This window comes from Streptomyces sp. NPDC002057 (assembly GCF_040296665.1).
Classification (GTDB): Bacteria; Actinomycetota; Actinomycetes; order Streptomycetales; family Streptomycetaceae; genus Streptomyces.
In genome coordinates this window covers 54,646-111,630 of the sequence record NZ_JBEOXR010000017.1, presented here as the reverse complement: position 1 = coordinate 111,630, position 56,985 = coordinate 54,646, and the positions used below count along the sequence as shown (strand labels likewise).

The window sequence follows — 56,985 nt, the reverse complement described above, 5'->3', positions numbered from 1 at the left end:
GGGTGGGGAAGGGGCGGAGACGGGGTGGCGTCGGGGGGCCGGGGGTGGACTTCCGTGGCTGGTCCGGGTGGAGCCCGGGCGCGGCACCGGTCGCGGTCGCGGCGGCACCGGCCGGCCGCCGCGCCGGGCTCAGTGGGACTGGAGCACCGGCAGGGCGGGCGCGCCCGTCGGGAGCATGTGCTTGGCCGCGAGGACCGGGATCTCGCCGACCCGCACCACCTGGGTGACCAGCACGGCGGGGGTGTCCGCCGGGCGGCCCAGCTGCTCCCCGCGCCGACGCCCGAGCAGCGTCGCCGTGATCCCGCTGTGCGCGCTCAGAGCCGTCTCGCGCGAGGCCCCGACCAGCACCGAGAGCATGGAGACGGCGGAACCGGGCCCCGCGTCCCCGCCTTCGCCCGGGGTGTCGGTCTCCGTCGCCTGCAGGGCCCGTGCGAACTCGGGGTGCACCCGGTCGAGCAGCTCGTCGGCCGCCGCCCACTCGTGGCTCAGCGCGGCCGCCGTACCCTCCCCGGCCAGCACCGACTCCCAGAACCGCAGCTCGGCACGGGCCGGGGCCAGCAGGTGCTGCGTGGTGAAGTCGGTCGGTTCCTCGACCGTCCGCAGGAGGGGCCGCACCCGCAGCGGCGTGCCCGCTCCGATCAGCTCCTCCAGGGGCTGGACGTGCTCGAACCCGCGCCGGGGCGGCCGGTCGTTGACGGTCCGGCCCACCCCGCGCCGTACGGTGAGCAGACCGTCCTCCTGGAGCAGGAGCAGCGCCTCGCGCAGGGCGGGCCGGCTCACGCCCAGCTCGGCGGCGAGCTTCGGCTCGGAGGGGAGCGTCGAGCCCGGCGGATACGTGCCGTCGTGGACGGCGTCCGCGATCCGTTCGTAGAGCGCCACGACCGGTCGCCGCCGCTGTCCGCTGACCGCCACGGCCACTCCTCGTTTCGTCCCCGCCGGTGTCCGGGACCCACCGTAGCGGCCCACGTTGTCTGACAAGTCACCCGTACGGCTCTCCTCGCCGTCACGGTGAGGCTCCGTCCACCCCATTCTGGTCCCACGGCTGCGGCCGGGTACGGCCGACAGCGCGACGGAGGGAGAGGGCCGGGTATGAGTCCCACGGAGACGCCACGGGCACCGGGCGGCGGCGGGTCCCGCTTCGCCGAGTCCTTCACCCCGGGCCGCATCGCGATGGTCGCGGTCGCGATCCTCACCCTGGTCTTCATCTTCGAGAACACCCGGCAGGTCCGGATCAGGATCCTGATCCCCGAGGTGACCATGCCTGTGTACGTGGCCCTGCTCGTCACGGCGCTCCTCGGCGGCGCCTGCGGCTACTCCCTCGCCGCCCGGAGGCGGAAGTGAGACGGCGCGCCGTCGTCGGCGCGGGCGCCGTCCTCGCGCTCGCGGCCGTCGCCGTCACCTCGGCGGAGGAGGCCGCCGCGCCGGACGGCGAGACGTGGACCCGTCCCATGCCGGACTTCCTCGGCGGGGGCCTGTGGCGGGTCTTCACCCGCCTGGACCGCCGTACGCGACTCGACGTCCATGACGTGAGCGGGCGGGACCGGCGGGTGCTCTGGCCGCCGAGGTGGCAGGTCTGCACGCAGTACCCGGCGGCGGGCACGGACATCGAGTGCCGGACCACCCTCATGATCGGTGTCGTACGGAAGGGCGAGACCTGCCCGCCCCGCGTCCGTACGGCCCGCCGCTGATTCCCCGGAGCGGCCCGGATCCGCGGGGCTCGCCCCCGAAGCGCCGGGTCCGCACGCCCAGACGGCCGACGGCCCCACCGCCGACGGCCCCGGGCGCCGCATGCCCCACCTCCGACCGCCCGGGCCCGCGCGGCCCACGGCCGACCGCCCCGGACGCCGTACGCCGACCGGCTCAGCGCTTGTAGTTGATCTTCATCGTGTCGAGGTCGGTCACGGTCGAGCGCAGCGCCCGGTACCCGTGGCCCAGCTCCCCGAGCGCGGTCTCCACCCGGTCCTCCGCCAGCGCCCCCGCCATCTCGTCACCGTCCTCGGCGTCGGAGACGACGACCAGACGGTACGAGAAGTGCTTCAGCGTCCGGTCGTAGGTCAGCGAGCCCTCCTCCGTGAACTGCATCGCCGTCAGCCCGTGCGCGTCCACCTCGGCGAGCAGCCGCGACCGGCTCTCCTCCGACAGTCCGTCGAACGTGCCGCGCACGATGACCCGGTAGGTGTGCTGCGTGCCCATTCCTCGTACTCCCTGTGCCCCGGTACCCCGGCGCCGCCGTGCGGCGGGCCGACCCTCCACCCTAGGACGGCGACGGCCCGCGCCGCCGGGAATATCCGGGCGCCCCGGACCCCGGCCCGGTCGAAGCCCGATGTGGAGAACCCCTGGTCAGGACGGCTCCCGCCGTGTTCCATGGGGCAATGACGACCGTACGACGTGCCGTACTGACGCTGCCCGCCGCCCCGTTGGGCCCGGACAACCCCCTTCCCGCACTGCGGGCCCCCGCCGGAGCCGGGGCCCCCGCGGTCGACGCCCGGACCCTCGCGGAACTCCCGCGCGACATGGCCCGGGGCATCGGACGGGCGCCCCTGCGCAGCCTGCTGCCCGCACCCGTACGCGACGGCTACGGCCGCGACCGCACCCCCACGGACCTCGACGCGATCGTGATCGAGAACGACCGGCTCCGGGTGACCGTGCTCCCCGGTCTCGGCGGCCGGATCCACTCCCTCCACCACAAGCCCACCGGGCGCGAACTCCTCTACCGCAACCCGGTGTTCCAGCCCGCCTCCTTCGCGCTCAACGGAGCCTGGTTCTCCGGCGGAGTCGAGTGGAACATCGGGGCCACCGGCCACACCACCCTGTCCTGCTCGCCCCTCCACGCGGCGACCGTGCCCGCGCCCGACGGCTCCCCGATGCTCCGGCTCTGGGAGTGGGAGCGGCTGCGGGACCTGCCCTTCCAGGTCGACCTCTGGCTCCCGGAGGACTCCGACTTCCTGTACGTAGGGGTCCGGATCCGCAACCCCCACGAGCGCACCGTCCCCGTCTACTGGTGGTCCAACATCGCCGTCCCCGAGGACCGCCGGGTCCTCGTGCCCGCCGACACCGCCTGGCACCACGGCTACGAGCGGGGCCTGCGGCGCGTCCCCGTACCGGTCACCGAGGACGGCGCCGACCGCTCGTACCCGCGCAACGGCGCCCACGCCGCCGACTGGTTCTACGACCTGCCCGAGGGGCAGCGCCGCTGGATCGCCGCCCTCGACACGGACGGCACCGGACTCGTCCAGACCTCCACCGACCCGCTGCGCGGCCGCAAGCTCTTCACCTGGGGCACCGGGCGCGGCGGCCGGCGCTGGCAGGAGTGGCTGACCGAACCCGGCACCCCCGGCTACGCCGAGATACAGGCCGGGCTCGCCCGCACCCAGCTGGAGCACCTGGAGCTGGCGGGCGACGCGGAGTTCAGCTGGCTCGAGGCCTACGGGCCGCTCGTCTCCGACCCCGCCACGACGCTCGGCGACGACTGGACGGCGGCCCGCGCGGACGCCGAGCGGAGCCTCGCCGACGCGCTGCCCCGCGCCGCCGTCGACACCGCCTACACGGCCTGGCGCGAGAGCGCGGCCGACACCGCGCCGGAGGAGGTCCTCGCGGCCGGCTCCGGCTGGGGCGCCCTCGAAGTCCTGCGCGGGAGCCATGTGCTGCCCGGCACGCCCTTCCCAGCGTCGACGATCGGCCCCGAGCAGGAACCCTGGCGGGAACTGCTGCTCACCGGAGTCCTGCCGGCCCCGGCGAAGGGCGCCGCGCCGGGCCCCCCGCTGGTCGCCGCGCCCTGGCGGGACATGCTGGAGACCGCCCCGGCCGACCCGTCCACCGAGTACCACCTCGGCATCGCCCAGTGGCACGCCGATGACCGCGCCCAGGCGGTACGGAGCTGGGAGCGGGGACTCAAGGAGGCCACCGTGCGCTGGCCCCTGCTCTACTGCCTGGCCGTCGCCGACCGGGAGGACGGACACCCGGCCCGGGCCGCCGAACGGTTCGTCGACGCCTTCACCGACCACACGGAAAGGAACGGGGTCGGAGCCGGTGCCGGTGCCGGTGCCGGTGCCGAGGTCGGAGCCGGTGCCGACGCCGCGTGGGAGGAGGCGGTGACGGCCGCGCTCGCGCGCGAGGCGGTGGAGTCGCTGCTCGCCGCCGGCGGCCGGGCGGGGCGGCCCCGGGAGCTGTGGGCACGCCTCCCGGAAGCGCTCCGGGACAGGGGCGCCTTCCGGCTCCTGGAGATCCGGATGCTCCTCGCCGAGGGGAGGCACGCCGAGGCCCGCGCCGTCTTCGACACGGGCTTCGAGGTCGCGGACCTCTCCGAGGGCGCCGAGGTCCTCGGAGAGATCTGGGCGGAGCTCACCGACGAACCCCTCCCGGACGCCTACGAGTTCCGCATGCGTCCGAGCTGAGCGGGGGCGACGCGCGGGCTGCCGGGAGCCGGACCTCGTCGCTACCCTGGAGCGGAGGCGGCGAGGGACGGGGGGTCCGGCGATGGCGGCCTGGGCGACGACGGAGTGCCGGTGCGGCCATCCGCGCTTCCGGCACGGGGAACCCCGGTTCTCCGGCTCCTGCGGCCTCTGCCGGTGCGAGGTGTTCGACCTGCCGCCGCCGGTGCCGGGGTACCGGGACCCCGAGCCGACGCCTCCCGAGCCGCCCCGCCGCCCCCACCCGGCCTGCCCGTACCAGGACCCGGACTGCAACGGGTACCACGGCGACTACTACTCCGGCCCGTAGCGGCCGCCCCGGGCGGTGACGCGGGGACGGGTCAGGACACCCGGCACAGGATCTCGCCGTGCGGCACCATGAACCACGCGTCCTCGCGCGTCCCCCACTCCCGCCAGGCCTCCGCGACCGCCGCGAGCTCGGCGGCGGTCGCGTGGCCGCCGGACACGGCCAGGTCCGCGTAGCCGGAGTCGGTCGTACGGTCCGCCCACAGCCCGCTCCACCAGGCCCGTTCGTCGGGGGTGGCGAAACACCAGGTGCCGGCGGTCGTCGTGATGTCGGTGAACCCGGCCCGCCGGGCCCAGGAGAACAGCCGTCGGCCCGCGTCCGGTTCGCCGCCGTTGGCGCGGGCGACCCGGTGGTACAGGTCCAGCCAGCCGTCCAGCGCGGGCCGTTCGGGGTACCAGGCGAAGGCGCCGTAGTCGCTGTCGCGGACCGCCACGACACCGCCGGGGCGGCAGACCCGCCGCATCTCGCGCAGCGCCCGGACCGGGTCGCCGACGTGCTGGAGCACCTGGTGGGCGTGGACGACGTCGAAGGAGTCGTCGGGGAAGTCCAGGGCGTGCACGTCCGCGACGGCGAACCCGACGTTCTCCAGGCCGCGTTCGGCCGCCACCGCGCGGGCCTTCACCAGGACGTCCTCGGCCGCGTCGACCGCGGTCACCCGGCCGGGCGCCACCAGGGCGGCCAGGTCGGCGGTGATGGTGCCGGGCCCGCAGCCCACGTCCAGGACGTCCAGGCCCGCGGAGAGCGAGGGCAGCAGATGGGCCGCGGAGTTGGCGGCCGTCCGCCAGCTGTGCGAGCGCAGGACCGACTCGTGGTGGCCGTGGGTGTAGACGGCGGTCTCGTGGGCCGCGCCGGGTGCGGACGGGACGGAGGCGTGCGTCATGGAAGCGACTCCCTCGGTGTGGGTGCGTGCCCACCACCGTACGCACGAATGTCGCATGGTGAGACCCCGGTCTTGCCATGTGGACGCGGTTCAGGTGAACAGCCCCCGCCGGTAGCGGAGTTCCTCCAGGACCCGGCCGCCCGTCTCCTCCCGCGCGACCTCGCCGTCCGGTCGCCAGCCCGCCGCCTCGTAGAACCGGCGTCCCCGCGCGTTCCCCGCGAACACCCACAGCGCCGCCGTACGGAACCCCGCCGCCGTGAGCGCCTCGGTGGACGCCGTGAGGAGCGCCCGCCCGACACCCGTGCCCCACACCTCCGGCAGGGCGTAGAGGGCCGCCACCTCCGCCGTGGGCCCGGGGGCGAACCCTTCGCCCGGCCAGGCCCGGACGCAGGAGAAGGCCCGCACCCGCCCGTCCGTGTCCGTCGCGACGAGGACCGTGGGCCGGTCCGGGGCCGTGAGACGGCCCCGCCACACGGCGGTGCGCTCCTCCACGTCCAGGGCGTCCAGGTAGGGGCCGGGGAGCAGGTCGCGGTAGGCGGCCCGCCAGGACAGGACGTGGACGGCGGCGACGGCCGCGGCGTCCTCGGGGCGTGCTTCACGGATCGGCATGCCGCATTGTCGGCGGGGGAGCGCCGCCGGCGCCTCCACAATTCCGGGGCGTGCTCGCCGGGGCCGCCCCGGCGGCCCCGGCCGAGGTGACGAAGCCTCTGTTTCAGCACTGTGAACGGACCGTCCGGACCGCCCCCGCGCCCCTAGGATCGGCGCGCCGCCGTCCGGTGGCCCCTCCCTTCCCCGTGCCGAGGAGTCCCGTGCCGAACCCGCCCGCGCCCGACCGCCGCTCCCTGCTGAAGCTGCTCGCAGCGGGTTCGGCGGTCTCCGCCGTCGGCGGCCTCGCCACCGCCGCGCCCGCGTACGCCGGGACCTCGGCCGGCCACCCCGCCCGCCCCCTCGCCGCCCCCGGGACCGCCGGCACCCTCGCCGCACCAGGGATCGTCAAGCCGCTCCCGACCGAGTACTTCACCGTCCGCGGCACCAACGCCGAGGCCCGCTTCGACGCCTTCGGGGACACCGGCCCGATCACTCCGAACGACCGTTTCTTCGTCCGCAACCACACCTCCACCCCGATCCTCGACGCCGCCGACTGGCGCCTGACGCTCTGGGGCGACGGACTCCACGGACGGCACCCGGTCCACTTCACCTACGGGCAGCTGCGCGCCCTGCCCTCCGTCACCCGTACGGCCCTGATCGAGTGCGCCGGAAACGGCCGCAGCCTCTACACGACCCAGCAGGGCGAGCCCGCCACCGGCACCGCCTGGACCCTCGGGGCCGTCGGCGCCGCCCGCTGGCGCGGAGTGCGCCTCTCCGACGTGCTCCGGCGCGCCGGGATCGCCCGCGACGCCGTCGACCTCCTGCCGCGCGGCCTGGACGCCCCGTACGTCTCCGGCGGCGTCGACTACGGCCGCGTCCGCCGCCCCCTGCCGGTCGCCAAGGCCTTCGACGACGTGATCCTCGCGTACGAGATGAACGGCGAGCCCCTCCCGTACGACCACGGCCACCCGGTCCGGCTCGTCGTGCCCTCCTGGGTCGGCATCGCCTCCATCAAGTGGCTCGGCGACATCGAGGTCTCCACCCGCCCGCTCACCTCGCCCTGGTCCACCGACTGGTACCGCCTGTTCGGCGCCGCCCACCCGGCCGGCGGCAGCGCCCCGATCAGCCGCCAGACCCTCAAGTCCGGCTACCAACTCCCCTTCGGCGCCACCCTGGAGGCCGGCCGCGTCCACCGGCTCACCGGCCGCGCCTGGTCCGCGCTCGCACCCGTCCGGTCGGTCGAGGTCTCCACCGACGGCGGCGCCCACTGGCGGCGGGCCCACCTCCACGACGCGCCCCGCCGGGACGGCTGGGTCCGCTGGAGCGCGCCGTGGCGCCCCCGCGACACCGGTCCGGTCACCCTGCTCTCCCGTACCACCGACCTCGCGGGCAACGTCCAGCCCGAGCGGGCCGTCCACAACACCCAGGGCTATCTCTTCAACGCGGTCGTGCGGCACCCCGTGACCGTGGTCTGACCACCCGGCCCCCGGGAACACCGCTCCCGCCCGTCGCCTGAAGTGACGTCTGGAGCGGCGGAAACGGGCGAACCTTCGTATAAAGGGCTCGGGGGTGCCGTGCCGGCGCCCCCGTGCGCTCAGGAGGTACGGGACATGCGGCAGACGGCTCCGGACGGCCGCGGCCCGGTGCGCTACGGCCCTCCCGCCCCCGACACCGGCCTCCCCGTCCTGCCGGGGCTCGCCGGACTCCTCTCCGCCGCCGCGGGACGCACCACCCCCGAACCGCCCGGCGGCGGCCCCGTCCTGCGCGAGGCCGCCTCCGGCCACTGGTGGCGCCGGGGCCTGCGCACCCACCCCGAGGACGTGGTGGCCGGCCCCGGCGCCGGCGCCCTCCTCCTCGCCCTGATCGCCGCCCACGGCGGCGACGTCCTGCTTCCCCGGCCCTGCCCCGCCTGGTGGACCCCGCAGGCCCGGCTCCTCGGCCGCCCGGCCTACCACGTGCCCACCCCCGCCGAGTGCGGTGGCGTCCCCGACCCGTACGCCCTCCTGGAGACGGTCCGGCGCGTCCGCGCCGAGGGCGGCACCCCACGCCTCCTGCTGCTCTCCGTCGCCGACGACCCCACCGCCACCGTCGCCCCGCCCGAACTGGTCCGCGAGGCCTGCGAGGCGGCCGTCGCCGAGGGCCTGCACGTCATCAGCGACGAGACCTGGCGCGACACCCGCCACCACCCCGGGGACACCGTCTTCCTCAGCCCCGCCGAGATGTGCCCGGACGACGTCACCGTCCTCTGCGACCTCGGCGGCGCCCTCACCCCGGCCGCCTGGCCCTGCGCCGTCGCCCGCTTCCCGCCCGGCGACCCGTCCCGCGCCGACCGCTGGACCGACCGCAGGGCCCGCGTCCTCGACGTGCTCACCGCCCTCGGAGCCGTCGTCCCCGGGCCCCTCGTCCCCGCCCTCGCGCACGCCCTCGACGAACCCGAGGACGTCACCGCGCTCGCCGGCCGCTCGGCCGCCGTCCACGGCCGCCTCGCCGAGGCGGCGCACCGCGCCGTCCTCGCCGCCGGGTCCCTCGCGCTGCCTCCGCAGGCCGGCCGCCACCTCTACGCCGACCTCGGACCGCTGCGGGCCGGCCTCGCCGCCCGCGGTGTCACCGACTCCCTGGAGCTGGAGAACCATCTCACCGCGCGGCTCGGCGCCCCGGCGGCCGGCGGCCACCGCTTCGGCGACGAGATCGGCGCCCTGCGCGTCAGGTTCGGCACCGGAATGTTCCTGGGAACCACCGAGGAGGAGCGGGCCGAGACGCTCGCGGCCGAGGACCCGGAGCGACTGCCCCATGTGGCCCGCGCGCTGGCCGAGTTCGGAGGAGCCCTGGAGGAACTCCGGTGAGCACGGCCGTACGCCGACGTCCCCCGCACATGCCACCGACCGCCGACCGGAACGGAGCCCCCAGATGACCGAACGGACGGCACACACCCCCCGGGCCGCCCAGGCCCCGTACCAGCCCGACCAGGTGGCGCCCCCCGCCCCGGCGCCCGCCCCGGCACCCGTCCTCCACCCCGTCGGACGGCTGAGACCCGACTGGCCGCGCAGCTTCGCCGACCGGCTCACCGCCCCCCTCCCCGGAGTCCGGGCCCTGGCCCGCCTGGCCCGCGAAGGAGCCGTACGCCCCCGCCCCGAGGGGCTCCGCGACATCCCCCTGCTGCCCTTCGAACCGGGTCCGCTGCCCGCCGCCGGACCCGACACCCTCGCCGTCACCTGGGCGGGGCACGCCAGTTGGATCCTCCGCGTCGGCGGGCTCACCGTCCTCACCGACCCCGTCTGGTCCCGCCGCATCTTCGGCACCCCCGCCCGGCTCACCCCGGTCGGCGTCCGCTGGGAGGACCTGCCGCGCGTCGACGCCGTCGTCATCAGCCACAACCACTTCGACCACCTCGACGCCCCCACCCTCCGACGGCTGCCCCGGCACACCCCGGTCTTCGTCCCGGCCGGCCTCGGCCGCTGGTTCACCCGCCGCCGGTACACCCGGGTCACCGAGCTCGACTGGTGGGAGGCGGCCGAACTCGACGGCGTGCGCTTCGACTTCGTCCCCGCCCACCACTGGTCCAAGCGCACCCTCCTGGACACCTGCCGCTCCCTGTGGGGCGGCTGGGTGCTGACCGACCGGGCCGGACGGCGGATCCACTTCGCCGGGGACACCGGCTACGGCCACTGGTTCGCCGAGATCGGCCGCCGCTACCCCGGCATCGACCTGGCCCTCCTGCCGATCGGCGCCTACGAACCCCGCTGGTGGCTCAGCGACGTCCACACCGACCCGGAGGAGGCGGTCCGCGCCCACCAGGACCTGGGGGCGCGCCGGATGGCCCCCATGCACTGGGCGACCTTCGTGCTCTCCTCCGAGCCCGTCCTCGAACCCCTGACCCGGGTCAGGACCGCCTGGGAGAAGGCCGGGCTGCCCCGCGAGGACCTCTGGGACCTGCCGGTCGGCGGCTCACGGGTCCTCGTGCCCTGACACCTCGCGGGTGCTCACGCCCGGAGCCCTCGCGGCCGGCTCAGAGGTGCTCGTGCCCTGACACCTCGATCGCCTTCGGCCGCCCCCGCACCCGCCGCCACAGCGCCGGCACCGCGCTGATCAGCACGGTGAGGCCGACCGCCGCGACGACCCCCTGCCACGGCTCCGGGAAGAGCGAACCGCCCAGGATGCCGATCAGCTGGTACGTCGCCGCCCACGCCAGACAGGCCGCGACGTCGCCCCGGACGAACCGCCGCAGCGGCATCTCCGACAGCAGACACGCCAGCATCACCGGGATCCGCCCCGCCGGCACGAGCCGGGACAGCACCAGCACCGACACCTGATGGGTGTCGAGCCGCTCCTGCGCGTGGGCGAGCCGATCGGGCGTCACCCGGCCCCTGAGCGCGGCGAGCCACCGCGAGCCGCCCCGCGAACGGACCCCGCGCTGCCCGAGCCAGTAGAGCGCGGCGTCGCCGAGGCACGCCGCGAACGCCGACACCAGGAAGACGTTGAGCAGCGCGAACGGTGAGGACTGGTGGAAGGCGACCACCGCCGCCGAACTCACGATCGCGCCCGTCGGCACGACCGGCACGAGGGCGCCGAGCGCCACCAGGAGGAAGAGCGAGGGGTACCCCACGGCCTGCTGCGTCGACTCCGGCGGCAGGTCCCCCACCGCCGCCACGATCCCGGCGAGCCCGTCCCTCACCGGGCGACCTCCGGGCGCACCCGCTCGCCGTGGCCGAGGAGGTGCACCACCACCTTCGGCGCCAGCCGCGCCGCGTGCCGTACGAACTCGTCCCCCGGCGCGTGGAACTCGTGCGGCCGGACCCCGTCGAGCCCGATCGGCCAGTACGTGCCGTAGTGCACCGGGACCGCCGCCGCGGGCGACAGCGCGGCGAGCGCCTCGGCCGCCCGGGACGCGTCGAGATGGCCGTGCCCGAGGTACGGACCCCAGCCGCCGACCGGCAGCAGCGCCACGTCCACCGGCCCCACGGCCTCCGCCATCCCGTCGAACAGACCGGTGTCCCCGGCGAAGTACGTCCGCGCCTCGCCCTCGACGACGTACCCCAGCGCGGGCGCGCGGTGCGGCCCGACCGGCAGCCGCCGGCCGTCGTGGCGCGCCGGCACGGCCCGTACCGTCACCCCCTCCACCGTCACCGTCTCCCCGGCCTCGACCTCGGCCAGCCGCACCCCGTTCGCGTCGAGCCTGCGCAGCCCCGGCACCGCCGCGGGGGCACCGCGCGGCACGACGAGGAGCGTCCCGGGCGCGAGCCGGGCCAGCGAGGGCAGGTGCAGGTGGTCGGAGTGCAGGTGCGAGACGAGGACGGCCTCGGCCATCGCGGCCTCGGGCGGGGGCACGGCCCCGCGCCGCCGCCGCAGGTGCGCGAGCCGCCGCGCGAACAGCGGATCGGTGAGGAAGCGGACCCCGGAGTCCTCGACCGTGCAGGTCGCGTGACCCCACCAGGTGACCTCCACCGGCATGCCGCCTTCCGTTGTCGGGGGCTTCGGTCGTCGTTCACGATGTCCTCAGCCGTTCCGTACCTCCTCGACGAGGGTAAATGTCCGCGGCGGGTGCCGGAGGATGTTCGGCCGCGCCGTCCCGCAGTAGGGTCGGCGCATGGACGACGTTCGGGTGGCGGCGATCGCCAGCCTCACCCCGCTCGAAGAGCTGGACAGCGACCCCTTCCTTGTCGACACGCGCGGTCAGCACGCCGTGTGTGCCCGCTGGGCCGACGACAAGGGGTACGTGGTCGCCCGCCAGTTGCTGTTCTACGGCATCCGACCCGACCACGCGGCGCTGTGGGTGGACGTGGAGGCGGGGGCGGTCGACCTCTTCGTCGCCGCCAACGAGCGGGTCCTCGCGCGCGCGTTGACCTCCGTCCCCGGCTTCCGCGCCGAGTGCGCGCGGCGCGGGGTGCGGCTGGAGACCGCCGGTCCCGAGGAACCGGCGTACGACACGGCGGCCAAGGCGGGCGTCCACCGGCGCCTCTCGATGCCGACGGCCGGGTACGACGGCTCCTGACCCGCCGCGCCCCGGCGTGCGGCCGGGCACGCCCCCGCGTACGGCCCGACGCCCTCCCGGCGTTCGCCCCCGCCGCGCCCCCGCGTGCGGCCGGACACGCCCGGCGTGCCCGCCGACGCGCTCCCGGCGTACGGGTCCCACCCCCCGGCGTGCCACCCGACGCGCGCGCCCCCGGGGACCGACCTGACACACCCTGACCGATCACCCGCACCCCTTTTCCCCGCCCACCGGGGGCGTTGTGCCACGCTTGAGGTAGGAAACGGGCGAAAGGTGAAGCGGGCGTGGGTGACGGGCGATGGGGTGGCGCCGACCGCTGGCGGTCCGCGGGCAGTGCGCTGGGGCGCGTGATCGTGGTGTGGGCGGTGTCCACGCTCACCCTGCTGATCCTCGCCGGGCTGCTCCCCGACTTCCAGCTCCAGTCCGCCGACGGCGACAGCTTCACGAGGACGGCGCTCACCGCCGCCGCGGCGGCCGGCGTGTTCGGTCTGCTCGGGGCGCTCGTGTGGCCGCTGCTCGTCCGGGCACTGCTGCTCGTCCCGGCCCTCGTCCTCGGCGTCCTCGTCTTCTTCCTCAACGGCTCGCTGCTGATCGTCGCGCTCTGGCTGATCCCGGACGGGCGCGGCGCCGTCGCCCCCGAGACCGCCGTCGTGGTCGCCGCCGTCATGTCCGCCGTCGCCTCCGCCACCTCCACCGCCCTCGCCGTCCACGACGACGACGCCTACCGCCGCCGCCTCTACCGGCTCACCGGCCGCACCCGGCCCCGTGCCTCGGACGGCTCGCCCGAACAGGTCCCCGGCACGGTCTTCCTCCAGCTCGACGGCGTCGGCCACCACGTCCTGCGCGACGCCGTCGCCGACGGCCTCATGCCCACCGTCGCGCGGTGGCTCGACACCGGCCACCGGCTCGTCCCCTGGCGCACCGACTGGTCCAGCCAGACCGGCGCGAGCCAGCTCGGCATCCTGCACGGCTCCAACGAGGACGTCCCCGCCTTCCGCTGGTACGAGAAGGACACCGGCCGGCTCATGGTGTCGAACCGCCCGGCGAGCGCCGTGGAGCTCCAGCGCCGGGCCGTGCTCCGCACCGGGGACGGCGGCCTCCTCACCGTCGACGGCGCCTCCCGGGGCAACCTGTTCAGCGGCGGCGCCGACCAGCTCGCGCTCGTCCTGTCGATGGCCGCCCGGCGCGGCCCGCGCAACCGCTCGCGCGCCGGCTACTTCGCGTACTTCTCCGACCCGGCCAACGCCGTCCGAACCGCCGGATCGCTCGTCGCCGAGTGCGCCCGCGAGATCTTCCAGTCGACCCGGGCCCGGCTGCGCCGCGAGGCCCCGAGGGTCTCGCGCGGCGGCACGTACCCCTTCGTCCGCGCCTTCGCCACGGTCGTGGAGCGGGACGTGGTGGTGTCCGCCGTGATGGGGGACATGCTGGCCGGGCGGACCGCGGTCTACGCCGACCTCGTCGCGTACGACGAGGTGGCCCACCACTCGGGCCCGCACGGCCGGGACACCGACCAGGTCCTCCGCCGCCTCGACCGCTCGATCGCCCTCGTCGCCACCGTCGCCGAGCACGCGCCGCGGCCCTACCGGATCGTGCTCCTCTCCGACCACGGGCAGAGCCCCGGCGAGACCTTCGAAGGGGCGTACGGACTGACCCTGAAGGACCTCGTCAGGGCCGGGTGCGGACTTCCCGTGCCGCGCCGGGTGCGCCGCACCCGCAGCGGTTCGGAGGCGCGCGACGCGGCCAGGGACGCGCTGCGCCTCGCCCTGCACCGGCCGGTGGACGAGACCGGCGAGACGGCACGGGAACTGCCCGCCCGGCCCTCCGAACCGCTCGTCCTCGCCTCGGGCAACCTGGGACTCATCTCCTTCCCCGACGTGCCGCACCGGATGACCCGGGAGGAGATCGACCGGCGTCACCCGGCGCTCCTCCGCACCCTCGCGCACCACCCGGGCGTCGGCTTCGTGCTGGTGGCGAGCGCCGAGCACGGCTCGGTGGTGCTGGCCCGCGACGGGGTGGAGGTGCCGGTCGCCGAACTCGACGACGCGGGGCCGCTCGCCGTGTTCGGGCGGGGCGCGGCGGCGGCGGTACGGCGCACGGACGGCTTCCCGCACGTCGCCGACATCATGGTCAACTCGATGTACGACCCGGCCACCGGCACCGTGCACGCCTTCGAGGAGCAGATCGGCTCGCACGGAGGCCTCGGCGGCGAGCAGTCCCAGCCCTTCCTCCTGTCGCCGCCGGAGCTGTCGCCGCCGGTCGGGGCGGGGGAGGAGCTGGTCGGCGCGGAGCAGGTCCACGGGGTGCTGCGGCGCTGGCTGCGGGAGTGTTCCGGTCCCCAGGTGCCGCTGGCGCCCCGGCCGCCGCGGGAGATCTCCCCGGCCGCGGACGAATCAGCCGGTGCGGTGAATCAACCGCCCCACCCGTAGGCCGCCCGGGCGGATCTCGGGTCCGTACCGCCCCGCCGGGCCCCCGGCGGGGCAGTACGGATCTCCGTGAGCCCCGTGCCCGAGCCGACCGCCGCGCCCGCCGTCCCGGCGGGCCGCCCGGCGCGCCCGGGCCGGATCCGGCGCCATTGGATCGTGCTCCTCCTCGTCCTCGCCGCGCTGTTCGGCACCGGGGCCGCGGCCACGCTCACCGGCGGCGCCGAACTCCGCCCCGCCACCGCCGCACCGGCGCCCGACCCCAGCGGCGAGACGTACGATCCGGCGGCCACCGAGGCGGGCGTCCCCGGCCGCTCCCGACGGCACCGGACGGGCATCCGTCCCGTCCGTCCCCTGTTCCCCTCGCGTGGCGCCCGCGGGCGCCGGCGTCCCGTCGCCCCCGTCCTCGTCCCCGCCCCGCGCGGCGACGCGCTCCGGTGCGTGGTGATGCGCTGCTGAGAGGCCCACGCCTCCCAGCCGCCCCTCCCGACATCACCCCCGCACCAACGAGGAGCTTCGCCATGCCCGTCGACCCGTACGCCGCCCTCCAGGCCCTGCTGCGCGCCGAGGCCTCGCGCGCCCGACGCGCCGACCCCGGCGCGTCCGAACCCACCGTCAAGGCCTCAGAACCGGCCGCGACAGCGGAGTCCGAGCCGCCCACGTACCGGGAGGACCCCGTCCGCTGACCCTCCGCGACGCCCCGACGCGGGCCACGGCAGAATCCGATTTGCGTACCGGTGTTCGGACGTACGAGGCTGTCCCGATGACCTCGACCGACCGGAACACCAACCCCGATCGGTCCGCCGGACCCGCGTCCGGCGGAGGCCCGCCCACCGACGACTGCGACGACAGCGACGCCGACGGCACCGGCCACGGACGCGAGGATCCGGACCCCGCCTCCAGACGCGACACGGTCCCCGGACGCGACACGCTCCCCGGACCCGGCACGGTCCCCGGACCCGGCCACGGACGCGACACCGTCCCTGGACGCGACACCGACACCGACACCGTCCCCGGCACCGTCCCCGGACGCGGCACCGGCACCGGACCCGGCACCGACCCCGGACGCGCCACCGTCCCGGCCCCCGCTCCTCCCCTCACCGCGCTCCCGCGCCGCGCCGCCGGCCGGTTTCTCGCCTTCGCGCGGCGCCCCTACTGGGACCGCCCCCACCACTCGTACCGCATCCGCCGCTGGCCCGACCTCACCGCGCTCTGTCTGGCCACCGTCTTCTTCTGGTCGAGCCTCACGCCCTCCCTGGTGCCCCGGCCCTGGTACCTCCAGGGGCTCGTCGGCGGGATCACCGCGGCCATCGGCTACGCCCTCGGCTCCACCCTCGCCTGGCTCTTCCGGGTCCTCGTCCGACGACGGCCGGGCGACCGGGTCCGCACCCGCTGCTGGCAGGCGTACTGGCTGCTCAGCCCGGTCCTCGCCGTCTGGCTGATCTCGGAGAGCGCCCGGATGCAGCGTCAGCTGCGGGTCCTCCAGGACCTCCCGCCCGCCCTCACCTGGCACACGCCGATGATCGCCCTGATCGCCCTCGGCCTGCTGCTCGCCGTGCTCCTCGTCGCCCGCGTCGTACGCCTCGGCTCCGTCACCCTGATCCGGCTGCTCGGCCGGCTCCTGCCCCGTCCCGTCGCCTCCGCCGTCGGCGCGGTCCTCTCCACCCTCGTCGTCCTCGTCGGCGTCCGTGACATCGTCTTCGACCGGGGGGTCGTCGACATCGCCGACCGCATCGCCGAGGCCACCAACGGAGGCACCAAGGACGGCATCAGGCGCCCCGCCTCCCGGCTCGTCTCCGGCGGCCCCGGCTCCCTCGTCCGCTGGGCGGACCTCGGCTACCAGGGCCGCAACTTCACCGGCTCCACGCCCACCCGCGCCACCCTCACGGCCTGGCGAGGGCGCCCCGCCCGCGACCCGGTCCGCGTGTACATACCCTCCGAGCCGCCCGCCGCCTTCGCGGACGACAGCCCGTTCGCCGCCCAGGCCCGCCTCGCCGTCCGCGAACTCGACCGCACCGGTGCCTTCGACCGCGCGGTGCTCGCCGTCGCCGGCACCACCGGCACCGGCTGGGTCGACCCGAACGTCGCCGAGGCCCTGGAGTACATGTACGGGGGCGACACCGCGATCGTCGCCGTCCAGTACTCGTACCTCCCCAGCTGGGTCTCCTTCCTCGTCGACAAGGAGAAGGCGGGCAGGGCCACCCGCGCCCTCCTCGACGCCGTACGCGCCCGGCTCGACACGCTGCCCGCCGACCGAAGGCCCCGGCTCGTCGTCACCGGCGAGAGCCTCGGCGCCTACGCCGTCGAGGCCTCCTTCGACAGCGCGGACGACCTCCTCGCCTCCACCGACGGAGCCCTCCTCATGGGCGCCCCGAACTTCTCCCCGATCTCCCGGGAGATCCGCCGCGACCGCGACCCCGGCAGCCCCGTCTGGCGCCCGCGGTACCGGGGCGGGGCCCACATCCGCTTCGCCCAGTTCCCCGAGACCGACCTCGCCCGTCCCGCCGCCGCGTGGGAGCACCCGCGCGCGGTCTACCTGCAGAACGCCTCCGACCCCGTCGTCTGGTGGTCGCCCGACCTCCTCCTCGGCCGCCCCGCCTGGCTGGACGAACCCCTCGGTCCCGACATCACGCCCGAGATCACCTGGTTCCCGTTCGTCGCGTTCTGGCAGACCTCCGTCGACATGGCCGTCTCGTACGAGGTCGGCGCCCCGCACGGGCACCGGTACGGGGCCGGGGCCGTCGACGGCTGGGCGGCCGTCCTGCCCCCGCCCGGCTGGACCGCGGCCGACACCACCCGGCTGAGGGCCTTCATCGGACACCGCCCGGCGGCGTACTGACCCGCGACCGCGAGCCCCGCCCGCTCCGCCGAGCACCGTCGATCCGCCTCAGGCCGCCTCCACCGCCTCGACCCCCGTCCGCGCCTCACGGCGGCCGTGCAGCCAGACCAGGACCGCCGCCGCGCCGGCCAGTGTCGCCAGGGCCACCAGGGCGGGGACGACGCCGACGAGCGGGCCCGCCGCCAGGCAGCAGACGCCGCCCGTCGCCAGAGCGGTCGGCCGGCGGCCCGTGGTGCGCCGTACGATCGCCGCCGCGCCGAGGAGGTACACCCCGACCCCACCGGTCAACGACCAGGCCACGACCCCGTGCAGCGGCTCGGCGAGGCCGTAGTGGCCGGTGTCGGCGACCTGCTGGAGGGCCTTCTTCATGCCGAGCGCGCACAGCACGACGCCCGCGACCAGCGGCAGGTGCAGGAAGGTGTACACGTCCCGGGCGAACCGGGTGCGCTCATCGCCGTCGAGCCCGGCGAGCCGGTGCTCGGCGGCCTCGCCGAGCTGCCGGAAGTACAGCCGCCACAGCCCGGCCGCGAGCAGCAGACCGGCGGACGAAGCGCCGAGCACGGCGAGGGTGAGCGGGAAGCCGGAGACGCCGACGCCCATCGCGACGATGGACTCGCCGAGCGCGATGATCACGATCAGGCCGTGGCGTTCGGAGAAGTGCCCGGGGGAGTTGACCCGCCAGCCGGAGGCGCCGGTGACCCAGATGCCGCCGTAGTCGACGGCCACCGCCCCCAGCCACAGGAGGAGTTGGACCCGTCCGCTGAACGCGCTGCCGATCAGGAGCAGCACCAGCGGCGGCAGCACGGACAGCAGGGCGGTACGCCGCAGGGTGGCGCGCAGAACGGGGTCCCCGGGGCTGGAGATCCAGTACGAGGCCAGGTGCAGGACGCGCACCGCGCCGTAGCAGAGGACGAACACCAGCGGCGCCGAGAGCCCGCCGGGCGCGTCGGCGAAGACCTCGGGCACGGCGAGCGACACGATCAGGACGACGGCCATCACGGTGACGAGCACCGCGAACAGGGCGCCGGAGTCGGCCCGTACGACGTTCCCCAGCCAGGCGAAACAGCACCAGCACCACCAGAGCAGCGCGAGCACGACCATCCCGCCGACCACCCGCACCGGCGAGGGCGCGGTCGCCATCAGGGCGGTGACCTGGGTGATCGCGTACACGAACACCAGGTCGAAGAAGAGCTCCGCGGGCGTCACCCTGTGATCGTCCCCGGTGGCCACCATGCGGGCCCGTTCCCTGTTCCACGCCATGCGTCTCTCCCCCTCCGGGGGACCACTCCCGGCCACCCCGGCGCGAACAATACGCACACCCGCGGCCCGGCGACCCGGAGTTCGCCCCACCGCAGCAAGCCGGTCACCCACCGCCGGCCGGCCTCGCATTACCTCGCACGTAATCGACCCCCTCCGCCCCGCCCGGCATGCTCGGGGACACCGGAACCCGGGCGGCGCACTCCGCTCGGGCTCCGGGTCCACCGCCCGTACGAACGTCCCCCATGGAGGGTGATCCGCCATGTCCCAGGCCCTGCTCGCCGGTCTTGCCCGCACCACCCGCCCGCACTCCGCCGTGCGCCGGTTCCTCGCCCTCGACGCCGCCGTCACCGGGGCCAACGGGATCGCCTACGCCGTCGCCCCGGAGCCGCTGGGGGAGTTCCTCGGGATCGACGCGGGCCTCCTCCTCGCACTCGGCATCCTGCTCACCGTGTACGCCGCCGGCGTCGCCTGGCTCGCGAGCCGCCCCCAGCCCCCGGCGTCCGCCGTGAAACTGGTCGTCGACATCAACGCGCTCTGGGCCGTCCTCAGCGTCGTCGCCCTCGTCGCCTGGCTGGAGCCGACCACCGCCGGCCTGGTGTGGACGCCGGTCCAGGCGGCCACCGTCGGCGGGTTCGCGGTCCTCCAGTGGGCCGCCCTGCGGGCCGTCCCCGCGAGCCGCTAGGGCCTGTCGTCACCTTGCCATCTGCCCTCCGGGCGACGACGGCAAGGTGACGACAGGCCCTAGTCGCCGAACGGCGGCAGGGACTGGAGGTACGCGACCGTCGCCGGGTCGGCCGGGAGGAACGTCTCGATGGCCAGCTCGGCGACCGTCACGTCCAGCGGCGTGTTGAACGTCGAGATCGACGACACGAACGACAGCACCCGCCCGTCGTGCTCGATGCGCAGCGGCAGCGCGAAGTACGGATACACCTCCTCCGGACCCGGGGCGCCCGGGGCGTCCTCGTCCTCCGCGCCCGGCGGCAGCGGATACGCCGTCACCTCCGCGTACAGCGCGCGCAGCGACTCCGAACGGGCCAGGCCGATCTGACGCTCCATCTGGTGCAGCAGATGTCCCCGCCACTCCCGCAGGTTCCGGATCCGGGGCGCGAGCCCCTCCGGATGCAGGGTGATCCGCATCGCGTTCAGCGGCGGGGCCAGCAGATGCTCCGGCACCCCGTCGAGCAGCAGCCCGATGCCCCGGTTCGCCGCCACCACCGTGTACGAGCCGTCCACCACGAGCGCCGGATACGGCTCGTACCCCCGCAGCAACTGCTCGATGCCCTCCCGCAGCGTCTCCAGCCGCGGGGCGTCGAGCGGCGACTCCGCGTACCGGGGCGCGTACCCGGCGGCCAGCAGCAGCGCGTTCCGCTCGCGCACCGGCACCTCCAGGTGCTCGGCCAGCCTCAGGACCATCTCCTCGCTCGGCCGGGAACGCCCCGTCTCCACGAACGAGATGTGCCGCGCCGAAGAGTCCGCCCGCAGCGCCAGCTCCAGCTGGCTCAACCGCCGCTGCTCGCGCCAGCCGCGCAGCAGCGGCCCCACCCCCGTGTCGCTCACGACAGTTGTCATGGCCAGACGGTATCCCAGAGGGTGACCCGGGTACCTTTCCCCCGGGACCCCTGTCCGTCACCCGCGCCACCCGACCGGAGGGAGCACCGCCGTGCCCACACAGCCGCTGTCGCAGAAAGAGATCGAGGACCGACTGCGGGAGCTCCCCGGATGGTCCGTCGCCGAGGACCGCCTCACCCGCGAGTACCGGCTCGGCGACCACTTCGCCGCCACCGCGCTCGTCGTCCACGTGGCCCGGATCCAGCAGGAGCTCGACCACCACTCGGACCTGACCCTCGGCTACAACACCGTCGCCCTCTCCGTGCACACCCACTCCGCCGGTGGCGCCGTCACCGAGAAGGACTTCGCACTCGCCGAGCGCGTCGAAGGGATCGCCCCGGGCCACGGAGCCCACTGACCCCACCGGCTCGCCGTACGGCCCGCACACCTCACTCGTACGATCACCGGCATGGCGGAAACCGTGCTCGACTACGAGGCCGAAGCGGCGCACTACGACCGGACCCGGGGAGGGGTGCCCCGGGCCGGCGCCGCGGCCGAGGCGGTCCTGCGCCTCGTGCCGCCCGGCGCCCGCAGCCTGCTCGACCTCGCCTGCGGCACCGGCCTCGTCACCGAACGCCTCGCACGGCCCGGACTCCGCGTGTACGGGGCCGACGCAGCCCACGCCATGCTGCGGGTCGCCGCCGGACGCGCGCCCGGCCGGGTCGTCCGCGCCGACGCGCGCCGACTGCCCCTGCCCGACGCCTCCCTGGACGCGGTCACCGCCGTCTGGCTGCTCCACCTCGTACCGTTCACGGCGGAGATCGTCGCCGAGACCGCCCGCGTCCTGCGCCCCGGCGGCGTCCTGATCGCCACCGTCGACAAGGACGCGGCCCACGACGTCGGCAGCGACATCGACGAGATCCTCCGCCCCCACCGTTCGGCCGCCGCGGCCTCCGACCGCGCGGACCTGATCACCCGGTACGCGGCCGCCCACCGCCTGGAACCCGCCGCCGGCGCCGACTTCACCGGACACGGCCAGGGCGCCACCCCGCGCGACACCGTCCGCAAGCTCCGCGCCGGATACTTCGCCTCCTGGTTCCCCGGCGACCCCGCGACCGTCGACAGGCTCGCCACCGCCCTCGCCGCCCTCCCGGACCAGGACCGGCCCCGGGCCGACCCCCGCTACCGGCTGGCCTCCTTCGTCAGGCGCGGCTGACCCTCACCGACGAGCAGGCCACGATTCCCGAGGGCTTCGACCTCGCCGCCCACGGGCGGGCCGGCCGGGCCGGCTTCCACGCCCGCACCGGGCCTCGGCGCGGGGGCGTGCGGCCGGTCCGTGCGCGGGTGCCTCAGGCGCCCGCGCCGCCCCAGGTCGCGTCCGCGAACGCGGCGAACGAGCGGGGCTCGCGGCCCAGGACCCGCTTCACGCCGTCCGTCGACGAGGCGTTGTGGCCGTCGAGGAGCTTCGTGAACAGGGCCGCCAGCCACTCCGCCTCCGGGGCCGGGAGCCCGAACCCGGCGAGCAGCCCCGCGTAGTCCGCCTCGGACACCGCCTCGTAGGCCACCGGGCGGCCCGAGGCGCGGGAGATCTCCGCCGCCACCTCGGCGAAGCCCACCGGACGGGGCCCGGTCAGCTCGTGCACCCGCCCCGCGTGACCGTCCGTCAGCAGGGTCTCGACGACGACGTCCGCGAGGTCGTCCACGTCGACGAACGGCTCGGCCGTGTCCCCCGCGGGGAAGACGACCGTGCCCGCGGCGACCCCGTCCGCGATGAACCCCTCGGAGAAGTTCTGCGCGAAGAACGCGGCCCGTACGACGGTCAGTTCCACCCCTTCGGCCGCCGCGCGGAGGGCCTCCTCCGTCACGACCCCCTCCGGCTCCCCGCGCCCGGACAGCACGGTCAGCCGTCGTACGCCGTTCTCCGAGGCGAGCCGGCCGAACTCCCGCATGGCCTCGACCGCTCCGGGAGCCGCGAGGTCCGGGTAGTAGGCCACGTACGCGGCGTCCGCGCCCCGCAGCGCCGGGGCCCAGGTCTCCGGGTCCTCCCAGTCGAAGGGGGTCGCGCCGGTGCGGGACCCGGCGAGGACCGTCACCCCGCGCGCCGCGAGTCGCTCGGCCACGCGGCGCCCCGTCTTGCCGGTGGCGCTCGTCACCAGGACCGTCCTCGGCGCGCCGGTGGTGCCGGTCGTGTCGGTCGTGTGGGTCGTCTTGTTCGTGTGCGTCGTCATGGTTCAAGACTCCCGCCCAGGGCCCGCGCCGCCCATGCTCCGCAGTCTCACGCCCCTACGTCTGCGTCTCACCGCTCGCCTAGGCTTGCCGACCATGGACGCACTCGCCGGACTCCTCGACGGGCCCCGCGCCAGGGGCGCCTTCCTCCTCCGCATGATCATGGAGCCGCCGTGGTCCGTGCGCATCGAGGACGGCGCGCCGATCTGCCTGATGTGCGTCACCGAGGGCGAGGCCTGGATCGCCCCCGACGCCGGTGAGCCCGTCCTCCTGAGGCCCGGGGACATCGCCATCGCCCGCGGCCCCGAGCCGTACACCGTCGCCGACGTCCCCGGCGCCCCGCCCCGCGCCCTGATCGGCCCGGACGGCGAGTGCACCACCCTCGCCGGGGAGCCGCTCGCCGAGTCCATGCGGCTCGGCGTCCGCACCTGGGGCAACGCCGCCGACGGCGGCACCACGCTCCTCGTCGGCACCTACCGGATGGACGGAGAGGTCGGCCGCCGCCTGCTCGACGCCCTGCCGGGGCTGCTGCACCTGCCCGCCGACGTGTGGAACTGCCCCCTCATGCCCTTCCTCGGCGAGGAGATCGCCCGCGACCAGCCCGGCCAGACCGCCGTCCTCGACCGGGTCCTGGACCTGATGCTCATCACCGGCGTCCGCGCCTGGTTCTCCCGGCCCGGCGCCGAGGCCCCCGCCTGGTACGTGGCCATGGGCGACCCGGTGGTCGGCCAGGCGCTCCGGCTCCTCCAGAACGACCCCGCCCACCCCTGGACGGTCGCGTCGCTCGCGACGAAGACCGGTGTGTCCAGGGCCGCGCTCGCCCGCCGGTTCACCGAGCTCGTCGGGGAGCCCCCGATGGCGTACCTCACCGACTGGCGGCTCGCGCTCGCCGCCGACCTGCTGCGCGAGACGGACGCCACGGTCGAGTCCGTCGCCCGACGGGTCGGCTACAGCGGTGCGTTCGCCCTGAGCGCCGCGTTCAAGCGCGTCCGGGGCGTCAGCCCGCAGGAGCACCGCGCCGGGGCGTGACGGGTGGGACAGCGGCGGATTCTTTTGCCGTACCGGCAAGTTTTCTCGCGATCCGGGCGGCTGCGCCGCACCCTGGACCCATGAGTCAGCAGAGCGCACCCCACCACGACCACGCGCACGGCGAGGGCCAGGGCCACCAGCACGGCGAGGGCCACCACGGCGAGGGCCACCAGCAGGGCGAGGGGCACGGCCACGGGAACGGCGAGGGCCAGGGGCATCGGCACGGTCACGGCCACCACCACGACAGCACCCACCTGGACTGGAACGAGCTCGGCGCCCACCTGGAGCGCCAGGCCGAGCTCGCGAGCCCCGCCTACGCGGACGCCGCCGCCTGGCTGGGTACCCTCGCCCCCGCGCAGGGCGTCCGCCGCCTCCTCGACGTCGGCAGCGGCCCCGGTGTGATCACCGCCGTCCTCGCCGAGGCCTTCCCCGCCGCCGAGGCGGTCGCCGTCGACGGCTCGCCCGAACTCCTCGCCCGCGCCCGCGACCGTGCCGAGACGCGCGGCCTCGGCGCCCGCGTCTCCACCCTCCACGCCGAACTCCCGGAGGCCATCGCCACCTTGGGTCAGGCCGACCTGATCTGGGCGGGCAACACCCTGCACCACATCGGCGACCAGCGGGCCGCACTCGTGGAGTTCGCCGGACTCCTGAACCCCGGCGGTCTGATGGTCCTCGTCGAGGGCGGGCTGCCCACCCGGTACCTCCCCCGGCACATCGGGATCGGCCGACCGGGCCTGGAGGCCCGCCTCGACGCCGCCCACGCGGACTGGTTCGGCGCGATGCGCGCCGAGGCGCCCGGGTCCAAGGACGAGCCGGACGACTGGCGGGCGCTCCTCGCCGGCGCGGGCCTCACCCCCGCCGGCACCCGCACCTTCCTCACCGACCTTCCCGCGCCGGTGTCCCCGGTCGTACGGGAGCTGGCCGTCGGCCACTACACGCGGCTCCGGGAGGGCTACGGCACCGCCCTCGACGCGGACGACCGGGCGACCCTCGACCGGCTCCTCGACCCGGCCGACGCCCTGTCCCTGCACCACCGCACGGACCTGTTCCACCTCACGGCCCGCACCGTCCACACCGCCCGCAAGGGCTGACGGCCGCGCCCGCCCGGGTCAGGACACCGGCTCCAACCGCCACCACTGGAACGGCGAGTCGGTGTCCTCCCACTGCCGGACGTTCCCGCCGTCCTCCTTCGACTCGTCGGCGACCTCCAGGAACAGCCCGCTGACGAAGCTCACCAGAGCGACCGTCCCGGGCGACTGGAGGTCCTGCTCGATGATCCACTCCTGCGCCCCGAAGTTGTTCGCCTTCCACTGCTGGATGTTGGCGCCGTTCTCCGTGGACGCGTTGGCGACGTCGAGCCGCTTGCCGCTGGCCGCGTTCACCAGGTGGTGGAGCCCGCCGCCGTTCTCCACGGGAATGATGTGCCAGTGCTGACCGGGAGTTCCCGTCTCGGTGCCCTGCTGCACGTTGGCCCCGCTGCGACCCGACCCCTGGTACACCTCCAGAAGCAGCCCACTGGCCACGTTCCGCACCCGGTAGAGGCCCTCCTCCACGGGCATCGGAGAACCACTCACCGTACCGACTCCTTCGTTCCACGCGACCGCCGGACCCCCGCCGCCCGATGCGGCGGGACAGCCCCCAGGGGCTGCCGCCGACTCTACGGCCCGGGTACGACAGCGGGCCGGCCGCCGAAGTCAGCGGGCCCGGCGGCCACGGCCACCGAGCCCCCGCACCCGGCCGGCGCCGCGCCGCGCCACGGAGGCCGCGCGGCGCCGCAGGGTGGCACTCCTTCAGGCACCGACGCTGAACTCCGCCGGGTCCGGGCCCAGACGGCGGCTCTCGTCGAGCGCGGCGATCGCCGCCAGGTCCTCACCGTCCAGCTCGAAGCCGAAGACGTCGATGTTCTCCCGGATGCGGGACGGGGTGACCGACTTCGGGATCACCACGTTCCCCAGCTGGAGGTGCCAGCGCAGCACGACCTGGGCCGGGGTCACCCCGTGCTTGCGGCCGATCGCCACGATCGCCGGCACGTCCAGGAGACCCTTGCCCGAGCCCAGCGGCGACCACGCCTCGGTCGCGATCCCGTACCGGGCGTGCGCCTCACGGGACGCCTGCTGGGAGAGCTGCGGGTGGAGCTCGATCTGGTTGACGGCCGGCACGATCGACGTCTCGCCGATCAGCCGCTCCAGGTGCTCCGGAAGGAAGTTCGAGACGCCGATCGCCTTGGCGCGCCCGTCCGCGTAGATCTTCTCGAACGCCCGGTACGTGTCGACGTAGGCGTCCTTAGCGGGCACCGGCCAGTGGATCAGGTACAGGTCGACGTAGTCGAGGCCCAGCTTGTCGAGCGAGGCGTCGAAGGCCTTCAGCGTGGCGTCGTGGCCCTGCTCGCTGTTCCACAGCTTGGTGGTGACGAACAGGTCCTCGCGGGCGATCCCGGACGCGGCGACGGCACGGCCCGTGCCCTCCTCGTTCCCGTAGATCGCGGCGGTGTCGATCGAGCGGTAGCCGGCCTCCAGGGCGGTCGCCACGGCGTCCGCCGCCTCGTCGTCCGGCACCTGCCAGACACCGAAGCCCAGCTGCGGCATCCGGACGCCGTTGTTCAGGGTGACGGAGGGAACCTTGCTGTCCGTGCTCACGTGGGAGGGATCCTTACGTTGTCGCGGTTCGTGACGGCCGTACGCCCCCCCGGGGGCCGTACGGAATACTCACAGCGTCAACGATCACGGGCCGCCCCGCATTCCGCCCCGCCCGCCCCGTTCCCCGGGTCAGCCGTACAGCGCCGCGACCTCCGCCGCGTACGCCCGCTCGATCGCCTTCCGCTTCAGCTTCAGCGACGGGGTGAGCAGCCCGTGCTCCTCGCTGAACGGATGCGCCAGGATCCGGAACGTCCGGATCGACTCCGCCTGCGACACCAGCGTGTTCGCCGCCACCACCCCCCGCCGGATCTCCGTCTCCAGGGACGGATCACGCACCAGCTCGGCCGGCGCGAGCGGCGCCCGCCCCTGCATCGCGAGCCAGTGCTCCACCGCCTCTTGGTCGATGGTCACCAGGGCCGCGATGAACGGCCGGTCGTTGCCGACCACGATGCACTGGGCGATCAGCGGATGCGCCCGCACCCGCTCCTCCAGGCCCGTCGGAGCGACGCTCTTGCCGCCCGAGGTCACCAGGATCTCCTTCTTGCGCCCGGTGATCGTCAGATAGCCGTCCTCGTCCAGGGCGCCCAGGTCCCCGGTGGCCAGCCAGCCGTCGTTGAGGACCGCCGCGGTCGCCTCGGGGGCGTTGAGATACCCGGAGAACACCTGACCGCCGTGGAGCCACACCTCGCCGTCCTCCGCGATGTGCACCGTCGTGCCCGGGACCGGCTGCCCGACCGTGCCGTACCGCGTCCGCTCGGGAGGGTTCGCCGTCGCCGCCGCCGACGACTCCGTCAGGCCGTACCCCTCGAAGACCGTCACCCCCGCCCCCGCGAAGAACAGCCCCTGTCTGCGGTCCATCGCCGAACCGCCCGACATCGCGTGCCGCAACCGCCCGCCCAGGGCCGCGCGGACCTTCCCGTACACCGTCTTCTCGAAGAACTGGTGCTGCATCCGCAGCGCCGCCGACGGCCCCGGCCCCGTCCCGAACGCCCGCTGCTCCAGCGCCTCCGCGTACGCGACGGCCACGTCCACGGCCTTGTCGAACGGGCCCAGCTTCCCCTCCCGCTCCGCCTTGCGCCGCGCCGCGTGGAAGACCTTCTCGAAGACGTACGGAACGGCCAGGACGAAACTCGGCCGGAAGGCCGCCAGGTCCGGCAGCAGCTCACCCGCCGCCATCACCGGCTGGTGCCCCAGCTTCACCCCGCTGCGGACCGCCGCGACCTCCACCATCCGCCCGAAGACGTGCGCGAGCGGCAGGAACAGCAGCGTCGAGGCCTCTTCCCCCGGCCGGGAACGGAACACCGGCTCCCAGCGGCCCACCAGCATGTCCGTCTCGAACATGAAGTTGGAATGGGTGATCACACAGCCCTTCGGGCGGCCCGTCGTCCCCGACGTGTAGATGACCGTCGCCACCGTCTCCGGGGTCACCGCCCGCCGGTGCCGGTGCACGACGTCCTCCGCGATGTCCGCCCCCGCCGCCGTCAGCTCCGCCACCGCGCCCGCGTCCAGCTGCCACAGCCGCCGCAGCAGCGGCAGCCGGTCGACCACCGAGCCGATCGTCATCGCGTGGTCCTCGTGCTCCACCACGCACGCCGTGACCTCGGAGTCGTGCAGCGCCCAGAACACCTGCTCGGCGGAGGACGTCGGATAGATCGGCACCGGCTGCGCGCCGAGCGTCCACAGGGCGAAGTCGAAGAGCGTCCACTCGTAGCGGGTACGGGCCATGATCGCGACCCGGTCGCCGAACCGCACACCCTCCGCGATCAACCCCTTCGCGAGACCGAGGACCTCGTCCCGGAACCGCGCGGCCGTCACGTCCCGCCACGCCCCGTCCGGTCCCTTCCGGCCGAAGGTGACCCGGTCCGGTTCGGCCACGGCCAGCTCGAACACGGCGTCCGCCAGACCGCCGACCTGAGGCGCCGCCTCGACGGGCGGCACGGTGAACTCGCGCACTGACCTGCTCCTCGGACGGCTCGGTGGCTGGAAAAGCTCGTTGTAGCGCTCCGTACGGCGCGGGTGACGGTACCCCACCCGACTGCCCGGCGGGAGGGCCTTCACCAAGCCGGGACATTCGGTGTTCTCACAGGTCAGGGCGGGTAGGAGAGCCAATTCAGGGGTACGGCGGGGCCGTTACCGACCGAGCGGTACGCCCACCCGTCGGGAATCTCCACGGAATCTGTACCGGCCGCTCACGCAGTGCCACCGCACGGGCCACCGTCCGTGCACCTCGGGCCGGAGCGACGCGGTCGCCGGGGACGGCGCGCGGGGAGCGACCGACCTGGTTATCGCGCGTGTCGCCTACTCCCTCAGCCCGGCCGGTGCAGCCGGTCGCCGCCCGCCAGGATCGCGTCCGCCAGCGCGTCCGCCGCCTCCTGCACCGCCCCGCCCCGCCGCCCCCCGCGCAGCACGAAGCCCACCTCGCCCAGCTCCGGCAGCCCCGCCCGCGCCGGAACCGGCACGAGCCCCGGCGGCACCATCCCCCGCGTGTGCGCCATCACGCCGAGCCCCGCCCGGGCCGCCGCCACGTTCGCGCTCAGACTCGAACTCGTACACGCGATCCGCCACGCCCGCCCCTGCGCCTCCAGGGCCTCCAGGGCCCGCGCCCGGGTGATCCCCGGCGGCGGATACACGATGAGCGGCACCGGCCGGTCCGGATCGAGCCGCAGCCCCGGCGCCCCGATCCAGATCAGCACGTCCTCCCACACCAGCCGCCCCTCGCTCTCCCCACCGCGCCGCTTGGCCAGGATCAGATCGAGCCGCCCGGCCGCGAGCCGCGCCTGGAGCGTGCCGGACAGCTCGACCGTCAGCTCCAGATCGACCTCGGGATGCTCACGCCGGAACGACTCCAGGATCTCCGGCAGCCGGGTCGTCACGAAGTCCTCGGACGCCCCGAAGCGCAACCGCCCCCGCAGCCGCGTCCCGCCGAAGAAGGCCGCCGCCCGCTCGTGCGCCTGGAGGATCGTGCGGGCGAAACCGAGCATGGCCTCGCCGTCCTCCGTCAACGCCACCCGGTGCGTGTCCCGGGTGAAGAGCGGCCGGCCGGTCGCCTCCTCCAGACGCCGTACGTGCTGGCTGACCGTCGACTGACGCAGCCCGAGGCGGTCCGCGGCCCGCGTGAAGCTCAGCGTCTGGGCCACGGCGAGGAAGGTGCGCAGGTGCGTGGGCTCGTACACAGGACGACGCTACCGCTCATCGCGAACCGTGATGACAGTCAGAGCGCTGTACGGGATTCCCGATCACCGACCCGTGGAGCAGGATGGACCCGCGCGACCCACCCCGGAGCGCGCGGCAGCGACCCGCCCCAGGCAGCGCACCGGAGCAGTGGAGCCCATGACCGCCCGTACCCCAGGCCCCACCCCGGCCCGCGCCCCGCGCCGTACCCTCCGACCGCCGTCCTGGCTCCCCGTCGACGGATACGTCCTCGCCCTGCTCGGCACCGTCGCCCTCGCCGCGCTCCTCCCCGCCTCCGGCACCGCCGCCGACGTCACGGAAGGGGCGTCGACCGGAGCCGTGGCGTTCCTCTTCTTCCTCTACGGGGCGCGGCTCTCCACCCGCGAGGCCCTCGACGGCCTCAAGCACTGGCGGCTCCACCTCACCGTCCTCGGCTCCACCTTCCTGCTCTTCCCGCTCCTCGGCCTCGCCGCGCGCGGCCTCGTCCCCGCCGTCCTGACCCCGCAGCTCTACAGCGGCTTCCTCTTCCTCTGCCTGGTGCCGTCCACCATCCAGTCCTCCATCGCCTTCACCTCGATCGCCCGCGGCAACGTCCCCGCCGCGATCTGCGCCGGCTCCTTCTCGTCCCTCGCCGGCATCGTCCTGACCCCGCTGCTCGCGGCCGGGCTCCTCGGCGGCAGCACGGGCGGCCTCTCCGCCGACGGCGTCCTGAAGATCGTGTTCCAGCTCCTCGTGCCGTTCCTGGCCGGACAGTTCCTGCGCCGCTGGATCGGCGGCCTCCTCACCCGCCACAAGAAGGTCCTCGGCTACGTCGACCGGGGATCGATACTCCTCGTCGTCTACACCGCCTTCAGCCAGGGCATGGTCGCCGGTGTCTGGCACCTGGTGACCCCGGCCCGGCTCGGCCTCCTGCTCGCCGTCGAGGCCGCCCTGCTCGCCGCGATGCTCGCCCTGACCTGGTACGGGGCCCGCCGCCTCGGCTTCGACCGCGCCGACCGGATCGCGATCCAGTTCGCCGGCTCCAAGAAGAGCCTCGCGGCCGGACTGCCGATGGCCAGCGTCCTCTTCGGCCCCCAGGCCTCGCTCGCCGTGCTCCCCCTGATGCTCTTCCACCAGATGCAGCTCATGGTGTGCGCGGTGATCGCCAAGCGACGGGCACGCGACGAGGAGACCCCGCGCGAACGCGCCGACCTCGCCGCCGCGACCGCCCCGTAGGCCGGATCACACCCCCGACCGCCCCGCGGTGATCATCCGGGCCGCTACCGTGCTCCCATGCCCGCACTCGATCCCGGCCACACCGCGCTCGTCCTCGTCGACCTCATGGAACGCATCGTCGCGCTGCCCCTCGCCCCCCGCCCCGGCACCGACGTGCTCGCCGCGGCCACCCGGCTCGCCGACACCTTCCGGGCCGCCGGCGCCCCCGTCGTCCACATCCGGGTCGACCGGCCGAACGTCGACACCCAGCCGCCCGGCAGCGACCTCGTCCCCGGCCTCGTCCGGGACGGCGAGCCCGTCGTCGTCAAACGCACCATCGGCGGCTTCCACGACACCGGACTCCACGAACTGCTCTCCGGGCTCGGCGCCACCACCCTGGTCCTCGGCGGCATCGCCACGAACCTCGGCGTCGAGTCCACCGCCCGCGCCGCCTGCGACCTCGGCTACGACCTCGTCTTCGCCGAGGACGCCATGTCCGCGCTCACCGCCGACGAGCACCGCGCCTCCGTCGACCTCGACTTCCCCCGCCTCGGCACCGTCGCCCCCGTCTCCGAGATCACCCTGGACGGACCCGCATGACCCCGGTGCCGATACGGTACGGGGCCCGCCCCTGCTCCCTCGTCGTCTGCCGCGGCTGCTGCTGCGGCGACGCCCGCAAGAACCCCGGCACCGACCACACCGGCCAGCTCACCCGCCTCCGCGAGGCCGCCGCGGCCTCCGGAGGCCGTCTCGCCGTCCGTACGAGCGACTGCCTCGGCCCCTGCGCCCAGGCCAACATCGTCGTCGTCCAGCCCTCCACCGAGGGACGGCGACGCGGCGGACGGGCCGCCTGGGTCGCGTTCGCCCTGGACGAGGACTCCCTCGACGAGATCCTCGCCTGGACGGAGGCCGGCGGCCCGGGAATCGTCCCGCCCCCGGCCACCCTGGCCCTCCAGATGATCGACCCGCCCAAGAACTGACACCCCGCACGGCCCGCCCGACCCCCACGGGGCCCGTGCCGCGCCCGGGTCCTTGTCACGGTCGGCCAAGGGGTACGGGTGAATCTTGGTGGTTTACGTCACCTGTTACCCATCAGTCGCTGGCAAGACTGGGGGATCCTGCCGGCCGATCGACACACCAGGGGGTCCCGGGTATGACGGGCACTCGCATCGCAGCGCTCGGGCACTACCAGCCCGCCAAGGTGCTCACCAACCACGACCTCGCGACGTTGGTCGACACCGACGACGCGTGGATCACCAGCCGGGTCGGCATCCGCACCCGGCACGTCGCCGGACCGGACGAGCCCGTCGACGAGCTCGCCGCCCACGCGGCGGGCAAGGCCCTGGCCACCGCCGGGCTCACCCCCGACGACATCGACCTCGTCCTCGTCGCCACCTCCACGGCCATCGACCGGTCGCCCAACATGGCCGCCCGCGTCGCCGCCCGCCTCGGCATGACCTCGCCCGCCACCATGGACCTCAACGTGGTCTGTGCCGGGTTCACCCACGCCCTGGCCACCGCCGACCACGCCGTCCGGGCCGGCGGCTCGCGCCGCGCGCTGGTCATCGGCGCCGACAAGATGACCGAGATCGTCGACTGGACGGACCGCACCACCTGCGTCCTCGTCGGCGACGGCGCGGGCGCCGCGATCGTCGAGGCGGTGGACGACGAGGGGGCCACCCCCGGCATCGGCCCGGTCCTGTGGGGCTCGGTCCCCGAGATGGGCCACGCCGTCCGCATCGAGGGCACCCCGCCCCGCTTCGCGCAGGAGGGCCAGAGCGTCTACCGCTGGGCCACCCAGCAGCTGCCCGCCCTCGCCCGGAAGGCCTGCGAGCGGTCCGGCATCACCCCCGAGGAACTCGCGGGCGTGGTCCTGCACCAGGCCAACCTGCGGATCATCGAACCGCTCGCCGCGAAGATCGGCGCCGTCAACGCGATCGTCGCCCGCGACGTCGTCGACTCCGGCAACACCTCGGCCGCCTCGATCCCGCTGGCCCTGGCCAAGCTCGTCGAACGCGGCGAGCTGAGCACCGGAGACCCGGTCCTGCTCTTCGGCTTCGGCGGAAACCTCTCGTACGCGGGCCAGGTCGTCCGGGTCCCGTAGACGAGGCCGCTCCGGACCGGGACCGGGGGAGAGGGACGATGACCGGGGCAGCGGAGCCGTACGGCCCGCCGTGCCCCGTTCGGCGGAGCCCGGTGGCGGCGCGCCGGGGCCGGACCTAGCTTCGATCGCGGTGAGGGTCGTCGTTCTCCGGGCACGGAACCGCTCCGTGACCGAGCCCCTCCCGTGAGCTGGAGGACCGCCATGCGCGCGATACGTGCCGCTTCCGCCGCCCTGCTGAGCGCCGCCGCCGTGGTCACGGTCGCGCCGATCGCCCTGGCCGGCGAGAACGACCACGGCATCACGTCGTTCGGCTTCTCCGTCACCCCCGCCACCGTCTCTCCCGGCGGCACCGTCACCCTCACGTCCGACGGCTGCGAGGTCCCGTCGGTGACGGTCACCTCCGGTGTGTTCGACACCGTGACCCTCGCCGAGGGCCGCCCGGGCAGCGCGACCGTGGACGTCGACGCCAAGGCGGGCGCCCAGTACGAGATCACCTTCGACTGCAAGGGCGAGCGGGGGACCACCACCCTCACCGTCACCCAGGGCGACACCGGCGGGACCACGACCGGACACGACAACGGCGTGTCGTCCGGGGCGCACAAGGGCGTGAAGGCCGGCTACGGCACCGCCGCCACCTCCGGAGCGGACACCGAGGGCCTCGGCGTCGCCGAGGTGGTCACGGGCGTCCTGCTCATCGCCGGGGCGCTCGGCGCCGCCGTCGTCCTCACCCGCCGCCGCGCCGCCGACGGCCGGACCCCGGGGGCCTGAAACGGCCCCTCCGCCCCGGTGTGACGAGGTCCGGGACGGAGGGGCACCACGACGGACGGGCGCACGCGGCGACGGACGGACTCGACACGGCGGGAGAGCGGACGTGGGGCGGTCGGACGGGGCGACGGGACGGCACGGCGCCTGGGGCCTAGTCGCCGTCGCCCTCCTCGTCGGCGTCCACCTCGTCCGCGGCGGCGCGGACGAACTCCGCGCCGACGGCCCGCCCCAGCCCGTCACCGCCGCCGCACCCGACGTCGCCGGGGTCGCCGGCGCGCTCGTCCCCGACTCCGTACCGGATCCTCTGCCCGCGTCGGCGCCCGTCCGGGTTCGCGTCCCCGCCGTCCGGATCGACGCCCCCGTCACGTCCGTCGGACTCGACGCCGACGGCTGGATCGAGGCCCCACCGCCCGAGGACGACCGGCTCGCGGGCTGGTTCACCGGGGCGGTCACCCCCGGCGAGCGCGGCACCGCCGTCGTCGTCGGCCATGTCGACACCCCGAAGGGACGCGCCGTCTTCTACGACCTCGGGGCCCTCGGCAGGGGCCACCGCGTGGAGATCGCGCGCCGCGACGGCCGGACCGCCGTGTTCGCGGTGTACGGGGTCGAGGTCGTCCCCAAGGAGGGCTTCCCCGCCGACCGGGTCTACGGCGACTCCGGCGCGCCCGAGCTGCGCCTGATCACCTGCGGCGGCCCCTTCACCGAGGAGAACGGCTACGCGGGCAACGTGGTGGTCTCGGCCCGCCTGGTGGAGGTCCGCTGACCAGCGACCGCCCCCTCCCCACCCTTCTCCCGCGCCGACCCCTCTCTTTGTCCCCAACCGGGAAGAAGTCGGGGTCGATTCCTGCGCAACTTCTTCCCACCCCGGTACACCGCTGCTACGTTCCCCTCGAAAGCCCGCAGACGAGCGCGTACGAGGAACACGAGCGTGTACGAGAGGGAGGGGCGCGTGAGACGCATGACGGCACGACCTGCCAACCGGCATCAGGCGCGACTCCTCAGGCTGCTGCGTGACGGAGGACCCAACTCCCGTGCCCAGCTGGGAGATCAGATCGATCTCTCCCGCTCCAAGCTCGCCGTCGAGGTCGACCGGCTCCTGGAGACCGGCCTCGTCGTCGCCGACGGCCTCGCCGCCTCCCGGGGCGGCCGTCGCTCGCACAACATCCGGCTCGCACCCGAACTCCGCTTCCTCGGCATCGACATCGGCGCCACCTCCATCGACGTCGCCGTCACCAACGCCGAGTTGGAGGTGCTCGGACACCTCAACCACCCCATGGACGTCCGCGAAGGACCCGTCGCCGTCTTCGAGCAGGCCCTGTCGATGGCGGCGAAACTCCGCTCCACCGGACTCGCGGAAGGCTTCGACGGCGCCGGCATCGGCGTCCCCGGGCCCGTCCGCTTCCCCGAGGGCGTCCCCGTCGCGCCGCCGATCATGCCCGGCTGGGACGGCTTCCCCGTACGGGAGGCGCTCAGCCAGGAACTCGGCTGCCCCGTCATGGTCGACAACGACGTGAACCTCATGGCCATGGGGGAGCAGCACGCGGGCGTCGCCCGCTCCGTCGGCGACTTCCTCTGCGTCAAGATCGGCACCGGCATCGGCTGCGGCATCGTCGTCGGCGGAGAGGTCTACCGCGGTACGACGGGCAGCGCCGGCGACATCGGACACATCCAGGTCGAACCCGACGGCCGCCCCTGCGCCTGCGGCAACAACGGCTGCCTGGAGGCCCACTTCAGCGGCGCGGCCCTGGCCCGTGACGCCGAGGACGCGGCCCGCGGCGGCCGGTCGGAGGAGCTCGCCGCCCGGCTCGCGGCGGCCGGGCACCTCACCGCCGTCGACGTCGCCGCTGCCGCCGCCGCGGGCGACGCCACCTCACTCGCCCTCATCCGTGAGGGCGGCAACCGGGTCGGGCAGGTCATCGCCGGACTCGTCAGCTTCTTCAACCCCGGTCTGGTGGTGATCGGAGGCGGAGTCACCGGCCTCGGTCACAACCTCCTCGCCAGTGTCCGCACCCAGGTCTACCGGCAGTCCCTGCCCCTGGCCACCGGCAACCTCCCCATCGTCCTCGGCGAACTGGGCCAGACCGCCGGCGTCACCGGCGCGGCCCGCCTCATCAGCGACCACCTCTTCTCCCCGGCGTAACACCCTCGCCCGGCACGCCGCCCCCACGGGGACGGCACCCCGCACTCCTCAGGCGCGGCCGCACGGCCCGCACCGCGCCACAAGCACCCCGCCCTCACCGGACGGCACCCCGCACCCGCCGCGGGGACGCCGCCCCCGCCGTAAGGCACCCCGCACCCGCACTCCGCACGCACCGCACCACGCCCCCGTACCCCACCCGCCCCGCCGCACGGCGCCACCGCGCCCGCCGGGCGGCCATCCGCCGAGGGGATCTCCGCCATGCCCCAAGACCACCCGCCCCTGCTCACCATGGACGGCATCACCAAGTCCTTCCCCGGCGTCCGCGCCCTCGACGGCGTCGACCTGGAGGTCGCGCCCGGCGAGGTCCACTGCCTCCTCGGCCAGAACGGCGCCGGCAAGTCCACCCTCATCAAGGTGCTCGCCGGAGCCCACCAGCCGGACGAGGGCGGCATCACCTGGAACGGCGAACCCGTACGGCTCCGCTCCCCGAGCTCCGCCGTCCGTCTCGGCATCGCCACCATCTACCAGGAGCTCGACCTCGTCGAAGGCCTCTCCGTCGCCGAGAACGTCCACCTCGGCCACGAACCCACCACCGCCGGATTCGTCCGCACCCGGGCCACCCGCACCGCCACCGCCGCACTCCTGAAACGCCTCGGCCATCCCGAGATCGACCCGGCCCGGCGCGTCGCCGAACTCTCCGCCGCCCAGCGGCAGATCGTCTCCATGGCCCGCGCCCTCTCCCACGACGTCCGCCTCATCGTCATGGACGAACCGTCCGCCGCCCTCGACCCCGACGAGGTCGCCAACCTCTTCCGGATCGTCGCCGACCTCACCGCCGAGGGCGTCGCCGTCGTCTACATCTCCCACCGCCTGGAGGAGATCCGCCGCATCGGCGACCGCGTCACCGTCCTCAAGGACGGCCGGGCCGTCGCCCGGGGCCTGCCCGCCGCGACCACCCCGACCCGCGAGGTCGTCGCCCTCATGACCGGCCGGGACGTCCCCTACGTCTTCCCCGACCGGCCCGCCCGGCCACCGGCCGGCGAACCCGTCCTCCGCGTCCAGGGCCTCGCCAGGAAAGGCGAGTTCGAGGCGCTCGACCTCGAACTGCGCCCCGGCGAGATCGTCGGACTCGCCGGCCTCGTCGGCTCGGGCCGCTCCGAGATCCTGGAGACCGTCTACGGCGCGCGGAAGCCCACCGCCGGCCGGGTCCTCGTCGACGGGCGGCCCCTGCGCCCCGGCAGCGTCCCGGCCGCCGTCGCCGCCGGACTCGGCCTCGCCCCCGAGGAACGCAAGGCACAGGGCCTGCTCCTCCTCGAATCCGTCACCCGCAACGTCTCCGTCTCCTCCCTCGCCCGCTTCTCCCGGGCCGGCTGGATCGACCGCGCCGCCGAGCGCACCGCCGCCCGGACCGCCACCCGGGAGCTCTCCCTCCGCCCCGACCACCCCGAGGTCCCCGTCCGCACCCTCTCCGGCGGCAACCAGCAGAAGGCCGTCCTCGCCCGCTGGCTGCTGCGCGGCTGCCGGGTCCTCCTCCTCGACGAACCCACCCGGGGCGTCGACGTCGGAGCCCGCGCCGAGCTCTACGCCGTCGTCCGCCGCCTCGCCGACGAAGGCCTCGCCGTCCTCCTCGTCTCCAGCGAGGTCCCCGAGGTCCTCGGCCTCGCCGACCGCGTCCTGGTGCTCCGCGAAGGCCGCGTCGTCCACCAGGCGCCCGCCCATGACCTCGACGAACACCGCGTACTCGACCTCGTGATGGAAGGGAGCCCGGCTCCATGACGCTCACCACCCCGGCCAAGGCACCGGCCCAGGACGGCCGTTGGCGCGCCATCGGCGTCAGGGCCGACATCCGCAACCTGTCGCTGCTCGGCGTGCTCGTGGTCCTGATCGCCGTCGGCGGCCTCACCCGGCCCGCCGAGTTCCTCGCCACCTCCAACCTGCAACTCGTCCTGACCCAGGCCTCCGTGATCGGCGTCGTCACCGTCGGCATGACCTTCGTCATCACCAGCGGCGGCATCGACCTCTCCGTCGGCGCGATCGTCGCCCTCGCCTCCGTCTGGGCTACCACCCTCGCCACCCAGGAGTTCGGCTTCGCCGGCATCCTCTTCACCTCGATCGCCGTGGGGCTCGGCTGCGGCCTGGTCAACGGCGTCCTCGTCGCGTACGGACGGATGGTCCCGTTCATCGCCACCCTGGCCATGCTGGCCTCGGCCCGCGGCCTCGCCCTCCAGATCACCGACGGCAGGACGCAGATCGTCACCGTCCCGTCCGTCCTCGACCTCGGCGTCCCCGACGCCTACGTCCTGGGAATCCCGCCGCTCGTCCTCGTCTTCGCCGCCGTCACCGCCGCCGGGTGGCTGCTGCTCAACCGGACGACCTTCGGCCGCCGCACGATCGCCGTCGGCGGCAACCCGGAGGCCGCCCGCCTCGCCGGCATCGACGTACGCCGCCAGCGCCTCCTGCTCTACCTGCTCTCCGGACTCTGCTGCGGCATCGCCGCGTTCCTGCTCGTCGTCCTCGCCGGCTCCGGCCAGAACACCAACGGCAACCTGTACGAGCTCGACGCCATCGCCGCCGCCATCATCGGCGGCACCCTCCTCAGCGGCGGCCGGGGCACCATCGTCGGCTCCGTCCTCGGCGTCCTCGTCTTCACCACCATCACCAACATCTTCGCCCTCAACAACCTGCAGAGCGACGTCCAGCAGATCGCCAAGGGCGCGATCATCGTCGCCGCCGTCCTCGTCCAGCGCCGCACCGTCCGCGACAGCGAGACCTGACCGGCCCCGGCCCCCGCACCACCCCTCCCTCGCCCCCCCTCACCACCGCCACCCGCTCGGAAGGGATCCACCGCCATGCCCGAAACCAGCCGCAGACACCTCCTCCTCGGCGGCGCGGCCGTCTCCGCCGGCGCCCTGCTCACCGCCTGCACCAGCAACGAGCCCAAGAACCAGACGCCCGCCGCGAGCGCCGCCCCCGCCGCCGACGACAAGCCCGGCACCCCCGTCACCATCGGCTTCGCCGGCCCCCAGGCCGACCACGGATGGCTCAACGCCATCAACCAGAACGCCAAGGACCGGGCCAGGAAGCACTCCGACGTCACCCTGGAGATCACCGAGGGCTCCAACGACACCGCCACCCAGATCGGCCAGGTCCAGACCCTCATCAACAAGAAGGTCGACGTCCTCGTCATCCTCCCCGCCGACGGCAAGGCCCTCACCCAGATCGGCCTCCAGGCCATGAAGGCCGGCATCCCCGTCATCAACCTCGACCGGATCTTCGCCTCCCCGCAGGCCTACCGCTGCTGGATCGGCGGCGACAACTACGGCATGGGCCTCAACGCCGGCAACTTCATCGGCGAACGGCTCAAGGACAAGCCGAACGCCACCGTCGTCGAACTCGCCGGCATGGACAGCCTCGAACTCACCAAGCAGCGCACCCAGGGCTTCGACGACGCCCTCAAGAACTACCCCAACATCCGCAAGGTCGCCCGCCAGGCCGCCGACTTCACCGTCGAGTCCGGCCAGGCCAAGATGGCCCAACTCCTCCAGGCCCAGTCGAAGTTCGACGCCCTGTGGAACCACGACGACGACCAGGGGGTCGGCGCGCTCCGCGCCGTCGCCCAGGCCGGACGCAAGGACTTCCTCATGGTCGGCGGCGCCGGCGCCAAGTCCGCCATGGACGCCATCAAGGCCGACACCGGCGTCCTCAAGGCCACCGTCCTCTACCCGCCCACCATGGCCGCCTCGGCGATCGACCTCGCCCGCGCCCTCGGCCAGAAGAAGGGGATCGGCGGCATGGCCGAACTGGAGATCCCCGCCTCGATCACCCTCTACTCGGCCGTCGTCACCAAGGAGAACGTCGACGAGTACCTGCCCACCGGCTTCAGCTGACAGGCCCGCCCGGGGCGGCGGCCCGGCCGACCCGCCCCCCGCCCCCCGGGCGTCGGTCGGCGGGCGTCGGGCCGCCGGGGAGCTCCGGCCCGACCGGCCCCCGGAGGTCCGACCGCCCCCGGGGAGCAGTACCTCGCCGCACCACGAAACGGAGGAACCGTATGGAACAGACGGAGAGCGGGGCCGCACCGCCGCCCCTCGGCATCGGCATGGTCGGCTACGCGTTCATGGGAGCCGCCCACTCCCAGGGCTGGCGCACCGCCGGCCGCGTCTTCGACCTGCCGCTGAGACCCGTCCTCGCCGCCGTCGCCGGCCGCGATGCCACCGCCGTCCGGGCCGCCGCCCGCCGACACGGCTGGGCCGCCGCCGAGACCGACTGGCGCGCCCTGATCGCCCGCGACGACGTCCAGCTCGTCGACGTCTGCACCCCGGGCGACAGCCACGCGGAGATCGCCGTCGCCGCCCTGGAGGCCGGCAAGCACGTGCTGTGCGAGAAGCCCCTCGCCAACTCGGTCGCCGAGGCCGAGACGATGGCCGCCGCCGCCGAAGCGGCCGCGGCCCGGGGCCAGATCGCCATGGTCGGCTTCAACTACCGCCGGGTCCCCGCCCTCTCGTACGCCCGGCGGCTCGTCGCGGACGGACGGCTCGGCGCCCTGCGGCACGTCCGGGTCACCTACCTCCAGGACTGGCTGGTCGACCCCGCCTTCCCGCTGACCTGGCGCCTGGAACGCGAGCACGCCGGCTCCGGGGCCCTCGGAGACCTGGGGGCACACGCCGTCGACCTCGCCCAGTTCCTCGCGGGGGAGCCGCTCGTCGGCGTGTCGGCGCTCACCGAGACCTTCGTACGGAAGCGGCCGCTGCTCGCCGGCACCGGCGCCGGCGGTCTCGCCGGGGGAGCGGGATCGGAGGCGTACGGACAGGTCACCGTCGACGACGCCGCCCTGTTCACCGGGCGGCTCGCCTCCGGGGCCCTCGCCTCCTTCGAGGCCACCCGGATGGCCGCGGGCCGCAAGAACGCGCTGCGTCTGGAGATCAACGGGGAGCGCGGCTCGCTCGCCTTCGACCTGGAACGGCTCAACGAACTGTCCTTCCACGACCACACCGAACCGGCCGTCACGGCCGGGTTCCGCCGCATCCTGGTGACCGAACCGGACCACCCGTACCTGGAGGGCTGGTGGCCGCCCGGACACGGCCTGGGCTACGAGCACACCTTCGCCCACCAGGCCCGCGACCTGGTACACGCCGTCGCGACCGGCACCGCCCCGACGCCCTCGTTCGCCGACGGCCTCCAGGTCCAGCGGGTCCTCGCCGCGGTGGAGGAGAGCGCCCGGAACAACGCCGTCTACACCCCCGTACCCGTACTCGCGTCCGCGTCCGCGTCCGCATCCGGACCCGCGTCCGGACCCGCATCCGCGCCCGGATCCGTGTCCGCCGAAGCTCCCACCACGCCCGTACCGAGCCCGAGCAGCTAGGAGGCGCCCGACGTGCCCCGACCCTTCACGCTCTTCACCGGCCAGTGGGCCGACCTGCCCCTGGAGGAGGTCTGCCGCCTCGCCCGCGACTTCGGCTACGACGGCCTCGAACTCGCCTGCTGGGGAGACCACTTCGAAGTGGACAAGGCCCTCGCCGACCCGGCGTACGTCAAGGGCAGGCGCGAACTGCTCGACGCGTACGGACTGAAGTGCTGGGCGATCTCCAACCATCTGGTGGGGCAGGCCGTCTGCGACCATCCGATCGACGAACGCCACCAGGCGATCGTGCCCGCCCGGATCTGGGGCGACGGCGACGCCGAGGGGGTGCGGCAGCGGGCCGCCCGTGAACTCGCGGACACCGCCCGGGCCGCCGCCGCGCTCGGCGTCGACACCGTCATCGGCTTCACCGGCTCCTCGATCTGGCACCTGGTGGCGATGTTCCCGCCGGTCCCCGAGCGCATGGTCGAGCGCGGCTTCGAGGACTTCGCGGAGCGGTGGAACCCGATCCTCGACGTCTTCGACGCCGAGGGCGTGCGCTTCGCCCACGAGGTGCACCCCAGCGAGATCGCCTACGACTACTGGACCACCCAGCGGGCCCTGGAGGCGGTCGACCGGCGCCCCGCCTTCGGGCTCAACTTCGACCCGAGCCACTTCGTGTGGCAGGACCTCGACCCGGTCGGCTTCCTGTGGGACTTCCGCGACCGGATCTACCACGTGGACTGCAAGGAGGCCCGCAGGCGGCTCGACGGCCGCAACGGGCGACTGGGCTCCCACCTGCCCTGGGGCGACCCCCGGCGCGGCTGGGACTTCGTCAGCGCCGGACACGGCGACGTGCCCTGGGAGGACGTCTTCCGGATGCTCCGGTCGATCGGCTACGCCGGGCCCGTCTCCGTGGAGTGGGAGGACGCGGGCATGGACCGGCTGACCGGCGCCCCCGAGGCGCTGTCGTTCCTCAAGCGGTACGACTTCGACCCGCCGGCGGCCTCCTTCGACGCCGCCTTCGGGAGCGGCGACTGACCTGAACGCATGGGTCCGTGCCCGGTGGCGACGGTGCCACCGGGCCGGTCCGCCCTGCCCGCGCGAGCCTTTGTCCTCTGGCGGGGAAAAGTTCGACCGTACCGATGCGCAAGGGCTTTCCGCGGTGGACGAACCCGGCTACGGTCCCTGATGTGTACATGGCAAGACGGGGGGTGAGATGACGCCCGTCGACGCGCCGTGTGAAGCGGCCGGCGTGACGGCGCACGTCGGTCCCCGGACACCCGCACACCCGGCCCGAATCCGGAGGACACCCGTGCAAGGAAACCCACTCCGAGCCGAACGATCCCCAGCCGAGCGACCCCGAGCCCGCCTGTTCCGAGCCCGACGCTTCCGATCGCAAGGGCCGCAAGGACCGCAAGGTCCGCGATCACAAGGGCAGCGACCGCAGGGAGAGCAAGCGCAAGGACTCCGATCGCAGGGGCCCCGCGCGCGGGGACTCCGTGCCCGACGGCTCCGCGCCAGGAGGGCACTCGCCCTCCTCGCCGTCGGACTGCTCGCCCTCGGCACCCCCCAGGCACTCGCCGCCCAACCCGAGGCCCCCGCCCCCGCCGCCGAGGAGTTCCAGCAGATCACCCTCGCCAAGGGCGGCGAAGAGGTCGGCGAACCCATGTCCCTCGCCGTGCTCCCCGACCGCAGCGTCCTGCACACCTCCCGCAACGGCGAACTCCGCCGCACCGACGCCGCCGGCAACACCACCGTCATCGGCACCGTCCCCGTCTACTCCCATGACGAGGAAGGCCTCCAGGGCATCGGCCTCGACCCCGACTTCGCCCGGAACAAGGCCGTCTACCTCTACTACGCCCCGCCCCTGAACACCCCCGCGGGCGACGCCCCCGAGAACGGCACCGCCGCCGACTTCGCCCCCTACGACGGAGTCAACCGCCTCTCCCGCTTCACGCTCAAGGCCGACGGCACCCTCGACAACGCCAGCGAGAAGAAGGTCATCGACGTCCCCGCCACCCGCGGCATCTGCTGCCACGTCGGCGGCGACATCGACTTCGACGCCCAGGGCAACCTCTACCTCTCGACCGGCGACGACTCCAACCCCTTCGCCTCCGACGGCTTCACCCCCATCGACGAACGCCCCGACCGCAACCCCGCCTTCGACGCCCGCCGCACCTCCGGCAACACCAACGACCTCCGCGGCAAGATCCTCCGCATCAAGGTCGCCGACGACGGCACCTACACCGTCCCCGACGGCAACCTCTTCGCCCCCGGCACCGAGAAGACCCGGCCCGAGATCTACGCCATGGGCTTCCGCAACCCCTTCCGCTTCAGCGTCGACAAGGCCACCGGCGTCCTCTACGTCGGCGACTACGGCCCCGACGCCGGCGCCGCCGACCCGAAGCGGGGCCCCGCCGGACAGGTCGAGTTCGCCCGCGTCACCAAGCCCGGAAACTTCGGCTGGCCCTTCTGCACCGGCGACAACGACCCCTACGTCGACTACGACTTCGCGAGCAGGACCTCCGGCGCCACCTTCGACTGCGCAGCACCGAGGAACGACTCCCCGCACAACACCGGACTCGTCGACCTCCCACCCGCCGAACCCGCCTGGATCCCGTACAACGCGGGCTCCGTACCCGAGTTCGGCACCGGATCCGAGTCCCCGATGGGCGGACCCGTCTACCGCTACGACACCGCCTCCACCTCCCCCGTCAAGTTCCCCGAGGCATACGACGGCGACTTCTTCGCCGGAGAGTTCGGCCGCCGCTGGATCAAACGCGTCGACCAGGACGACAACGGCACCGTCACCTCCATCAACGCCGTGCCCTGGACCGGCACCCAGGTGATGGACATGGCCTTCGGACCCGACGGCGCGCTCTACGTCCTCGACTACGGCACCGCATGGTTCGGCGGCGACCACAACTCGGGGCTCTACCGCATCGAGAACGCCACCGGCGGCCGCTCCCCGGTGGCCGAGGCGAGCGCCGGCAAGACCTCAGGCACCGCCCCCCTCAAGGTCTCCTTCTCCTCCGCCGGCACCACCGACGGCGACGGCGACACCCTCACCTACGCCTGGGACTTCGGCGACGGAGGCACCTCCACCACCGCCCACCCCACCCACACCTACCGCAGGAACGGCACGTACACCGCGACCGTCACCGCCAAGGACACCACCGGCCGCACCGGATCCGCCTCCGTCCACGTCGTCGTCGGCAACACCGCCCCCAAGGTCACCCTCGAACTCCCCGCCGAAGGAGCCCTCTTCGCCTTCGGCGACGAGATCCCCTTCCGCGTGAAGGTCACCGACCCCGAGGACGGCACGATCGACTGCGCCAAGGTCAAGGTCACCTACGTCCTCGGCCACGACAGCCACGGCCACCCCGTCACCTCGGCCAACGGCTGCACCGGCACCATCAAGACCTCCTCCGACGGCGGCCACGACGACGACGCCAACATCTTCGCCGTCTTCGACGCCGAGTACACCGACGGCGGAGGCGGCGGACAGGCCGCCCTCACCACCCACGACCAGGCCAAACTCCAGCCCCGCCACCGCCAGGCCGAGCACTTCGACGCACAGGACGGCGTCACCGTCTTCGACAAGACCCAGGCGAACGGCGGACGCACCGTCGGCGACATCAACGACGGCGACTGGATCTCCCTCAAGCCCTACCACCTGCGCGGAGCCACCAAGCTCACCGCCCGCGTCTCCTCCGGCGGCGTCGGCGGCTTCCTCGAAGTCCGCACCGGCTCACCCACCGGAACCCTCCACGGCTCCGCACCCGTCCCCGTCACCGGCGGCTGGGAGACCTTCCAGGACATCGACGTACCCCTGCGGAGCCTGCCCCGCACGACCACCGAGCTCTTCCTCGTCTTCAAGGGCGGAGCCGGCGCGCTCTACGACGTCGACGACTTCACCCTCTCCAGCACCCCCGTCGACCCGAACGCCACACGTGTCCTCGTCTTCTCCCGTACGGCCGGATTCCGCCACGACTCGATCGGCACCGGCATCACCGCACTGAGGGAACTCGGCGCCCAGAACGGCATCACCGTCGACGCGACCGAGGAACCCCGCCAGTTCACCACCAGCAACCTCGCCCGCTACGACGCCGTCGTCTTCCTCTCGACCACCGGAGACGTCCTCGACGCCGCACAGCAGACCGCCTTCGAGAACTACCTCTCCACCGGCGGCGGCTACATGGGCGTCCACGCCGCCGCCGACACCGAGTACGACTGGGAGTTCTACGGCGGACTGGTCGGCGCCCACTTCGCCTCACACCCCCGGATCCAGCCCGCGACCGTACGGGTCGAGGACCACGACCACCCCGCCACCGCCCACCTCGACGGCCCCTGGCAGCGCACCGACGAGTGGTACGACTACCGCACCAACCCCCGCGGCCAGGCCAGGATCCTCGCCACCCTCGACGAGACCACCTACCAGGGCGGCACCATGAAGGGCGACCACCCCATCGCCTGGTGCAAGACCTACGGCGGCGGCCGCTCCTTCTACACCGGCGGCGGCCACACCAAGGAGTCGTACGCCGAACCGGCCTTCCGTCGGCACCTCCTCGGCGGCCTCCGGTACGCCACCGGCCAGGTCAAGGCCGACTGCCGGCCCCGGACCGGCTACCGGGACCTCTTCAACGGCGAGACCGCCGAAGGCTGGAAGCAGGCCGGCCCCGGCGCCTTCGACATCACCGACGGCGAACTCCGCTCCACCGGCGGCATGGGCATGCTCTGGTACCAGGCCAGGGAACTCCGGTCCTACTCCCTCACCCTGGACTGGAAACTCACCGGCGACGACAACTCCGGCGTCTTCGTCGGCTTCCCCGCCTCCGACGACCCCTGGTCCGCCGTGAACAACGGCTACGAGATCCAGATCGACGCCACCGACACCCCCGACCGCACCACCGGAGCCGTCTACGGCTTCAAGTCGGCCAACCTCAAGGCCCGCGACCAGGCCCTCCGCCCACCCGGCCAGTGGAACACGTACGAGATCCGCGTCCAGGGCGAACGCCTCCAGGTCTTCCTCAACGGCCTCAAGATCAACGACTTCACCAACACCGACCCGGCCCGCAGCCTCACCAGCGGCCACATCGGCATCCAGAACCACGGAGCCGCAGACCGGGCCGCCTTCCGCGACATCCGCCTCAAGGAACTCCCCTCCTGACGGGAGCCCACCCGGACGACGGTGGGCGGGGCGGCGCCGTACCCCCCGCCCACCGTCACCACCTCCCACCGCCACCACGCCCACCCATCACCACCCCCACCATCACCACCTTCCCCATGCGCAACCCCACCCCCTTCCCCGGATGAGCAGGGAGGCCGCCGCCATGACCCCCGCACCCCGTACCGGAATCTGGCTCGTCGGCGCGAGAGGCTCCGTCGCCACCACCACCGTGGCCGGCTGCGCCGCCCTCGTCGCCGGACTCCACCCACCGACCGGCATGGCCACCGAGACCCCCGGCCTCGCCGACGCCGGCCTGCCCCCACTCCACTCCCTCGTCTTCGGCGGACACGACACCACCGACTGCCCGCTCCCCAAGCGCGCCGAACAGCTCACCGCCGCCGGAGTCCTCCCGTACGGCCTCGCCCACGCCCTCACCGGCGAACTCGAAGCCGCCGACCGAGAGATCCGCCCCGGCGGTCCCGCCCCCGGCGACACCCGCACCGACGAGCAACTCGTCAGCGCCTTCACCGCAGACCTGACGGATTTCCGTCATCGCATTGGCCTGGACCGCGTCGTGGTCGTCAATGTGGCCTCCACGGAGCCGGCGTCGGGGGGCGCCGGGCTCCCACCCAGCACCCTGTACGCCGCCGCGGCGCTCCGCGCCGGGTGCCCGTACGTCAACTTCACCCCGTCCACCGGCCTGCGCCACCCCGCCCTCGCCGCACCGCTCGCCGCGAGCGGACTGCCCCACGCCGGCCGCGACGGCAAGACCGGACAGACCCTCCTCCGCGCCGTCCTCGCCCCGATGTTCCACCAGCGGGCGCTGACCGTACGGGCCTGGTCCGGCAGCAACCTCCTCGGCGGCGGCGACGGAGCCGCCCTCGCCGACCCGGCGGCCGCCGCCGCCAAGAACGCCGGCAAGGAACGCGTCCTCACCGACACCCTCGGCCCCGGCGTCGAAGGCCAGGTCCACATCGACGACGTCCCCGCGATGGGGGAGTGGAAGACCGCCTGGGACCACATCGCCTTCGACGGCTTCCTCGGCACCCGCATGATCCTCCAGACCCTCTGGCAGGGCTGCGACTCCGCCCTCGCCGCCCCCCTCGTCCTCGACCTGGCCCGCCTCACGGCCCGCGCCCACGAGAAGGGCCTCGCGGGACCCCTGGAAGACCTCGCCTTCTACTTCAAGGACCCCGAAGGCACACCGCCGGCCGCGCTGGCGGAGCAGTACGCCCGCCTGCTCGCCTTCGGCCGCGGACTGGGGGAACCGTCGTCCCCGGAGGACGCGGGCCCGGAGGCGGCCCGATGACCGCGCGCGCCGGAAGGGGACGGGCACGGGCACGGGCCTGGGCGGAGCTCCTCCGCGTCTCGGCGCTGTTCTCGGTCCCGGGCGACGCCCTCGCGGGCGCGGCGGCGGCGGGGACCCGCCCCGGACGGGGCACCCTGTACGCGATCGGCGCCTCCCTCTGTCTGTACGAGGCGGGGATGGCCCTCAACGACTGGGCCGACCGCGCGGAGGACGCCGCCGAACGCCCGCACCGCCCCCTGCCCTCCGGCCGCATCACCCCCGGGGCCGCCCTCGTCGCCTCCGCCGCCCTGACGACGGCGGGCCTCGCGCTGGCGTCCCGCGCGGGCCGCCCGTCCCTCGCGGTGGCCACAGCCCTCGCCACCACGGTCTGGGCCTACGACCTCGGCCTCAAACACACCCCGGCGGGCCCCGCCACGATGGCCACGGCCCGCGCCCTGGACCTCCTCCTGGGCGCAACGGCCTCGACCCCCGCCCGAACCTTCCCCGCCGGGCCGGTCGGAGGCGGCCCCCGTACCGTCCGCCCTGACGCCGTCCGCCCTCATACCGTGCGTCCTCATACCGCCCGTCCTCACGCCGTCCGGGCGCTCCCGTCCGCCGTCCTGCTCGGGGCCCACACCTACGCCGTCACCGCCGTCTCCCGGCACGAGACCCAGGGCGGCTCCACCCGCACCCCGCTCGCCGCCCTCGCCGTGACCCTCGCGGTGGCCGGGGCGGCGTCGGGCGCGGTGCCGGGATCCCGGTCCGGCGGCGCGGGGCCCGGATCCCGGTCCGGCGGCGCGGGGCCCGGATCCCGGTCCGGCGGCGCGGGGCCCGGATCCCGGTCCGGCGGCGCGGGGGACCGCCGGACCGGTGCCGGCGAGGTTTCCGCCTCCTCCGGGGGCCCCGCCCCCGCCCCCCGCCCCCGCCCCGCCCTCCCCACCCACCGGCCCCGCCCGCCCCACCCCTCCCGCGGTCTCGGCCCCCTCCTCGCCCTCGCCTACGCCCGCACCCCCACCACCCTCCTCCTGCACGCCGCGCTCAACCCGTCCGCGGCGCTCACCGAGCGGGCCGTGGGGGGCGGGATCCGGGCCACGATCCCGCTCCAGGCCACGCTCGCCGCCCGGGCCGGGGCGCCGGGTACCGCGCTCGCGCTGCTCGCCCTCGTCCCGGCCGCCCGCGCCCTCGCCCGGAAGGTGAGCCCCACATGACCACCGCCGGCCGTTCCGCCCACCACCCCTCCCACCCCGACGCACCCGACCCCGTGCGCACCGACCACCCCGACTTACCTCACTCCGTGGGCACCGCCCACTCCGACTCACCTCACCCCGTGCGCACTGGCCCCCTCGACGGAGCCCACCCCGCGCGCCCCGCCGACCGCCCCGCCGTCGTCCCCGTCGACCGGGCCGCCGCCGACCCCGCCGTCCGTCCACGGCTGGGCTACGGCACCAACGGCCTCACCGACCTCCGGCTCGACGACGCCCTCGGGCTCCTCGCGGACCTCGGCTACGACGGCGTCGGGCTGACCCTCGACCACATGCACCTCGACCCCCTCGCCCCCGGCCTGGCCGCCCGCACCGCCCGGGTCGCCCGGCGCCTGGGCGAGCTGGGGCTCGGCGTGACCGTCGAGACCGGCGCCCGCTACGTCCTCGACCCCCGCCGCAAACACGGCCCGTCCCTCCTCGACCCGGACCCCGAGGACCGCGCCGCCCGCGTCCGGCTGCTGCAGCGGGCCGTCCGTGTCGCGGCCGATCTCGGCGCGCACGCCGTGCACTGCTTCAGCGGCACCCTCCCCGCCGACACCCCGCCCGACGAGGCCTGGAAGCGGCTCGCCTCCTCACTCACCCCCGTTCTCACGGCCGCGGAGGCCGCCCGTGTCCCGCTGGCCGTCGAACCCGAACCCGGCCATCTCCTCGCCACCCTCGGCGACTTCCACCATCTGCGGGAACTCCTCGGAGACCCCGCCCCCGCCCTCCTCGGCCTCACCCTCGACATCGGCCACTGCCAGTGCCTCGAACCACTCCCTCCCGCCGACTGCGTACGGGCCGCCGCCCCCTGGGTGCACCACGTCCAGATCGAGGACATGCGGCGCGGCGTCCACGAGCACCTTCCGTTCGGCGACGGAGAGATCGACTTCCCGCCGGTCCTGGCCGCCCTCACCGAGCTCACCGCCGCCGGCTATCCCGGCCTGACCGTGGTCGAACTGCCCCGGCATTCCCACGCAGGCCCCGAACTCGCCCGCACCTCCCTCTCCTTCCTGCGCCGGGAGACCTCGCCATGCTGACCGCCGCCGACCTCCCCGCCGCCGCCCGCGCCTGGCTGGACTCCGCCCTCGCGGAGGCCGCCGCCCGCACCTCCGGGTGGGAGGAGTGCTTCGTCGCCGCCGGACGGCACTGCGGGCACGCGCACGCGGACGAGGCCCGCACCCTCCTCCTCCAGGCGGCCGGAGCCGATCCCGACACCCTCGCCCGGCTCTACCACCACGGCGCCGCCGCCGAACGCCGAGCCGTCCTCCTGGCCCTCCCCGCCCTCGTCACCGGCCCCGAGGCCGTACACCTCGTCGAGGACGCCCTCCGCACCCACGACACCACCCTCCTCGCCGCCGCCCTCGGGCCCTACGCCGCCACCCACCTCACCCCCCACGCCTGGCGCCACGCCCTCCTCAAATGTCTCTTCACCGGCGTCCCCGTCACCGTCGTCGCCGGTCTCGCCGACCGCGCCGCCGGCGACACCGAACTCGCCCGGATGCTCGCCGACCACGCCGCCGAACGCACCGCCGCCGGCCGCCCCGTCCCCGCCGACCTCTCCCGCGTCCTCGCCCTCACCGCCCCCGCCGAGGAGTCCTGATGCGCATCTTCGACCCCCACATCCACATGACCTCGCGCACCACGGACGACTACCGGGCGATGTACGACGCCGGCGTCCGCGCCCTCGTCGAACCGTCCTTCTGGCTCGGCCAGCCGCGCACCTCGCCCGCCTCCTTCCTCGACTACTTCGACTCCCTGCTCGGCTGGGAGCCCTTCCGTGCCGCCCAGCACGGAATCGCCCACCACTGCGCCGTCGCCCTCAACCCGAAGGAGGCCAACGACCCCCGCTGCGTGCCCGTCCTCGACGCCCTGCCCCGCTATCTCGCCAAGGACGGTGTCGTCGCCGTCGGCGAGATCGGCTACGACTCCCTGACACCCGCCGAGGACACCGCTCTCGCCGCCCAGCTCCAGCTCGCCGCCGACCACGGCCTGCCGGCCCTCGTCCACACCCCGCACCGCGACAAGCTCACCGGTCTGCGCCGCACGATCGACGTCGTGCGCGAGTCCGCGCTCGCCCCCGACCGCGTCCTCCTCGACCACCTCAACGAGACGACCGTCAAGGAGGCCGCCGACAGCGGCGCCTGGCTGGGCTTCTCCGTCTATCCCGACACCAAGATGGACGAGGACCGGACGGTCGCGATCATCAAGGAGTACGGCACCGGGCGGGTCCTCGTGAACTCGGCCGCCGACTGGGGCCGCAGCGACCCCCTCAAGACCCGCGCGGTCGCCGACGCCATGCTCGACGCCGGCTTCACCGACGACGACGTCGACCAGGTCCTCTGGCGCAACCCGGTCGCCTTCTACGGACTCGGCGGACGCCTCCGCCTCGACCTCCCGGCCCCACCGGACCTGCACGAGGGCAACTCCGTCCTCCGCGGCGGGGAATGAGGCGTCCCCATGCGCTTCCGGCACCCGGACGGCTCCACCGTCCACCTCGCCTACTGCACCAACGTGCACCCGGCCGAGACCCTCGACGGCGTCCTCGCCCAGCTCCGCGACCACTGCGAGCCGGTCCGCCGCCGCCTCGGCCGCGACCGCCTCGGCATCGGCCTCTGGCTGGCCCGCGACGCCGCCCGCTCCCTGACCACCGACCCGTCCTCGCTCCGCGCGCTCCGCGCCGAACTCGACCGACGCGGCCTCGAAGTGGTCACCCTGAACGGCTTCCCCTACGAAGGCTTCGGCGCCGACGAGGTCAAGTACCGGGTCTACCAGCCCGACTGGACCCGGCCCGAGCGCCTCGCCCACACCACCGACCTGGCCCGGCTCCTCGCCGCGCTGCTCCCCGACGACGTCACCGAGGGGTCCGTCTCCACCCTGCCCCTCGCCTGGCGCACCCCCTTCGACGCCCGGGCGGCCGCCCTCGCCCGTACCGCGCTGACGACGCTCGCCGGCCGGCTCGACGCACTGGAGGAGCTCACCGGCAGGAGCATCCGGATCGGGATCGAGCCGGAGCCCGGCTGCACGGTCGAGACCGTCGCCGACGCCGTCACCGCGCTCGCCGACGTACCGAGTCCCCGCATCGGCGTCTGCCTCGACACCTGCCACCTCGCGACCTCCTTCGAGGACCCGCGCACCGCGCTCGACGCGCTCGCCGCCGCCGGTGTCCCGGTGCCCAAGGCGCAGCTCTCCGCCGCGCTCCACGCCGAGCAGCCGCACCTCCCCGAGGTCAGGGCTGCGCTCGCCGCGTTCGCCGAACCCCGGTTCCTCCACCAGACCCGCACCCGGACCGCCGCCGGACTCCGCGGCACCGACGACCTCCCCGAGGCCCTCGGCGCCGACGGCCACACGAGCCACGCCGTGCTTCCCGACGCCACACCCTGGCGGGCCCACTTCCACGTTCCCCTGCACGCTCCCCCCGCTCCTCCGCTCAGTTCCACGCTGCCCGTCCTCCAGGACGCCCTCGCCCTCCTCGTCGGAGGCCCGCATCCACGCACCCGCCACCTGGAGGTCGAGACGTACACCTGGCAGGCCCTTCCTCCCGACCACCGCCCCCGCACCCGGGCCCGGCTCGCGGACGGCATCGCCGCCGAACTGACCCTGGCCCGCGACCTGCTGACCGACCTCGGCCTCAAGGAACTGCCGTGAAGGAACTGCCATGAGCGACACCACACCCGCGCCCACCCCCCTCCTGGTCCTCGACGTCGTCGGTCTCACCCCCCGGCTCCTGCCCCACATGCCCCACCTGGCAGCCCTCGCCCGCAGCGGCTCCCAGGCCCCGCTCTCCACCGTCCTGCCCGCCGTCACCTGCACCGCCCAGACCACCTTCCTCACCGGCACCCTCCCCGCCGAGCACGGCATCGTCGGCAACGGCTGGTACTTCCGGGACCTCGGAGACGTGCTGCTGTGGCGCCAGCACAACGGCCTCGTCTCCGGCGACCGCCTGTGGGACGCCGCCCGCCGCACCCACCCCGGCTACACCGTCGCCAACATCTGCTGGTGGTACGCCATGGGCGCCGACACCGACATCACCGTCACCCCGCGCCCCGTCTACTACGCCGACGGCCGCAAGGAACCCGACTGCTACACCCGGCCCCCCGCCCTCCACGACGAGCTCACCGAGAAGTTCGGCACGTTCCCCCTCTTCCACTTCTGGGGCCCCGGCGCCGACCTCGTCTCCAGCCGCTGGATCGTCGACGCCACCCGCCACATCCTCCGTACCCGCCGCCCCGACCTCGCCCTCTGCTACGTCCCGCACCTCGACTACGACCTCCAGCGCTACGGACCCGACGACCCGCGCTCCTTCCGCGCCGCCGCCGCGCTCGACACCGTCCTCGCCCCGCTCCTCGCCGAGGCGCGCGCCGAGGGGCGCACGGTCGTCGTCCTCTCCGAGTACGGCATCACCCGTGTCGACCGGCCCGTCGACATCAACCGGGCCCTGCGCCGCGCGGGCCTCCTCGAAGTCCACACGCAGGACGGCATGGAGTACCTGGACCCCATGACCTCGCGGGCGTTCGCCGTCGCCGACCACCAGATCGCCCACGTCTACGTCCGGCGCGCCACGGATCTGCCGGCGGTCCGCGAAGCCCTCGAAGGCCTGCCCGGTCTGGAACGGCTCCTCGACGACGACGGGAAGAAGGAGTACGGCCTCGACCATCCGCGCTCGGGGGAGCTCGTCGCCCTCGCCGAGCCCGACGCCTGGTTCACGTACTACTACTGGCTCGACGACGCCCGGGCCCCCGACTTCGCGCGGCTCGTCGAGATCCACCGCAAGCCCGGCTACGACCCGGCCGAACTCCTCATGGATCCGTTCGACCCCTACGTACGGGTCAGGGCCGCCCGGGAGATCGCGCGCAAGAAGCTCGGTATGCGGTACCGGCTCGCGGTCGTCCCTCTCGACCCCTCACCTCTTCGCGGCAGCCATGGCCGCCTCCCCGCGAGCGATGACGAAGGTCCGCTCATCCTGTGCTCCACCCCCCGCGCCCTGGACGGCCGCGTCGCGGCCACCGATGTGAAGAACCTGCTGCTCAGGCTGGCCGGAGCCGCCTGAGACCCGGTCCTGATCCCCAGCTGAATCCAGTGAAGCAGGCCCCGCCGACAGCGAAGGAGTTATCCACAGATGAGTCGCACCCGCCGTACCGAAGCCGACCGCGACCCCGAACTCGTCCACAGGCTCAGCAGGCGGAACATGCTGGGCGTCGCCGCCGGAGCGACCGCCGCCGCCCTCCTCGGCGCCGCGGCCCCGGCGACGGCGGCGACCGAGGCCACCGCCGCGCCCCAGGGCGGTCACGGCCACGGCCGTCCCGTCCTGCCGCCCGGCCGCCTCGGCATCCAGCTCTACTCGCTGCGCGACAAGGTCTCCACCCTCGGCTTCGCCGCCGTCTTCGCGGAGCTGCGGAAGTACGGCTACGACGAGGTCGAGTACGCCGGCTACGAGCAGGGCTCGGCCGGCCCGATCAGCCTCGCCCAGCTCAAGCGCCTCACCCGCGACCACGGACTGCGCCCCATCGGCAGTCACGTCGGCTACTACTCCACCGACCCCGCCGCGTACACCTTCGCCCAGAACCTCGACCGCGTCCTCGACGACGCCGCGGCCCTGGGGCTGCCCCACATCGGCACCGCCTCCGGGCCGTGGCGCTACGGCTCCACGGTCGACGGCTGGAAGCGCTGCGCCGAGGAGTTCAACCGGTTCGGTGCCGCGGCGAGGAAGCGCGGCATGAAGTTCTACCAGCACAACCACTCGGAGGAGTTCTCCTTCGCGAGCGACCGTCCCGACGTACGCCTCTACGACGTCCTGCTCGCCGAGACCGACCCCGACCTCGTGCACCTGGAGATGGACATCTTCTGGGCCTATGTCGGCCAGTACCGCTACTCCACCCGCCCGGACGGCACCCCGGCCCCGTTCGACCCGCTGGACTACGTCCTCGACCAGCCGCACCGCTATCCGCTCTTCCACGTCAAGGACGGCGACCGGGACGACTCCGCCGTTCCCTACGGCTACCGCATGACGGACGTCGGGGACGGGGACATCGACTACCGGCGCTTCATCTCGGCGGTCAACCGCACCCGCCACGGCAGGCACGCCCACCACTGGCAGACCGAGCGGGACAACCCCGTCGACTCGTTCGGCTTCGCCCGCAGGTCCAGCGCCCACCTCCACTCCCTGCGCGAGAGGGGACGCTGACCCGCCGGGCTGCCGCACGCCCCCGACCAGGGGTTCCGCGTCACCGCCGACACCCGTCCGCACTCCGCGTACGCGGGCGCGCACCCCGCGTGCGCGCGGTCGGACAATTCGGTCTGGATCAAGGACTGTAGGGCGGCGGCACCCCACTGACCACGGAAAACGCTGGTGAAAGCCACCTCGAACCCCTGGTAGAGTTACATCTGTCGCCGCGAGGGAAACCGCAAAGCGACAGACACCTTGTCCGGGTGGCGGAATGGCAGACGCGCTAGCTTGAGGTGCTAGTGCCCTTTATCGGGCGTGGGGGTTCAAGTCCCCCCTCGGACACCAGCGGAAATGCCGGTCGATCTCGTATCGACCGGCATTTCGCGTTTCCCGCCGGGGTGCTCCGGCGGGCACGGCACCGACCGCGGGATCGACGGTTTCGGTGCCGTGCGCCTCAGGTCCGGTGCGGTCGAGAGGGCCCGGCCGGTCAGAGGGAGTTGTAGGCCGCGAGCCAGCCCGAGGCGAGGTGGTCGCCGCGGGTGAAGACGACGTGGCCGCTGCCGGACGCCGCCGGGGCGGGAGTCAGGCCTGTCGCGCGTTCGGCGAGCAGGGCGAGGTAGGCCGAGGGGGAGAGCGCGCAGTCGCGCGGGGGCGTGGTGCCGGGCCAGTCGGGTGAGCCGAGGCCCAGGTCGAGGGCGGCGTGCCAGAGGCGGGGGACCAGGTGCGGGGCCAGGGGCGCCGTGGCCATGCGTTCGCAGATCCAGAGGAGGCGGCCCGCGCCGCGGGTGGGGCCGAGGGAGCGCCAGCGGATGCGCTGGGAGAGGTCGGAGGCGACCACGGCGACCCAGGGCGGCACCGTTCCGAGGGGGCCCTGGGCGCCGAGCCAGCCGAGGTAGCGGCGGGCTTCCTCCAGGATGTTGGTCATGCTCTCGACCGGGATGCCGAGGACGTAGCCGGAGTGGGTGCGGAAGAGCCGGGGCTGGTGGGCGATGAGGAGCAGGACCGCCCGGGCCAGGTCTCCGGCGATCAGCGGGGGTTCCTCCTCGCCGTCCGCCCGGGTGGCGTCGCGCTTCCCGAGGGCGCCGCTGCGCAGCACCTCGATGAGGGCGCGGCGTGACCGGTCGGAGAACGGGGCCTGTTCGAGGGTGGGCAGCCGGGTGCTGAGGACGTCCGCGAGGAGGTCCTCGGCGGCGTCGGGGGAGGTGGGTTCGGGCAGCGCCTTGAGGACCGTGCCGACCTCCGAGGCGAGTTCGGCGTCGACCATGAAGCGGCTGGTCAGTGTGCCGAGGGCGGTGGGGCGCCAGGCGCTCGTGCCGGGGTCGGCGGCTGCCCCGGGTTCGGCGGGGGAGAGCAGCCCTGCGGTGAGGAGGAAGGCGGCGGCTTCGTGCACGGGGTCGTGGGAGTCGTGGCCCTGGTGCATGGCGAAGGATTCGGCCCACCATTCCTCGGCGTCGGAGAGGGAGGTGACCCTGCCCTGGACCGCCTCCGCGAGCAGGTGGTCGGGGAGGCGGTCGTCGAGGCGGGACCGCACGGTGTAGCCGGCCGCGAGCCGGGCCTGCCAGTGGGCGCGTTCGTTCTCCTCGGCGAGCAGGAAGGCCCAGCCTTCGCGTTCCCCGGCGCCGACGCGGCCGGCCCGGCCGAACATCTGCTGGACCATGGACACCTCCATGCGGTCCTGCCCGATGGTGGTGTCGGCGACGACGACCGCGCGTGCGGGCAGGTTGACGCCCGCGGCGACGGTCGAGGTCGCGACGAGCACGTCGGCCTCGCGTGCGCGGAAAGCGCGCTCCGCCTCCCTCTTGAAGGGCCAGTCGCGGTAGTGGAGCCGTACGCCCGCCTTGGTGCAGAGCCGTTCGACGGTGTCGGCGTCGTCGGCGTCGACGCCGGCTGTGGGGACGCCGCGGTCGGCGGCGAGGGCGAGGGCGGTCGAGCGCACCCGGCGTTTGCTGCCGCAGAAGACGAGCACGCTGCCTCCGTCGGCGACGACGTCGCGGGTGATCGCGACCGTCGTCGCGGTGCGGAGGGCGGCGCGGTCGGTCCAGCTCCGGGCCTCGGCGGTGGGCAGGACGGGGAGCTGCCAGGTCAGCCGGGTGGGCCGCCAGGCGGTGCGCAGCAGCCGGGCGCCGAGCCAGACGGCGACCTGGTCGGCGTTGGCGACCGTGGCGGAGAGTCCGACGATCCGGACCTGGGCGGTGTCCCTGCGGACCCGGGTGAGGAGTGCTTCGAGTACGGCTCCCCGGCCGGGGTCGCCGAGGAGGTGGATCTCGTCGACGATCAGGC

General features: G+C 74.4%; 52 protein-coding genes and 1 tRNA gene (1 of these 53 only partly in view). 39 read left to right on the top strand and 14 right to left on the bottom strand.

The genetic code is table 11. The features are described 5' to 3' along the window. Positions 1–129: 129 nt before the first annotated feature. Positions 130–912 (bottom strand): GntR family transcriptional regulator, encoded by a 783-nt coding sequence (locus ABT129_RS16360; protein WP_351901322.1) that lies wholly within the window; start codon positions 910–912, stop codon positions 130–132. Between the two features lie 177 nt (positions 913–1,089). Here ABT129_RS16360 and ABT129_RS16355 point away from each other — a divergent pair, with 177 nt between their 5' ends. Both ABT129_RS16355 and ABT129_RS16350 read left to right on the top strand, forming a co-directional pair. Then, positions 1,090–1,341 carry a DUF1049 domain-containing protein gene (locus ABT129_RS16355; RefSeq protein ID WP_351901320.1) on the top strand — a complete coding sequence of 84 codons (252 nt, stop codon included), beginning with the start codon at positions 1,090–1,092 and terminating at the stop codon, positions 1,339–1,341. Further along, positions 1,338–1,688, top strand: a complete 351-nt coding sequence (locus tag ABT129_RS16350; RefSeq protein WP_351901318.1) for a hypothetical protein — start codon at positions 1,338–1,340, stop codon at positions 1,686–1,688. Before ABT129_RS16355 ends, ABT129_RS16350 begins: the two co-directional genes overlap by 4 nt. 172 nt (positions 1,689–1,860) lie before the next feature. On the opposite strand, the gene ABT129_RS16345 is transcribed toward ABT129_RS16350, so the two are convergent. Continuing rightward, on the bottom strand, positions 1,861–2,193 hold the full coding sequence (locus tag ABT129_RS16345) for a DUF6204 family protein (protein ID WP_351901316.1): 333 nt from the start codon (positions 2,191–2,193) through the stop codon (positions 1,861–1,863). A gap of 179 nt (positions 2,194–2,372) precedes the next feature. Here ABT129_RS16345 and ABT129_RS16340 point away from each other — a divergent pair, with 179 nt between their 5' ends. Beyond that, positions 2,373–4,394 carry a DUF5107 domain-containing protein gene (locus ABT129_RS16340; RefSeq protein WP_351901314.1) on the top strand — a complete coding sequence of 674 codons (2,022 nt, stop codon included), beginning with the start codon at positions 2,373–2,375 and terminating at the stop codon, positions 4,392–4,394. 82 nt (positions 4,395–4,476) lie between these two features. Then, positions 4,477–4,719 carry a hypothetical protein gene (locus ABT129_RS16335; RefSeq protein ID WP_351901312.1) on the top strand — a complete coding sequence of 81 codons (243 nt, stop codon included), beginning with the start codon at positions 4,477–4,479 and terminating at the stop codon, positions 4,717–4,719. A gap of 31 nt (positions 4,720–4,750) precedes the next feature. Here ABT129_RS16335 and ABT129_RS16330 read toward each other — a convergent pair whose 3' ends face one another. Together ABT129_RS16330 and ABT129_RS16325 are read right to left on the bottom strand one after the other, a co-directional pair. After that, positions 4,751–5,596, bottom strand: a complete 846-nt coding sequence (locus ABT129_RS16330) for a methyltransferase domain-containing protein (protein WP_351901310.1) — start codon at positions 5,594–5,596, stop codon at positions 4,751–4,753. Positions 5,597–5,686: 90 nt separating this feature from the next. Beyond that, entirely contained in the window at positions 5,687–6,205 is a 519-nt protein-coding gene (locus ABT129_RS16325) for a GNAT family N-acetyltransferase (protein WP_351901308.1), read from the bottom strand. Between the two features lie 200 nt (positions 6,206–6,405). On the opposite strand from ABT129_RS16325, the gene ABT129_RS16320 reads away from it, so the two are divergent. The 3 genes from ABT129_RS16320 (at position 6,406) to ABT129_RS16310 (ending at position 10,150) form a co-directional block, all read left to right on the top strand. Next, positions 6,406–7,659, top strand: coding sequence for a sulfite oxidase (locus tag ABT129_RS16320; protein ID WP_351901306.1), 1,254 nt, complete (start codon positions 6,406–6,408; stop codon positions 7,657–7,659). Between the two features lie 135 nt (positions 7,660–7,794). Beyond that, positions 7,795–9,027: an aminotransferase class I/II-fold pyridoxal phosphate-dependent enzyme gene (locus ABT129_RS16315; protein WP_351901304.1), complete on the top strand. Its 1,233-nt coding sequence runs from the start codon at positions 7,795–7,797 to the stop codon at positions 9,025–9,027. Positions 9,028–9,091: 64 nt separating this feature from the next. Further along, entirely contained in the window at positions 9,092–10,150 is a 1,059-nt protein-coding gene (locus tag ABT129_RS16310; RefSeq protein WP_351901302.1) for an MBL fold metallo-hydrolase, read from the top strand. A gap of 40 nt (positions 10,151–10,190) precedes the next feature. Here the strand turns inward: ABT129_RS16310 and ABT129_RS16305 are convergent, their stop codons facing one another. Together ABT129_RS16305 and ABT129_RS16300 are read right to left on the bottom strand one after the other, a co-directional pair. Beyond that, on the bottom strand, positions 10,191–10,856 hold the full coding sequence (locus ABT129_RS16305) for a DedA family protein (RefSeq protein WP_351901300.1): 666 nt from the start codon (positions 10,854–10,856) through the stop codon (positions 10,191–10,193). Further along, positions 10,853–11,632 carry an MBL fold metallo-hydrolase gene (locus tag ABT129_RS16300; RefSeq protein WP_351901298.1) on the bottom strand — a complete coding sequence of 260 codons (780 nt, stop codon included), beginning with the start codon at positions 11,630–11,632 and terminating at the stop codon, positions 10,853–10,855. The genes ABT129_RS16305 and ABT129_RS16300 overlap by 4 nt, the downstream gene beginning before the upstream one ends. Before the next feature lie 136 nt (positions 11,633–11,768). Here ABT129_RS16300 and ABT129_RS16295 point away from each other — a divergent pair, with 136 nt between their 5' ends. From ABT129_RS16295 to ABT129_RS16275, 5 genes are all read left to right on the top strand, one after another. Further along, positions 11,769–12,173: a hypothetical protein gene (locus ABT129_RS16295; protein ID WP_351901297.1), complete on the top strand. Its 405-nt coding sequence runs from the start codon at positions 11,769–11,771 to the stop codon at positions 12,171–12,173. Between the two features lie 281 nt (positions 12,174–12,454). Further along, positions 12,455–14,596: a phage holin family protein gene (locus tag ABT129_RS16290; protein ID WP_351901295.1), complete on the top strand. Its 2,142-nt coding sequence runs from the start codon at positions 12,455–12,457 to the stop codon at positions 14,594–14,596. 66 nt (positions 14,597–14,662) lie between these two features. Continuing rightward, a complete protein-coding gene (locus ABT129_RS16285; RefSeq protein ID WP_351901293.1) occupies positions 14,663–15,049 on the top strand; it encodes a hypothetical protein in 387 nt (128 codons plus the stop codon). A gap of 62 nt (positions 15,050–15,111) precedes the next feature. Continuing rightward, positions 15,112–15,276: a hypothetical protein gene (locus ABT129_RS16280; protein ID WP_351901291.1), complete on the top strand. Its 165-nt coding sequence runs from the start codon at positions 15,112–15,114 to the stop codon at positions 15,274–15,276. A gap of 77 nt (positions 15,277–15,353) precedes the next feature. After that, positions 15,354–17,429, top strand: coding sequence for an alpha/beta hydrolase (locus tag ABT129_RS16275; RefSeq protein WP_351901289.1), 2,076 nt, complete (start codon positions 15,354–15,356; stop codon positions 17,427–17,429). A 48-nt stretch (positions 17,430–17,477) separates the two neighbouring features. Here ABT129_RS16275 and ABT129_RS16270 read toward each other — a convergent pair whose 3' ends face one another. After that, positions 17,478–18,689: a low temperature requirement protein A gene (locus ABT129_RS16270; RefSeq protein ID WP_351901287.1), complete on the bottom strand. Its 1,212-nt coding sequence runs from the start codon at positions 18,687–18,689 to the stop codon at positions 17,478–17,480. 259 nt (positions 18,690–18,948) lie between these two features. Between ABT129_RS16270 and ABT129_RS16265 the strand changes: the two genes are divergently transcribed. After that, the gene (locus tag ABT129_RS16265) at positions 18,949–19,371 is read left to right on the top strand and encodes a hypothetical protein (protein ID WP_351901285.1); all 423 of its coding nucleotides are present in this window, start codon (positions 18,949–18,951) and stop codon (positions 19,369–19,371) included. A 59-nt stretch (positions 19,372–19,430) separates the two neighbouring features. Here ABT129_RS16265 and ABT129_RS16260 read toward each other — a convergent pair whose 3' ends face one another. After that, on the bottom strand, positions 19,431–20,258 hold the full coding sequence (locus ABT129_RS16260; protein ID WP_351901283.1) for a helix-turn-helix domain-containing protein: 828 nt from the start codon (positions 20,256–20,258) through the stop codon (positions 19,431–19,433). Positions 20,259–20,349: 91 nt separating this feature from the next. Here ABT129_RS16260 and ABT129_RS16255 point away from each other — a divergent pair, with 91 nt between their 5' ends. After that, complete coding sequence (locus ABT129_RS16255) at positions 20,350–20,655, top strand: 4a-hydroxytetrahydrobiopterin dehydratase (RefSeq protein WP_351901281.1); 306 nt, start codon at positions 20,350–20,352, stop codon at positions 20,653–20,655. A gap of 51 nt (positions 20,656–20,706) precedes the next feature. Then, positions 20,707–21,453, top strand: a complete 747-nt coding sequence (locus tag ABT129_RS16250; protein ID WP_351901279.1) for a class I SAM-dependent methyltransferase — start codon at positions 20,707–20,709, stop codon at positions 21,451–21,453. A 133-nt stretch (positions 21,454–21,586) separates the two neighbouring features. On the opposite strand, the gene ABT129_RS16245 is transcribed toward ABT129_RS16250, so the two are convergent. Next, positions 21,587–22,465: a Rossmann-fold NAD(P)-binding domain-containing protein gene (locus ABT129_RS16245; protein WP_351901277.1), complete on the bottom strand. Its 879-nt coding sequence runs from the start codon at positions 22,463–22,465 to the stop codon at positions 21,587–21,589. 94 nt (positions 22,466–22,559) lie between these two features. Here ABT129_RS16245 and ABT129_RS16240 point away from each other — a divergent pair, with 94 nt between their 5' ends. Continuing rightward, entirely contained in the window at positions 22,560–23,492 is a 933-nt protein-coding gene (locus ABT129_RS16240) for an AraC family transcriptional regulator (RefSeq protein WP_351901275.1), read from the top strand. An 80-nt stretch (positions 23,493–23,572) separates the two neighbouring features. After that, positions 23,573–24,583 carry a class I SAM-dependent methyltransferase gene (locus ABT129_RS16235; RefSeq protein ID WP_351901273.1) on the top strand — a complete coding sequence of 337 codons (1,011 nt, stop codon included), beginning with the start codon at positions 23,573–23,575 and terminating at the stop codon, positions 24,581–24,583. 18 nt (positions 24,584–24,601) lie between these two features. Here ABT129_RS16235 and ABT129_RS16230 read toward each other — a convergent pair whose 3' ends face one another. From ABT129_RS16230 to ABT129_RS16215, 4 genes are all read right to left on the bottom strand, one after another. After that, positions 24,602–25,066: an RICIN domain-containing protein gene (locus tag ABT129_RS16230; RefSeq protein ID WP_351901271.1), complete on the bottom strand. Its 465-nt coding sequence runs from the start codon at positions 25,064–25,066 to the stop codon at positions 24,602–24,604. A gap of 216 nt (positions 25,067–25,282) precedes the next feature. Continuing rightward, positions 25,283–26,077, bottom strand: coding sequence for an aldo/keto reductase (locus tag ABT129_RS16225; RefSeq protein WP_351901364.1), 795 nt, complete (start codon positions 26,075–26,077; stop codon positions 25,283–25,285). A 180-nt stretch (positions 26,078–26,257) separates the two neighbouring features. Next, a complete protein-coding gene (locus tag ABT129_RS16220) occupies positions 26,258–28,081 on the bottom strand; it encodes an AMP-dependent synthetase/ligase (RefSeq protein ID WP_351901269.1) in 1,824 nt (607 codons plus the stop codon). Between the two features lie 353 nt (positions 28,082–28,434). Continuing rightward, complete coding sequence (locus ABT129_RS16215) at positions 28,435–29,301, bottom strand: LysR substrate-binding domain-containing protein (RefSeq protein WP_351901267.1); 867 nt, start codon at positions 29,299–29,301, stop codon at positions 28,435–28,437. Between the two features lie 157 nt (positions 29,302–29,458). Here ABT129_RS16215 and ABT129_RS16210 point away from each other — a divergent pair, with 157 nt between their 5' ends. From ABT129_RS16210 to ABT129_RS16105, 22 genes are all read left to right on the top strand, one after another. After that, positions 29,459–30,514, top strand: coding sequence for a bile acid:sodium symporter family protein (locus ABT129_RS16210; RefSeq protein WP_351901265.1), 1,056 nt, complete (start codon positions 29,459–29,461; stop codon positions 30,512–30,514). A gap of 57 nt (positions 30,515–30,571) precedes the next feature. Beyond that, positions 30,572–31,093 (top strand): isochorismatase family protein, encoded by a 522-nt coding sequence (locus tag ABT129_RS16205; RefSeq protein WP_351901263.1) that lies wholly within the window; start codon positions 30,572–30,574, stop codon positions 31,091–31,093. Then, positions 31,090–31,473 (top strand): (2Fe-2S) ferredoxin domain-containing protein, encoded by a 384-nt coding sequence (locus ABT129_RS16200; protein WP_351901261.1) that lies wholly within the window; start codon positions 31,090–31,092, stop codon positions 31,471–31,473. The genes ABT129_RS16205 and ABT129_RS16200 overlap by 4 nt, the downstream gene beginning before the upstream one ends. Positions 31,474–31,646: 173 nt before the next feature. Beyond that, positions 31,647–32,597 (top strand): beta-ketoacyl-ACP synthase III, encoded by a 951-nt coding sequence (locus ABT129_RS16195; RefSeq protein ID WP_351901258.1) that lies wholly within the window; start codon positions 31,647–31,649, stop codon positions 32,595–32,597. Between the two features lie 201 nt (positions 32,598–32,798). Then, positions 32,799–33,365, top strand: coding sequence for a hypothetical protein (locus ABT129_RS16190; protein WP_351901256.1), 567 nt, complete (start codon positions 32,799–32,801; stop codon positions 33,363–33,365). Positions 33,366–33,468: 103 nt separating this feature from the next. After that, the gene (locus ABT129_RS16185; RefSeq protein WP_351901254.1) at positions 33,469–34,125 is read left to right on the top strand and encodes a class F sortase; all 657 of its coding nucleotides are present in this window, start codon (positions 33,469–33,471) and stop codon (positions 34,123–34,125) included. Positions 34,126–34,320: 195 nt separating this feature from the next. Further along, positions 34,321–35,502, top strand: coding sequence for an ROK family transcriptional regulator (locus ABT129_RS16180; RefSeq protein ID WP_351901253.1), 1,182 nt, complete (start codon positions 34,321–34,323; stop codon positions 35,500–35,502). Between the two features lie 288 nt (positions 35,503–35,790). Then, positions 35,791–37,278 carry a sugar ABC transporter ATP-binding protein gene (locus tag ABT129_RS16175; protein ID WP_351901362.1) on the top strand — a complete coding sequence of 496 codons (1,488 nt, stop codon included), beginning with the start codon at positions 35,791–35,793 and terminating at the stop codon, positions 37,276–37,278. Then, on the top strand, positions 37,275–38,276 hold the full coding sequence (locus ABT129_RS16170) for an ABC transporter permease (RefSeq protein ID WP_351901251.1): 1,002 nt from the start codon (positions 37,275–37,277) through the stop codon (positions 38,274–38,276). Before ABT129_RS16175 ends, ABT129_RS16170 begins: the two co-directional genes overlap by 4 nt. 75 nt (positions 38,277–38,351) lie before the next feature. After that, positions 38,352–39,389: a substrate-binding domain-containing protein gene (locus ABT129_RS16165; protein ID WP_351901249.1), complete on the top strand. Its 1,038-nt coding sequence runs from the start codon at positions 38,352–38,354 to the stop codon at positions 39,387–39,389. A 161-nt stretch (positions 39,390–39,550) separates the two neighbouring features. Next, positions 39,551–40,861 carry a Gfo/Idh/MocA family protein gene (locus ABT129_RS16160; protein WP_351901247.1) on the top strand — a complete coding sequence of 437 codons (1,311 nt, stop codon included), beginning with the start codon at positions 39,551–39,553 and terminating at the stop codon, positions 40,859–40,861. A 12-nt stretch (positions 40,862–40,873) separates the two neighbouring features. Further along, on the top strand, positions 40,874–41,878 hold the full coding sequence (locus ABT129_RS16155; protein WP_351901245.1) for a sugar phosphate isomerase/epimerase family protein: 1,005 nt from the start codon (positions 40,874–40,876) through the stop codon (positions 41,876–41,878). Between the two features lie 628 nt (positions 41,879–42,506). Next, the gene (locus ABT129_RS16150; RefSeq protein WP_351901243.1) at positions 42,507–46,010 is read left to right on the top strand and encodes a ThuA domain-containing protein; all 3,504 of its coding nucleotides are present in this window, start codon (positions 42,507–42,509) and stop codon (positions 46,008–46,010) included. 163 nt (positions 46,011–46,173) lie between these two features. After that, positions 46,174–47,319 carry an inositol-3-phosphate synthase gene (locus tag ABT129_RS16145; protein WP_351901241.1) on the top strand — a complete coding sequence of 382 codons (1,146 nt, stop codon included), beginning with the start codon at positions 46,174–46,176 and terminating at the stop codon, positions 47,317–47,319. After that, on the top strand, positions 47,316–48,506 hold the full coding sequence (locus tag ABT129_RS16140) for an SCO3242 family prenyltransferase (RefSeq protein ID WP_351901239.1): 1,191 nt from the start codon (positions 47,316–47,318) through the stop codon (positions 48,504–48,506). Before ABT129_RS16145 ends, ABT129_RS16140 begins: the two co-directional genes overlap by 4 nt. A gap of 224 nt (positions 48,507–48,730) precedes the next feature. Then, positions 48,731–49,579 (top strand): sugar phosphate isomerase/epimerase family protein, encoded by an 849-nt coding sequence (locus ABT129_RS16135; RefSeq protein WP_502981783.1) that lies wholly within the window; start codon positions 48,731–48,733, stop codon positions 49,577–49,579. Next, a complete protein-coding gene (locus ABT129_RS16130; RefSeq protein WP_351901235.1) occupies positions 49,573–50,142 on the top strand; it encodes an EboA domain-containing protein in 570 nt (189 codons plus the stop codon). Before ABT129_RS16135 ends, ABT129_RS16130 begins: the two co-directional genes overlap by 7 nt. Next, positions 50,142–50,990 (top strand): TatD family hydrolase, encoded by an 849-nt coding sequence (locus ABT129_RS16125; RefSeq protein ID WP_351901233.1) that lies wholly within the window; start codon positions 50,142–50,144, stop codon positions 50,988–50,990. Before ABT129_RS16130 ends, ABT129_RS16125 begins: the two co-directional genes overlap by 1 nt. Positions 50,991–50,999: 9 nt before the next feature. Then, a complete protein-coding gene (eboE, locus tag ABT129_RS16120; protein WP_351901231.1) occupies positions 51,000–52,187 on the top strand; it encodes a metabolite traffic protein EboE in 1,188 nt (395 codons plus the stop codon). 10 nt (positions 52,188–52,197) lie between these two features. Further along, entirely contained in the window at positions 52,198–53,589 is a 1,392-nt protein-coding gene (locus ABT129_RS16115; RefSeq protein WP_351901227.1) for an alkaline phosphatase family protein, read from the top strand. A 69-nt stretch (positions 53,590–53,658) separates the two neighbouring features. Then, positions 53,659–54,723: a sugar phosphate isomerase/epimerase family protein gene (locus ABT129_RS16110; RefSeq protein ID WP_351901225.1), complete on the top strand. Its 1,065-nt coding sequence runs from the start codon at positions 53,659–53,661 to the stop codon at positions 54,721–54,723. Positions 54,724–54,962: 239 nt separating this feature from the next. Continuing rightward, positions 54,963–55,050 (top strand) — tRNA-Leu (locus ABT129_RS16105). A 142-nt stretch (positions 55,051–55,192) separates the two neighbouring features. Here ABT129_RS16105 and ABT129_RS16100 read toward each other — a convergent pair. After that, positions 55,193–56,985 carry the 3' portion of a DEAD/DEAH box helicase gene (locus ABT129_RS16100; RefSeq protein WP_351901223.1) on the bottom strand. Its footprint extends 1,231 nt past the window's final position, so the window shows 1,793 of its 3,024 coding nt (coding positions 1,232–3,024); its start codon lies off the right edge, out of view; the stop codon is at positions 55,193–55,195.

What these genes read in the sequence shown, in the direction of transcription:
- ABT129_RS16355 (WP_351901320.1), top strand. Translation starts at nt 1,090, where the DNA reads ATGAGTCCCACGGAGACGCCACGGGCACCGGGCGGCGGCGGGTCCCGC.
- ABT129_RS16345 (WP_351901316.1), bottom strand. Translation starts at nt 2,193, where the DNA reads ATGGGCACGCAGCACACCTACCGGGTCATCGTGCGCGGCACGTTCGAC.
- ABT129_RS16340 (WP_351901314.1), top strand. Translation starts at nt 2,373, where the DNA reads ATGACGACCGTACGACGTGCCGTACTGACGCTGCCCGCCGCCCCGTTG.
- ABT129_RS16335 (WP_351901312.1), top strand. Translation starts at nt 4,477, where the DNA reads ATGGCGGCCTGGGCGACGACGGAGTGCCGGTGCGGCCATCCGCGCTTC.
- ABT129_RS16330 (WP_351901310.1), bottom strand. Translation starts at nt 5,596, where the DNA reads ATGACGCACGCCTCCGTCCCGTCCGCACCCGGCGCGGCCCACGAGACC.
- ABT129_RS16325 (WP_351901308.1), bottom strand. Translation starts at nt 6,205, where the DNA reads ATGCCGATCCGTGAAGCACGCCCCGAGGACGCCGCGGCCGTCGCCGCC.
- ABT129_RS16315 (WP_351901304.1), top strand. Translation starts at nt 7,795, where the DNA reads ATGCGGCAGACGGCTCCGGACGGCCGCGGCCCGGTGCGCTACGGCCCT.
- ABT129_RS16310 (WP_351901302.1), top strand. Translation starts at nt 9,092, where the DNA reads ATGACCGAACGGACGGCACACACCCCCCGGGCCGCCCAGGCCCCGTAC.
- ABT129_RS16300 (WP_351901298.1), bottom strand. Translation starts at nt 11,632, where the DNA reads ATGCCGGTGGAGGTCACCTGGTGGGGTCACGCGACCTGCACGGTCGAG.
- ABT129_RS16295 (WP_351901297.1), top strand. Translation starts at nt 11,769, where the DNA reads ATGGACGACGTTCGGGTGGCGGCGATCGCCAGCCTCACCCCGCTCGAA.
- ABT129_RS16280 (WP_351901291.1), top strand. Translation starts at nt 15,112, where the DNA reads ATGCCCGTCGACCCGTACGCCGCCCTCCAGGCCCTGCTGCGCGCCGAG.
- ABT129_RS16275 (WP_351901289.1), top strand. Translation starts at nt 15,354, where the DNA reads ATGACCTCGACCGACCGGAACACCAACCCCGATCGGTCCGCCGGACCC.
- ABT129_RS16270 (WP_351901287.1), bottom strand. Translation starts at nt 18,689, where the DNA reads ATGGCGTGGAACAGGGAACGGGCCCGCATGGTGGCCACCGGGGACGAT.
- ABT129_RS16265 (WP_351901285.1), top strand. Translation starts at nt 18,949, where the DNA reads ATGTCCCAGGCCCTGCTCGCCGGTCTTGCCCGCACCACCCGCCCGCAC.
- ABT129_RS16260 (WP_351901283.1), bottom strand. Translation starts at nt 20,258, where the DNA reads ATGACAACTGTCGTGAGCGACACGGGGGTGGGGCCGCTGCTGCGCGGC.
- ABT129_RS16250 (WP_351901279.1), top strand. Translation starts at nt 20,707, where the DNA reads ATGGCGGAAACCGTGCTCGACTACGAGGCCGAAGCGGCGCACTACGAC.
- ABT129_RS16245 (WP_351901277.1), bottom strand. Translation starts at nt 22,465, where the DNA reads ATGACGACGCACACGAACAAGACGACCCACACGACCGACACGACCGGC.
- ABT129_RS16240 (WP_351901275.1), top strand. Translation starts at nt 22,560, where the DNA reads ATGGACGCACTCGCCGGACTCCTCGACGGGCCCCGCGCCAGGGGCGCC.
- ABT129_RS16235 (WP_351901273.1), top strand. Translation starts at nt 23,573, where the DNA reads ATGAGTCAGCAGAGCGCACCCCACCACGACCACGCGCACGGCGAGGGC.
- ABT129_RS16225 (WP_351901364.1), bottom strand. Translation starts at nt 26,077, where the DNA reads ATGCCGCAGCTGGGCTTCGGTGTCTGGCAGGTGCCGGACGACGAGGCG.
- ABT129_RS16210 (WP_351901265.1), top strand. Translation starts at nt 29,459, where the DNA reads ATGACCGCCCGTACCCCAGGCCCCACCCCGGCCCGCGCCCCGCGCCGT.
- ABT129_RS16205 (WP_351901263.1), top strand. Translation starts at nt 30,572, where the DNA reads ATGCCCGCACTCGATCCCGGCCACACCGCGCTCGTCCTCGTCGACCTC.
- ABT129_RS16200 (WP_351901261.1), top strand. Translation starts at nt 31,090, where the DNA reads ATGACCCCGGTGCCGATACGGTACGGGGCCCGCCCCTGCTCCCTCGTC.
- ABT129_RS16195 (WP_351901258.1), top strand. Translation starts at nt 31,647, where the DNA reads ATGACGGGCACTCGCATCGCAGCGCTCGGGCACTACCAGCCCGCCAAG.
- ABT129_RS16190 (WP_351901256.1), top strand. Translation starts at nt 32,799, where the DNA reads ATGCGCGCGATACGTGCCGCTTCCGCCGCCCTGCTGAGCGCCGCCGCC.
- ABT129_RS16180 (WP_351901253.1), top strand. Translation starts at nt 34,321, where the DNA reads ATGACGGCACGACCTGCCAACCGGCATCAGGCGCGACTCCTCAGGCTG.
- ABT129_RS16175 (WP_351901362.1), top strand. Translation starts at nt 35,791, where the DNA reads ATGGACGGCATCACCAAGTCCTTCCCCGGCGTCCGCGCCCTCGACGGC.
- ABT129_RS16170 (WP_351901251.1), top strand. Translation starts at nt 37,275, where the DNA reads ATGACGCTCACCACCCCGGCCAAGGCACCGGCCCAGGACGGCCGTTGG.
- ABT129_RS16165 (WP_351901249.1), top strand. Translation starts at nt 38,352, where the DNA reads ATGCCCGAAACCAGCCGCAGACACCTCCTCCTCGGCGGCGCGGCCGTC.
- ABT129_RS16160 (WP_351901247.1), top strand. Translation starts at nt 39,551, where the DNA reads ATGGAACAGACGGAGAGCGGGGCCGCACCGCCGCCCCTCGGCATCGGC.
- ABT129_RS16150 (WP_351901243.1), top strand. Translation starts at nt 42,507, where the DNA reads ATGTCCCTCGCCGTGCTCCCCGACCGCAGCGTCCTGCACACCTCCCGC.
- ABT129_RS16145 (WP_351901241.1), top strand. Translation starts at nt 46,174, where the DNA reads ATGACCCCCGCACCCCGTACCGGAATCTGGCTCGTCGGCGCGAGAGGC.
- ABT129_RS16140 (WP_351901239.1), top strand. Translation starts at nt 47,316, where the DNA reads ATGACCGCGCGCGCCGGAAGGGGACGGGCACGGGCACGGGCCTGGGCG.
- ABT129_RS16130 (WP_351901235.1), top strand. Translation starts at nt 49,573, where the DNA reads ATGCTGACCGCCGCCGACCTCCCCGCCGCCGCCCGCGCCTGGCTGGAC.
- ABT129_RS16125 (WP_351901233.1), top strand. Translation starts at nt 50,142, where the DNA reads ATGCGCATCTTCGACCCCCACATCCACATGACCTCGCGCACCACGGAC.
- eboE (WP_351901231.1), top strand. Translation starts at nt 51,000, where the DNA reads ATGCGCTTCCGGCACCCGGACGGCTCCACCGTCCACCTCGCCTACTGC.
- ABT129_RS16115 (WP_351901227.1), top strand. Translation starts at nt 52,198, where the DNA reads ATGAGCGACACCACACCCGCGCCCACCCCCCTCCTGGTCCTCGACGTC.
- ABT129_RS16110 (WP_351901225.1), top strand. Translation starts at nt 53,659, where the DNA reads ATGAGTCGCACCCGCCGTACCGAAGCCGACCGCGACCCCGAACTCGTC.